Here is a 57,671-nt window from a genome sequence, read left to right as displayed (position 1 = left end):
GCGTTATCCGCTACATACAGTTTAGGAAATGCATCCAAAGAAGAGAATTTTAAATTCGACATTACATCGGACAATGCCGCAGCCTCTATTACAGAAATTTCCAACACAGATTCTCAGGTCAATTTCAATGTAAATGGAGTTTCCGAAGGATCAGCAAATATTACTATTAAACTGACAAATGGAGAATTTAGTAAAGAATCGACCTTCTCTATCTCTATTACCGCAGTTGAAGAAGAACCTGCGTACATACCTGTCACTTTAACCGGATTCAATAAAGATGTTATTGCAGAGGATGTTCCGGCTTCCGGAACAACAGATGCCGGATTGGATAACGATGGCAAAGTTTTCTTCGGAAACAATGTCAACAACGGTACAGGAGCACTTCCTGCAAACGGAATCATAACAAGTATCAACAGTGGCGTAAAATACCAATTGGCTTCTTATGAAAGTAATAATGCTTTCTTCTCCGACTGTTACACCGACCGAGGTTTAGTTGAAATTCAATTCGCCACTCCCGTAAGTACTAAATCTTTAATGATACTCGCAACCTCAACGAATGGAGCATCTGATTTCGGTGCTGGTAGCAGTGGAACAGGAAAAATCACATTCGAAGACAATACAACAGAAACTTATTCATCAATCAATGTAAAAGATTGGTTTCAATCGGGAGAACCTGATGCTTCTACAGCCCAAAACAAACTCTATCTCATTGGAAGAAATGATGATGCCATTGATACCCGCAACTTCTCTATATATGAATATAAATTAAACATCACTAATTACAAAAAGAAAATCAAATCTATATCATTTACAAACGAATCTGGTGGTTCGAAACCTGGAGACTCTTACGCTTCAAGATTATTTGTTTTCGCAATTTCTGCATTGCAAGACAATACTCCTACTCCAGTAGAGCCTGTCATCGACCCGATCGAAAATACAACAATAAAAATTGGGAATGAACCTACTACCATAAACGCATTCTTCAGTTTAGGAGGAGAAGAACAAGGATCTGATTTCAGTATTAAAGCCATTGCTAATAATGATTTTATTACTATCTCAAATGAAAATATAAGTAATGAAACTTATTCTTTTGATATTGCGGGAGTTACTGCCGGAGAATCTATCATTACTGTTACACTCATAAACAACGGGCATACTATCACTCAAGATTTTTCCGTTACTATCGAACCTAAAGATCCTGTAGTAAACATTGCCGAAATTCCAAGACAAACATTCAAAAAGGGTGAAACTATTTCTGTAAAAGTAAATTATGACTTCGATGGAGAAGCAGAACAAGCAGATTTCAGTTATATGGTATATACAAATATGGTAATAGACCCTAATGTGAGAATCTCCAATGTAAATATAGACAAAGACGAACAAGTTATTTCTTTCAACTTAACAGGTATAGGAGTCGGATCAAGTTATGTGAATGTCTATGTTTTCAATAACGGAACTTCCGCTACCCAAATATTTACGGCAGAAGTAAAAGAACAGACAATAACCGGACTCGACTCAAAGTCGGAAAAAACGATCTCCATTTATCCCAATCCTGTTAAACACGGAGAAAATCTAATAATCGAAACTGAAAATGCTCAAATAATCCAGATTATAAATCTACAAGGTATTGTCATGAAAACAATAAAAGCTCCGGCATCAATCGAAAAAATCGATATAGATGAATTTATACCCGGAATTTATATGGTAGCTATCAAAACAGAGAATAATCAAAAAGTAGAAAAAATCACAGTTAAATAAAAACAATTATTTGAGTATTCAATAAAAAACGTTTCCGGTTCATGAACCGGAAACGTTTTTTATTGAACTATGCTATTTTTTAATTATACCGACAAAAAACATTATTCAAAAATTCTACAATATCTTTGTCAAAACCAATAAATTAGACAAACATCAATGATAAGATTTCACCCGTTTTTTCAATGCATCTAAAGCAAATACAGAAGACATTGTCTTTATTTCATTCCTGTCCGAAACTTTATAAAGAACTTTCTTCGAAAGTTTATCTATAACTAATAAATGTACAGGATTTTTCGCATCGACATGCCCGACCCAATTGGTAAGAAACAATCGTCCATCTGACAAATAATGCATACCTCCGGCAAATTTCAGAGTTCCCGGTAAATCTTTATTCGTCAATGACCAAACAATATTTCCGGCCATATCATATTCAAATACACCAGGATTATTATCTTTATCCGTAACAGCAACTAATGTATTTCCCGATGGCAAGCGTATAACCGAATGTGCACCTCCGGGAACAGGTATATTCCAGACTGCTTTTCCATTTTCGTCATATTCAACAACCGATTTACCGCCATAATGCGCAACCAGATAATGCCCGTTGTCCAAACACCGGGCATTCCTCATAAACGCATGTCCTCCGGTTTTACTCCAAACGGCAAAATCGATACATCTTTTACAATACTACCATCGGGAGAGACCTCTAAAAGTCGTCCGTTATCACACTCTCCGATAAATGTATTTCCGTTTTTCAAACGCTGACAAGCAAAAATATTACTTTCGGACGTATAATGGAAAATCGTATCGTTTTTCCGGCTAACCTCAAGAACTTCTTTCCCAGCCGTAAATAAGATATTCTTATTAGGAAGCACCCAAATATCATTCGAATCAGGAGCTTTGTGTTCCCATACGATTTCACCGTTTTCTTGAATAAATACTTTACCTTGCGAATAATCACAAAATGCAAAAGACGGTCCTCCGGCAAACAAAGACCCAAAGGAACACAAAAACAGAACAGACAAATAAAAACGTTTCATAACAAACCGAACAAACACGACTATAAAGACAAGATATACTCTTCTAACTCTTCAATTTCTTTTTCCGAAACGCGTATGCGAGGTCCATGTACCTTTAACATATCCTTCATCGTAGCACAACGTCCATCATACAGATACGGAGCAGTTCTCCATATTTCGATCAATGTCGGAACATCCATTTTTTTTCCGACCTCCGTTCCCGAAGCCCAATCTACAGGATACAGTTTTCCATCTGTAAAATAAGGTCCGGAATGACATGATAAACAATCTTTATCAAAGATCGCTTTCCCCTTATTAGCTTTTTCAGAGAGACGTCCATTTTGCAGATGAGGGCTCGGCAAAGGTTTTAAAGAACGCAGATAAGCATCCATATCATCAGCAACCGATGGCGGAGTAACAGCAAAAAGAATATATTTTATTCCGGAACGTACCGCTATTTCAGCATTTGCACGAATCCCTGTCACCATACAAGGAGGCGTCCGGTGCGACAATAACAAAGATTTGGTATTTTTAGGATTACCGAGGCCATCATTCAGCAAATCCCAATTCAAGCCGTCTGCACGGGCATCATTCGGATGACAACTTGCACAACTTTGCCATCCTTGAAAACCTAATGTCGCATCATGAAAATACATATTCCCTCTTCCTTCGGCAGAAGCAAGCATGTTACTGCCCAGCTTCCGCTGTACATCAAATACATCTCTTTTTGCAACATGGATATCTCCTGAAAAATATCCCGCAGCATATAAAGTTTTTCCGTTCATTGTTATGGCTCTTATCCCTTTCCCCCCGACAGGTTGGTACTGAGCAATACCATAAAGCATTCCGGCATCATTCATCACATTCTCCCACCCGTTATAAGATGGTGTTACCGCTACTCCCTGTTTTGCCTGAGCTAAACGATCATGCAATTTTTCTCTATCTATACGACAAACCTCATGTACTCCCGACAGAGCAACACAAATCTCTTTATTATCGGGAGAGACCATCACTTGCCAAGGATTGGCAGCTCCTTTTTGAGGCGTATCTAAAAGTACAGTTGCTTCCACCTTCTCATTTTTCAAATCCACAATAGTCAGCGCATTCGTGTACATCCATCCTCTATCCACTTGATTTGTAGGCAACTGATATCTTGCTAATAAGTGGGTTACATAAGCATGCTCACCTGTAACATCTGTCGTCACAGACTTTACGTCAGTTGACCCATTCGGCAAAAGCAACCTCTTGATAACCTTACTTTTTTCCGTATCGATAATATCCATTTTAGCAGCAACCGGAAAAGCCAAAGCCGACATCTCAGGCATATTATTTACAACTAAAATACGCCTTCCATCAGCAAAGGAAACAGCCCCGACAGGTTCACGCCCGACCGAAATCTTACAAATAAGAGAACCTTTGTCACAATCATATTTTCTAATCTCATTATTATAACGTAAGGTAGCCCAAACAGCTTTACCGGAAGAATCTATCAACAAAGAAGAGGGCGAATAACCGGTATCGAACGCCCCCAACACTTTCATGCTCCTCCCGTCTATCTTATATAATTTTCCGGATACTCCATCGGAAGAAACCCACAAAGAGCCGTCAGGCATAACAGTTATTGCCGTTACCGGAGCATTTAGGGCAATTCTCTTTTTTACAGCAAGTGTTCGAGAATCGACTTTCAACAATTCCGAAGAGAATCTATTGCCGACCCATAAAGTCTTACCATCTGTCGAACAAGCCAGAACATCCGGAGAAACAATATTTTCCGATGCAGCCCATATCTCGGACATTCCCCAAAACAACAAGCAAAAATTTATAATCCAAACCCTCATCATTTTACCATTTTTTCATTTAAAGAACGAATATACTCTTTTATATTTTCTCTTTCGGCACTTTTTGCTTGCTCTCTTTTTTTATCATAATAATCATAATAAGCTTTTTCTTGCTCAGTCCAATTATTCGCTTGTCGATAATCACTGATAAACGGAACTAAAAGATCGATCCACAAAGCAAATACATCTATTTCATCCTGAGAAAGTTGCGTATTACCATGTCCGGACTTCAACCGTTTTATCAAATTACTCGTCGCCGATCCTGCCGAATAGGGACGCAATACGGACGGCTCTGAAAGTGCACTGATCCAATTTACTTCAGGGTGATCGGTCTGTCCCTGCCACGAATCGTTATCCCCTGTCGTCTTACGAGCATGCGTAAGATTTAGATAAGCGTCCGAAAACATTCGTTTAGTTTGATTATCGACAACCTTCAAATCTCCTTTTAAGCTCATAGGATGTTTTACCCCGTCATGACAAGAAATACAATGCTTATCTATAATCGGCTGAACTTCATTAATAAATCCGAAATTTCTAATCCCTTTATCATCTATCGGTACGATCTTTTGTATTTTCTTATTCATCGCATCCGAAACCGGATGTTGCGCCGAAGGGACAGAGTTTTTATGTTCGTGACACCCTACGCAACTTTGAATTTCACCCGGTTGCAAAGTTGACCAGCTTCGCATGGTTTGTACAACATGCCCGTTCTCATCTAACGCTTGGAAATAAAGGGGTTTTCGAGAAGGAACTTCAAAAAATGCCGAACCATCAGGTTCTACATCGACCTCCCCTAAAACTTTTTTCAAGTCCCAGCTCGCATTACCGACTCCCACCGGAGAGAAGGCATGACCTCCTCCGCCCTTTCCATGCCCATACGCACAGCCTACTCCGGCCGCCCGATATTCCAACTCTACAATACGCAATTTCTTAACCGTACCAGGAGTCACGCCTTTCATACTACGACGCCCCTCATAGATATTCTGTAAATAATATATCCCGGTATTTTTTGTATAATCGACCATATTCACTCGCTGGAAAGGACGCTTACGAGGTGCAACCAGTACCGGCTGATTACAAGATATTTTAGAATCAGCTACCAAAAGTTCTCTTTCTCCATCGATATTCATCCAATAAATAGCAAATTCTATGGGAGTACCGATATTATATCCTAATGGAGTATAAGAAATCAAAAAGTCAGTCTGATTTAAAGCAAAAGGATGCTGAAACTGCTCACCTTCTTGTCCATATCCATCCACACGCACAGCTTCCGGCTTTCGTACAGGAGCAACGAACATCACACCTTCATTTTCATCCCGTCCGGCTTCAGGATCGATAATAGCAAGTTTTCCGTGCTGAGGATTGTGATGTCCCATAAGCACAGCCATCACCTTGTGACTTCCTGGTATAGCACAAGGCTGTGTTATGGTAGTCGGGAACCAACTGTTTCCGCCATAATATTCAGCCTGTCCCGTACCATCAAAATTCATCTGAAATAAAGGTTGAGGGAAAATCTGCCCCCGATCATTATAGTCCCAACGCGTATATACTACCCTACCGTCTTCTAAAAGAACCGGATGTAAGGTATGAACCTGATCAAATCCTATCTGACGCATATATTTCCCGCTCCGGTCACAAATAAAAAGATTGCTCACTTCTGTAAACCAACAATCGACAGAAGTTCCACAACGAGTCGAATTAAATAAAATATTATCATCGGGAAGATATATACCCTCAATATCAGCAAATCCTATTCCGGACGTTACTTGCTTAATTTCCCGAGTATCAAGATTCATTTCATACAAATGAAAATCATCTTCTTTAGAAGACTTTTTTAATGAGTATAAAATATGTTTCCCATCAAAATGAACTTCAGGATCACGAAAAACTCCTTCAGGAGCTTTTCCCAAAAGCTCTTGTTCTCCCCAAATTCCTTTCATTCGCAATAAAGACAGTTCGCTGTCCGGAATAAAACATTTTTCGCCTCTGGCATCGGACAATCCCTCTGTATAGGCAAAATAAGATGGGCGAAGTATATGAAATTTAGTAAAGACAATTTCCGGCTTATTTTTCAAGAATACCTGCAACCTCTTTTCCCTCCGTTCCACACAGGCATCGACATAGAGGGATATAGCCTTCGACAAAGAAGAGAAATTATCTTTTACCGGATAAGAAATTCCTAATTTCAATAACCGTAATTTCACTTGCGAAGCTATATCACCGTCAAACCAATCTATTTTTTCCCCATCTTGCAACCACCAATCATATCCCACCGGATATTCTTTCATTAAACTTCTATGAAAATTTTTCTTCATCCGATCAATCTCTTGCTCAGATGATTTTCCGTTCAAACCCTTTATTTGAGCGAATGCATCTTGCAAGCCGACACTAAAACGGTCTGTAGAATCGGGATATGATTCTGCAAAAAGGCGGGTACCCAGCATCCAAATGCAAATACATAGTAGGTATATTCTCATATTATACATATTGTGTGTGTTTTCCTATATGCCAAAAATAGAAAAAAAGTATAAACTAATCATGATGAATTCAGAATAAAAAAGAAAATTCGTGTATTTTTTACAACAAAATAGAATTTCTTATTTCCCAATTTCTTAAAAAAGTTTTCAACTACTCTAAGAACCTAACATGATGATATTTCCTTATCAGAAAATTTAGATGGGCTATAACAAAAAAAACACATTAAAAATACCTTTTAACAGTGACATCAATAAAATAATGATACTTCAAGCTATCAAATTTTCCACATCGAGAACTATTTCAAAAAAAATAAATTTATTATCGATACACAAATTTACCCTCTTTTCCGTACATTTTTACCTACCTGTTTCCACCCTGCATTCGTATGTTTGTTATCAAAATTTTAACTACTAAATTTAATATCGAATGACAATGAACAAACATTTATTGCTGATTATCCTGTCATTTATCACATGGATAACACCTGTAAAAGCAGAAGATCTGAAACTCTGGTATGATCGCCCCGCCGATTATTGGGTGGAAGCCCTTCCATTAGGAAACGGAAGATTGGCAGCCATGGTATACGGTACAATTCTACAAGACACGATCCAGATCAATGAAGATACTTATTGGTCAGGAAGTCCGTATAACAATGCAAATCCCAATGCGAAAACACATTTAAATCAAATTCGAGAATATATCAATGACGGAGAATATGCCGAAGCTCAAAAAATAGCACTGGCAAACATTATTGCAGACCGCAATATTACCGGGCACGGCATGATTTATGAATCTATCGGTAATCTGCTATTAGATTTTCCGGAAAGCCATAAAACTCCAACAAATTATTATAGAGAGTTAGACCTTTCCAATGCAATAGCGAAAGTAACTTACACAGTTGACGGAGTAGATTATACACGTGAAGCATTTACATCATTTACCGACGATTTGATTATCATCAAAATTTCCGCATCAAAACAAGGAATGGTAAATTTTAACACATCTTTTGTAGGGCCGTTGAAAAGCAACCGAGTCAAAGCATCTACCGAAATCGTCAGTGGAACAAATAATACGATAAGAGTAAAAAATACACCCGGCAAAACTGCTGAAGAAAACATTCCCAATCTTTTAAGACCGACAACCTATATTAGGGTAGTGGCAGAGGGAGGAACTCAATCGGCAGACAGCAGTAATAAAATACTAAAAGTCTCTGATGCCGACGTCGCTTACATATACATCTCATCAGCCACAAACTTTATAAATTATAAAGACATAAGTGGAGACAGCGATGCAAAAGCACTTTCCTATTTAAACAAGTTCGACAAAGATTATGAGCAGGCAAAGAATGATCATATCACCCGATATCAAGAGCAATTCGGACGAGTTTCTCTTGACCTCGGAAATAATAGCGTTCAAGAAAAGAAACCGACAGATAAACGTATCGAGGAATTCTCCAACACAAATGACCCGTCATTAGCATCTCTCTATTTTCAGTTCGGACGTTACTTATTGATATCCAGCTCTCAACCAGGATCACAACCGGCTAATTTGCAAGGTATATGGAATCCGAATGCAGGACAATATCCTGCATGGGACAGCAAATATACGACAAATATAAATGTGGAAATGAACTATTGGCCTGCAGAAGTAACCAATTTGAGCGAATGCCACCAACCGTTTCTTGAAATGGTGAAAGATGTAAGCGTCACCGGACAAGAATCTGCAGAAACGATGTATGGTTGCAGGGGATGGACACTTCATCACAATACCGACCTGTGGCGCTCCACAGGCGCAGTCGATAAAAGTGCCTGCGGAATATGGCCGACATGTAATGCATGGTTCTGTTCTCATCTTTGGGAACATTACTTGTTTACCGGAGATAAAGAATTTTTATCCGAAGTATATCCTATACTCAAAAGCGCCTGCGAATTTTATCAAGATTTCCTTATTACCGACCCCAAAACAGGATATAAGGTCGTCTCTCCGTCAAACTCTCCGGAAAATCATCCGGGACTGTTTTCTTATGTCGATGACAGCGGAAACAAACAGAATGTCGCACTTTTCAGCGGAGTTACAATGGATAATCAAATGGTTTTCGACTTACTTAAAAACACGATCGATGCAGCCGAAATTCTCGGTAAAGACGCCGACTTCGCAGCAGATCTGAAAAAGTTGAAAGATCAACTGCCCCCTATGCATGTCGGAAAATACGGACAACTACAAGAATGGCTTGAAGACTGGGACAAAGAAACTTCCGGACACCGTCATGTATCCCATTTATGGGGGATGTTTCCCGGTAACCAAATTTCGCCATATACCAATCCTCAACTGTTTCAAGCAGCAAAAAAATCATTAGAAGGAAGAGGCGATGCAAGCAGAGGATGGTCTATGGGCTGGAAAGTATGTTTATGGGCGAGACTCCTTGATGGAAATCATGCATATAAATTGATACAAAACCAATTAAAATTGAAAGACCCTAATGCAACAATTGATGATCCCGACGGTGGTACTTATGCAAACATGTTCGATGCACATCCACCTTTCCAGATTGACGGAAATTTCGGATGTTGTGCAGGCATTGCCGAAATGTTGTTGCAAAGCCATGACGGGACAGTGCATCTATTACCTGCCCTACCCGACGCATGGTCTGAAGGAAACGTAAAAGGATTAAAAGCTCGTGGAGGTTTTGAAATTGTCGATATGCAATGGAAATGGGGAGAAATTGTTTCGGTAACGATAAAATCCAGTATCGGAGGAAATTTGCGCATTCGTACGGCAACTCCGTTAAAAGCTAACGGAAATTTCACATTAAGTGTTGCCACAGGAAACAACAGCAACCCGTTGAATTCTGTTTACGAAATTCCCGATCCAATTATCAAAGACGAATCTAAAATTCCGGAATTAGTATTACAAGAAACAACAGTATACGATCTTCAGACAGAAGCCGGGCAATCTTATACATTAGTTCCTGTCAGCAACATCTATGAATGGACAGGATCTTCATCTTCGACCTGGAATGAAGCAAATAACTGGAATCCGGTAGGAGTTCCCGGAGATAAAGATTTAGGTATCGTCAACAGCGGAGAAATCGATATTAACGGAAATTCTTTTGCCGGAAGTATCAGCATACACGAAAATTCCATTGTCAACATATCCAAAACATCAGAATTAAAAGGCAACTTATCTTTTGAAGGCGGGTCTGTAAAGAATGATCAAAACGGAGTTATTTTCACTGCCGGAAGTGCATCTATCGAAAATAACACGAATTTTCAAATAACAGGTACTTTAATACTTGCAACTTCGATTTCAGGAGAAGGCTCTATCGATAAAAAAGGTTCAGGAACACTAACTATACAAGGCGACAACAGTAACTTCAGCGGGGATTTGAATATCAATGACGGTGAATTAGCTGTTTCGGGTATGAATGCAGCAGGAACAGGAAACATCAAAATCGAGAATTCTGCCAAACTGACCGTAAAATCTGACGATTGTCTTTTTCATAAAACTAAAATAGAGGTAGCAGAAGGAGGAAAAATCAACCTCAGCGCAAATATTTCTTTAAGTGAAGTCTATACAAATAACAATCTGCTCGCCGAAGGAAAATATACAGCATCTTCACTACCTGCATATTTGGAAGGAAACGGAACGTTGACAATCACACATCCTCAATATCCGTTTATATGGACTCCTAAAGATAATAAAAAATGGAATGTGGCGGCCAATTATACTCCCGCCATATTGCCCACAGAAGGAGACACCGTAATCGTTGAATCGGAAATAGAAGCTGAAACAGCGAGTTTTCCGGTAATAATCTATCTGAACAGTGCCAATATCAGGTTAAGAAAAGATACTGAAATCAAAGAATTATATATGGCAGGCGGCACTAAACTTAACTATGCAACCAGTGGAAGCGGTTTCTCTCTGAATGCTCCGATCCATATTAATGGAGAAATAAATCTGCAATTAAGTGGAGGTGAGATAAATGCAATGACTTTTCCCGGAAACATCGATGGAAAATCTACCGTAACGATAGATAATAGTTCGAACAGCATAACTGAAGCCAGTATTGTTTTAAAAGGAAATAATTCGGAATTTTCAGGAATATGGAATATCACGAACAGTCCTCGTACCGAAGGTTCTTCTATCTGTATATCAGGGGAAGGAGCAAATGCTTTCGGTGCTTCAGAAATACAAGTAGGTGCTGGAAACAAGGTTATATTTAAACATGCAAACGCCGCAGGAGAATCGACTACATTATCCCTTCTTTCCGGAGGTAAAGCTGTTATGAACACAAACGGTATAGTAGGCAAATTGATTTTAAACGATACAGAATATACAGAAGGAACATTCGATGCAAATTCTCATTCTGAATTTTTCGAAGGTAATGGGACACTGACTGTAAAAGGGAATACTTCCGATATTAAGGAAGAAACCGTCCAAAACGAGAATCAGGCCAATTACCGGAACGGCATTCTATCACTGCAATATCCTTGTGAAAATTTATGTATTTCAGATATGCAGGGAAGAATTCTTCTTGATAAAATCTATGGACAGCAATTTTCGATAAAACTGAATAACGGCATCTATCTTATAAAAGCCGATAGCCAGATCATCAAACTAATCGTAAAAGAATAACACCCTTTTTTGTGCTCGTGTAAAACGAGCACAAAATTATTATCATTAACTTTAGAACTTTACTGTATGAATATTAAAAAACTTTTTGGAAGCATCGCTTTTTTAAGCTCTCTGCTACCTCAAATCTACGCAAAAGAAATCAATGTTACCACTCAAACTTTCAATGAAGCTTATACTCTAGCCGAAAGCGGAGATATATTATTGATGAGCAGCGGAACATATAATAAGCAAATATCTTTTCCCTCAGACAAAAGTATTACTTTAAAAGCGGAAAAAAATGCAGAAGTGGTTATTACTTTCGACATAACGGGAAATGACGATACATCTGAAAATGGAGGAGGATTGATCTTCGATGGCGTAAAAATAAACCGTTCGGCAGATTATTTTATAAGCGGAAATTTCGGAAATATATCTACTCTGGAATTCAAGAATTCAGAAATTACGAACATTGGACGTTGTCTATTACGGACAAGCAATGAAGGCACGATAAACAACATAGAATTCGAAAATTGCTTAATCCACGATTGTGGAAATAATGGATGGAATTTTTTATATCCTAAACATATCGTCAAAAAAGTATCTGTAAAAAATTGTTCGCTGTATAATTATTTAGGCGAAAGCTTTTTCTCTCCTACCGGATCGGACAATAACAATATATTTACTTTTATTTTTGAGAACAATACGGTTTACAAATGGTCTAAAGATACGAAATACGCTATTTGCAACACGGCAAAAAATTACAGTACAAATTCTATTTACAATTTCACAAACAATATTATCAATGAACCGGGAGTAAGCGGCAAAACGCCATCGATTCTAAATGCAACCGGAGGAACACTTACTGCCGAAAAAAACCTGATTGTCAACTACGGCGGATATAACCGGACAGAGACGATAAACGATATTACTTTAGAGAGCTTAGGATTAACCACTATCGGATTTCCCGATGCTGCCAACGGTGATTTTACCATTTTATCAAACTCTCCATTAGCTACCGCAGGAAAAGACGGCAAATGTGTGGGAGATGCGAGATGGATCAAGCAGGTCACATCTCCTGCACAATTTTCAGCAACGGTAATGCCGGAAAATGCCGGAAGCGTCTCTCCCACAAACATCACTTTTAATCAAGGTGATCCGGTCACAGTCACCGCTACCGAGAATTTCGGATACTCTTTTAAGCAATGGGAAACAAAAAACGGGGAAATATTATCGACAGAAAATCCTTATTCCTTCAATATCGAAAATGATTTAGAGATAGTCGCTGTATTTGACAAACTGACCACTTACACATTTACTGTAAATAAAGATGGGGCAGGCGCTCAATGGGGAATAGTAAATCTTAATCCCGAACCAACTGACGGAAAATATATCGAAGGTACGATTGTAACCATGACCATAGAGACTAATCCTATTACATCTTTCCTGCAATGGGAGGACGGTTCGAGCGAAAATAAACGTACGGTTAAAATCGATGGAGATAAAGCTTATACCGCAACTTTCGACAAAATCCCATTTATCGTAGGCTGGGACTTGGAAACAAGCGAACCAAGAGGAGAACGTCCAGCCGACTATGCCGCCACAACAGACAATAAGGGATTACTTTCCTTATATAATGGAGATGGAAGTACGACAAACTGGGGAGGAAGTACTCGTACCTTCGGAGGTATCACTTATAACTGTGCACGACGTTATACCGATTATGCCTCAATGAATAATCCCCGTTATTTTCAGGCTAAATTTTCAGCAAAAGACTATGTAAATATAAAAGTAACTTCCTTAGTTGCTGCAGACAACGCATGCGTACACAAAACGCAAAAAATGCAATATTCCCTAAACGGAAACGATTTTACAGATTTAACGACTATTACTATGGAAGAGACCAGTGCAAATTGGGAAAAAATGGAAGCTTTTTTACCCGAAGAAGCTGAAGGAGCAAATATGGTATATATTCGTTGGGCGGCAGATGCGACAAGCGATTTGATCGGAACTCCGGGAAGTAGTGATACCGAAGGCTTCTATTTAACAAATATTTTTGTCTATGCCGATAATTCCAGCATCGATGATAAAGAAGCGCCGATACTACTATCGACTTCTCCTGAAAACGATTCTAATACGGCATCTGCAAACGGAAAAATCGTTTTATCTTTTAACGAACAAGTACAAGCCGGTACAGGAGAAATAGAATTTAACGGTTCTGCTATCGAACCGATATTCGGAAGCAGTACAGCATCCTTTGAATACAAAGGTCTCGAGTATAATACATCCTATACTTTTACCGTACCAGCCGGTGCAATTACCGACCGTGCAGGAAATCCATTTGAAGGCGTTACATTGAATTTCACGACAATGAATCGTCCCCAGCCGATTGCACGGGTATTTGATGCCGTAGTCGCAGCAGATAAAACCGGAGATTATGAATCGGTGCAGGCCGCAATAGACGCTGCCCCGAAAAACAGAACTACTCCTTATTTGATATTCATTAAAAACGGATCTTACGAAGAACAAGTCGTTATTCCCTCTGACAAACCGAACATACACCTTATCGGTCAAGATAAAGAAAAAACAAACATACATTTGAAAATCAATGTTCAAAGCGAACCGCAAGAAGGGTCACAATGGTATCAGAACGACACGGCAGCATGGAAATATTCGGTACATAATCCCGAATCTCCGACATACCAAATGGAAGGAACTGTTGTCAAAATAAATAGTAACGACTTCTTTTCCGAAAATATTTCCTTCATTAACGACTGGGGTGTAGAACGCCAAAACGGACCGCAATCATTAGCTATGATGACAAAGGGTGACCGCATAACTTTTCATAATTGCAAATTCCGCTCTTACCAAGATACATGGATGACTCCGGGAAACACCGGATACCGTCATTATGTAAAAGGATGCTATATCGAAGGAGCTGTCGATTATGTCTATGGAGCTGGAGATTGCCTATTCGAAGATTGCACATTATACAATGTCAGAAGCGGATCGGTCATCACTGCTCCAGAGCATGAAAAAGGAACTCAATGGGGATATGTTTTCGATCACTGTACCATCGATGGGAATGAAGCTTCGAACGACGGCAAAAACAAATTAGGACGACCTTGGCATAATAACCCGATTTGCGTATGGTTAAACACGACCATGAAAGTAGGAATTGCTTCGGAGGGCTGGAGTGAAATGGGAGGAATACCCGCCCTATTTGCAGAATATAACAGTATGGATATAGATGGAAATCCCGTAGATCTAAATAACAGAAGAACATTTTATACAGGTACTGACGAAGGTATGGAAGAAGGCGGTGAGTGTAAAGCTGAACTTTCTGCCGATGAAGCAGCCCGCTATACCTATGAAAATATCGTCAGCGGCAATGACAACTGGAATCCTCGCAGTTTAATAGAAACAATAGGCATACCGCAAAATGTAACGATCTCAGAAAATGTGCTTAGTTGGGAAGCCGTACCTTATGCCATCTGTTACGTAATACTTCGCAATAATGAAGTAATCGGATTTACTACCGAAACATCTTATACCGATGCAGCAAGTAAAGACAACGACGAATATTGCATCCAGGCCGTCAACGAAGCCGGAAGTCTCGGAGAAAAATCGGAAAATGTGAATAAAGGAACTTCGGCTGTCGATAAATCTGAAAACAGCTCTTTTAACGTAACAGTATCAAACGGAAAAATACATTTGTCCGGACTTTCCTCAGGAGAAAAGATAACTGTATTCTCATTAAACGGTGCAATCATCTATGATACCGTAACAATTGAAAACTCATGTTTTATAAACTTATCTGTTCGAGGAGTTTATCTGATTAAAGCAGGAAATGAAATAAAGAAAGTTATTCTTTGATAATTGAACGGCAACAAGCTCTTCATTATCAATAAAAATGGGCTGCCCTCAAAAGACAGCCCATTTCTCACTTAATTATTAAAATTTTACCGTATCGATATTTTCAGAGTACAAGGATTCCCGTCAATTACCGCTTTAGCGATATAAATACCTTTATTAAAATCATTCAAAGAATATAAACCGGCTTGAGGTGCATCAATAATTTGCAATAAACTTCCTGAAAGAGAATAAAGTTTTACCTGTACAGGAGTCTTAATTCCTTTTAACAGAATAGAATTACCGGCTTGATGCAAAGATGCTCCACTTACTTGAACAGCCTCTGCCGAATCGGTAATATCATCCAGATTCGGAACTTTATAATTTTGCTCGCCCTTATCTAATTTATAATAAAATGCTACGCTAAAATTATAAAGCGGATAAGGTTGATCGTACATAATTTCTCCCGACTGCGTTTTCGGTTCATAATCAGGTCTCAAAGTCACATAGTTATCATTTTCTTTATCACGAGGATAGAAATAAGAGTTGTCTGGATTTTTCTTATCATGATCGATATATTTGTAATAAGCCTCATAATCATCACTATCACGCAAATTACCATGTCCGCCGTTTGCTCCATCTCCGGCATAATTTACTTCAATTACACCACTCAAATCCTGAGCACAAGTCAAATAAACACAATCTCCTTCTATCCGGATATTCGTTATTGTCTGTTGTGCGTTATCATTATATACTCTAAAGCCATAATCCGTCTTCTTTTGTACTGTCCAATCATCCAATACCAAAGGTAATTTCGGAACAAGGAAGCGAATTTTTATCTCTTTCGCATTATCCGTACGGGAGATCTCTATCGGCTGCAAAGGAACAAAGCGTTGCCCCAATACTTTCGTACGGTAATATGCTTTGCCCAACATCTCGCCATACCAACGGTAACCGTTCGCATCGAGATGACCCCCTCGGTCTGTCATCGGATACACCGGACCGGCACAAATCATATCCTCATTCTCATTAGCAGTTTCCAATTGAGCCATACCTATTTCCAAAGTTTTCCCCCGAGTATATTGCGCGCCGGTCTGGTAAGTGATAAACAAGGGTTTCTCATTTTGAGCATAACTGTTCATGACATCCTGCTGCATGTCATTCTTCAATTTATACAACAACGCTTTATATTCATTCTTATCAGTTGTATTGGGTACACCCGGAGTCAATCCCTTTTCAGAATCCGAAGTATAATTATATTCTCCTTGCATCCAAATAATTGCCGGACAAGAAATCACGCTGTTCAGTTCCCGAGAAATTTTAGCCCCGTAAAACATCGCATATTTAAAATCATTATATAAATATCCGTTGGTACAATGTTTTGAAAGCTGTTCTATCGTCTTGCCTCCCGTACCGGTAGAAGTCGCTACATATTTTACATCAGGGTCATTCAATTTTAAACGAAGATGATTCACCGCTGCAACGATAGGACATTCGGCAATTCCGCCATTTTTAGTCTTAGCCGAATTTTTATCCGAAATAGCCAAAGATGCTTTTAATGGATTAAACTTATCAAAAGTCGTATTCCCGAGATTTATCCAAACCTGATCTCCGATCATATAATTACCCTCTAAAGATTCGGTAGACATAGAAGGATAAGACTGATGCCCGGTAGAAAGACTCTGACCGTATATTATAAAATGCTCATAAACCGACGATTCTCCTTCTCCGCCACCGGGAGTCAGCGGCGTCTCGATCGCTCCTGATGCACAACGTCCGTTGGCAAAGGAACGTATCGCACCCAATTGATCGGTCATAATGCCTAAATCCTGCAAAAATTCAGCATTCCCCTGACGATATGCCGGAGAAGTGGTATAAACCGGGACACTGTTTTGCGTGGCAATATATTTATCCGGATCGATAGCCAATCCCGCAATCGATCCGCCATTATAATTTATATAATTTTCATTTTCGAGAGGAGAAGTATATCCATGATCCGCCAACAAACGTCCCAAAAAAGAATTTTTAAGATTAAAATTCTTCCCGTCTATCAGATAAGAATCATTACCTTGTACAGACATATCCAAGACTTTCGTAGGATCATCTTTCAGATAATTATTTTCAATAATAGAATTATATATATTATAGATTACGGTATTGGCAGCGCCAGCAGTAACACGTATTCCGGCTTGAGGTGTCGCCCCACCGAAAGCACTCGTATTACGGGTAATCGTACAATTTACAAGATTAAGCACGCTTCCGTCTTTACCGTTATTCATCATAATAGTACCTCCGAAAGATGCGGCATGGTTCCCGTAAAAAGTCGTATTGATAAAAGACAAATCACATGTCGATCCGGTTGTTTTATTATCTACATAAACAGCTCCACCATGTTCTGTAACGGAATTATACAAAAATGCACAACCTTCAAAATAAGCTCCGGTCTTTTTAGCCGCATTATCCAAAAATGCAAACACGCCTCCGTCTTTTGCGGTATTATTTTTGAATACAGATTTTTCAACTCTAAGCATAAGATCTCCTTGCACGAAAAATACGCCTCCCAGACCCGTTGTCGTATTATTCTCAAAAAGACATTCTTTGAACAAAATATTTTTACCTGCTAAAATATGAGCTACAGCTCCGTTCCCTTTACCCGTCGTATTATCGGAAAATGAGCAACCGGTAAAAGACACACTAAACCGATCTTGTTCCAACAAAGCATAAACAGCCGCACCACCTCTTCCGTCAGCAGAGTTACCGTCAAAAACACAATCGATAAAAGATGCCGATGCATTCCGAATATACACCGCTCCACCGAAATCATTTCCCATAGGAATACTATTCCCTTCTCTGAAAGAAAGATTAGCAAACTCTATCGATTGATTAAAAGAATCGATACGAATCAAACGTGTCGTTCCATTTCCGACAAATCCGCAAGTTTCAGCACTTTTCCCTATAATTTTCAAAGATTTATCCAAAGGTCTCACACCATTTTTACCCTGAACATTCCAAGTCGCATAGGTTATACCACCAAGTTCGAATGAGGTAGAACCATCTACTTTAATATCATTATTCGAAGTACTACCCTCTTTCTTAGGCTCGGCAGAAATATCAATAAAATCAAGCACATGTATCTCATCACCGTTTTCAGCCAAAGTGAATGCCCGTGACAAAGTTTTTACCGGAGTTTCTGCCGATAAACCGTTATTTGTATCATTTCCGGCAGAAGAAAGATACAAATCGGTAGCCGAAAGATAGTTGCCTGAACTGCAAAACAATGCAGCAACGAGTACATTTTTTAGTAAATTATTTTTCATACTGATATAGAATAAAGATTAATTAATTAATTATTTATTTATCTCCAAGACTTTATCTAATTTGGACTTATCTTTTTCAGGAATATGTATCCGGTATTTTTTTACACCCTTATCTAACTTATAATAAAAAGCCACGCTGAAGTTATATAATGGATACGGATGACCGTATATGATATTGCCGAACTTATCCCTCGGTTCATAATTAGGTCGTAAAGTGACATAATTTCCATTCTTATCTTTATCCCGGGCAAAAACAAAAGTCCCATCGCTATTCTTTTCATCCTGATCGATATATGTATAATATGCTTCATAATCGTCACTATCCCGCAAATTACCATGACCTTTAAATTCATCAGCTCCGGCATAAGTCACCTCTATTGCTCCCGATAAATCCTTTTCACAAGTTATATACACACAATCACCCTTTACCTTTACATCCGTAATCTTTTGCCGGATACCATCATTATAAATAGCGAAACCGTAATCTTTTATCTTTTCCGTAGTATAATCATCAAGTACCAACGGCTTCACAGGAACTCTAAAACAAATTTTAATTCCTTTAGAATCAGAAGTTCTCGATAATTCTTCGGGTTGTAAAGGAATAAAAGGTTTTCCCCCGATTATAGTACGGTAATAAGCCTTAGCCAACATCTCTCCATACCAACGGTAACCGTTCGCATCGAGATGTCCCCCGCGGTCCGTCATCGGATACACCGGACCGGCACAAATAATATCTTCCGTTTCGTTTGCAGCCTCTAATTGGGCCATACCGATATTCAAGGTTCTCCCTCGAGTATATTGCGCACCGACCTGATAGGTTATAAAAAGAGGCTTACTGTGCTGATTATAAATAGAAACGACATCATTTTGCATATCGTTTTTCAACCGTAGCATTAAAGTCTTATATTCATTTTTTCCCACCACATTCGGAATATGGGGTAATAATCCCCTCGTCGTATCTGCCCAATAATTATATTCCCCTTGCATCCAAATCACTAAAGGACACGTCACAGTTGCATTTTCTTTAGCCGCTATCTGCGGTGCGGCAAATGCCGCTTTCAAAAAACCTTCCTGATAAATATTTTTATTCCGGCAATGTTTCGATAATTGGTCGATCGTCTTTCCACCCACACCCGTAGAAGTTGCAATATAATTAACAGACGGATCATTTATCTTTAATCTCAAATGATTGACTGCGGCAACGATCGGACATTCGGCAATACCGCCATTCCGACTCAACGGAGATCTTTTCTCGGTTAAGGCTAAAGAGGATTTTAACGGATTCAAAATCGCAGAATTACGATTACCTTGATTAATCCATATTTGATCTCCGATCATATAATTCCCCGACAAAGGTTCTGTTGTCAAAGCCGGATAAGATTGATGTCCGGTAGAAAGGCTTTGCCCGTAAATGATAAAATGCTGGTAAATTTTCGTATCCGGAGTTTCTGATTTCTTCTCTGCGGCAACTCCATAATTAAATGCCGCACCTAAAGCAACGGTCAGGACGTATGCTTTCAAATTTAGTATATGTGCTTTCACTATGTATAAATTTATTTAGAACAAATGTAAAAGAGTGATATTAATAATACTCATAATTCTGCCTTAATTTGTAAATACAAACGAATAAAATGCATTTAAAAATAAATTTATACTGATTAAGAACCTATATTATAAAAGCACCTAAATTATAATTAAAAAAGTGTTTTCTAATTTAATCTACACCATTTTCATGTACATTTGCAGACAAAAGAATGATCATATCGTTATTCAAAAAACAAAACAACTACACTAAGAAAACATAATATATCAATGAATATAGCCATGTTAGCCTCCGGCGGGGTCGATAGTTCGGTTGCCGTCTATCAATTGAAAGAAGCCGGATATACTCCTACTCTATTTTACATCCGTATCGGTATGGAAGATAAAGATAAAAATCTGGACTGCCACTCGGAGGAAGATATAGAAATAGTCACTTATATAGCTCGTAAATACGGATGTCCGATGGAGATAGTTTCTCTACATAACGAATATTGGGAATATGTCATGGGGTATGCTTTCGAAACGATAAAAAGAGGTCTGACTCCTAATCCTGATGTAATGTGCAATAAATTCATCAAATTCGGATTTTTTGAAAAATATTGGGGAAAAGACTTCGATAAAATAGCTACAGGGCATTATGCTAATACCCGAATCATGGATGATATTACTTATCTCGCCACTGCAAAAGATACGATAAAAGATCAAACCGATTTTTTGGCACAACTTAATCACGTACAAATCTCCAAATTACTATTTCCTATCGGAAATATGATGAAAGACGAAGTCAGAACAATTGCCTTACAACAGAATCTTCCGAGTGCTCGAAGAAAAGACAGTCAGGGAATTTGCTTCTTGGGGAATATTAACTATAACCAATTTATACGTAATTATTTAGGAGAAAAAGAAGGAGATATAATAGACTTAAAAAGTGGGCATATAGTCGGAAGACATAAAGGATACTGGTTTCACACCATCGGACAAAGAAAAGGTCTCGGCCTCAGCGGGGGACCGTGGTTTGTCATAAAAAAAGATCCTGAACAGAATATACTATATGTTTCGAACGGATCTGACCCGGAAACACAATACGGAAACATTCTTGATTTAAGCGGATTCCAGTTCATATCCGGAAATCCTCTCGGAGACCTTTCACATAATACACCGATCACATTTAAAAATCGGCACACTCCGGAATTTACACCGGGAACGATACAACGCATTGACAATAATATTGTCAGAATCACTTCCGAAAAAAAAATACAAGGTATCGCCCCCGGACAATTCGGTGTCATATACAGCCATGATAAAGAACTTTGTCTGGCCAGCGGAATTATACAATAGATTTTTAGGTTCAGAACCTATTTAAATTTTTCAACTCAAAAAAGATCTGTACAAAATTCAAATAGGTTTTTACTGAATCTGTAAACGACCACTCAACAACAACAACGAGACTTCGGTTGATTTTGCCTGAAATTGAGCCGAAATTTTTCGAGTTACAGCATCTAAATAGCTTCGTTGAAATTCTCTGAACTCCAATCCCGAAAGACTCCCGAGCCGATATCTTTCTAATGCGGTTTTAAGGCTGACCAATGCTACTTCTGCACTTTCCGACTCAAAACCGACCATAATCAAGTTATTCTCATAACTGTTATAAAGTTGAGCCAAGTCACTTAACATCTGTAACTCTACTTCCTGATAACTCAGCTTACTATTTTCTATCTCAATCTTCGCATTTCTTACCTTCTTACGGGTTTCTAAACGATTAAACAACGGTACGGAAAGTGTAAACCCCCAAAACGGGCCGGTATTCTGATTAAAAGTCGATATAGATGCCGGTGATTCAGTCCGTGAAAAACTATACCCTGCCGTAAAATCTACCGAAGGGAAATAAGCCGACCGGGCCAATTTAAGATCAAGCTCCGACACTTTCTGTTCCCGACGAGCAATCAATAGTGTCGTATTGTTATTCAACATCAACGTTTGCACTTCATCTTTCGGGTACATCGGATGTAACAGTATCGTATCTTTTACATATCCTCTTTTATGCAGATCGATATTCATCAGCGTATTCAATGTAATATAAGCACTACGCAACTGCTCTTGCTGCTTTACTAATGTCGAACTATCAGAATTCAGATCTATTTTGGTCTGCTTCAGCTCCAAACCTGAAAGACTCCCGATCCGGTTTTTCTGTAAGGCTATTTCATATCGTTGACGGGAAAGATCGAGACTTTGCTTAGCTGCATCCAGCAAGCTCTTCTGTACCAATACATTATAATATTCTGTATTAACTTGTGCTATCAAATTCTCAACAGCCATACGAGTTTTCAGTTCTCCGATAGCAATAAACTCATTGAGTTTTTCATGGGTCGTAAACATCGCCAAACCATCAAAAATAGTCCAGTTCAAATTTATATTAGCGCCATAATTATCGGTAATGCTGCCACTGAATTTTTTCTCTGTTCCGCTATTCGCATCTTTCCTTTTCGAATTTATAATCGATTCTTTCTGTGTGCCTTCTGCCGAAAGTGAAGGCAAAAAAGAAGAATAATTCTGGTTATTACGCTCTATCTGTTCTTCATTCTTTGCAATACGGATACCGTAATTAGATTCCAATGCTTTACTGATGCAATCGGAAAGTGTTAAGGTCTCTTGCGCCGTTACTCCCAACGGACAAATCAATAAAAAAAATATTACAATACTTCTTATCATGATTTCGTATAAGTTTCTTCATTAACCACTTTGATCTTAGAAGCCGACAAATATGTATAAATTGCCGGAATTACATAAAGTGTCAATCCGGTAGCACATACCATTCCGCCGACAACAGCAATACCCATAGCGATACGGCTCTCCGAACCCGAACCTGTAGCCAACGCCATAGGTAGTGTTCCCAACACCGTAGAAAGACTGGTCATCAATATGGGTCGAAAACGTGCCACAGCAGAATCAAGTATAGCCTCATGCATACTTAAACCGTCAGCCTTACGCTGATTAGCAAACTCGACAATTAAAATACCGTTCTTCGAAACCAACCCTATCAGCATAATTATACCGATTTGGCTAAAAATATTCATCGTTTGTCCGAAATACCATAAAGAAAGTAATGCTCCCACCAATGCCAACGGGACTGTAAGCATAATAATCAACGGATCTCGGAAACTTTCAAATTGGGCTGAAAGAACAAGATAAATAAATATCAATGCAAAAACAAATGCAAACAAAAGACTGGAAGAACTTTCTACAAAATCTTTTGAACTTCCGGACAGAGTCGTTTTAAAATCTTCATTCAAGACTTTGTCTGCGATTCTGTCCATCTCATCGATACCCTGTCCTAATGTCTTTCCTTTTGCCGGAGATGCAGAAACTGTCGCCGAGACAAAACGGTCGTATCTAAATAATCGAGGGGGCGTACTACTCTCTTCCATTGTCACCAAATTATCTAAACTAACCAGCTTATTATCTTTTCCCCTCACATAAACCGTTGCCAAATCGGCAGGTTTATTCCGTTGCGATTTATCGAACTCGCTTATGATCTGATATTGTTTTCCATTCAGGATATAATATCCTATCCTCTGATCACTCATGGTTAGCTGCAATGTTCTCGAAATATCTTCTACCGATACCCCTAACAAAGCGGCCTTATCCCGATTAATATTAATCGTCAGTTCCGGTTTAGTAAATTTCAAGTCCAAATCATAAGTAGAAAATTCCGGACTTTGAGAAACCTCATTCATAAATTTAGGCAGAATACCTTTCAAATCATCCAGATTCTTTGCTTGTATGACATACTCTACCGGTAATCCTCCCCGCTGATTGCCGAAAGTCTGACGTTGTGTTACCATAGTACGAGCACCGGTAAGCTGCTTCAATTGAGGAGCTAAATCATCGGCAATTTCCTGCTGAGTACGATCACGATCTTCTGACGGAACTAACATTACATTACAAAATGCAGAATTGGTTTGTCCTCCTCTTCCGGTCAAAGACATAATCAAATCTTCTTCCGGAACTTCTTTTTCTAAATAGGTAGTCAAATCCGTCATATACTGGTCCATATATTCAAAACTCGATCCCTCTGTCGCCGTAGATACGACCCTCAACTGAGCACGATCTTCCATCGGAGACATTTCGGAGGGTAACGTCATCCAAAAATAATAGATGGCTACACCCGACAATAATAAAATAATCGGAGCGATATAACGATGCCGCATAAAAGATTCCAGGCTACTGCGATACGCATTCGTAAACCATACGAAAAAAGGTTCGGTAACTCTGTAAAACCAATTACCGGTCACATTTCGGGTTAACAATTTAGTCGAAAGCATCGGTGTGAACGACAACGCAACAAATGAAGATATCGCTACAGCTCCCGCGATTACGACACTAAACTCACGAAAAAGACGACCGGTCGTTCCTTGTAAAAAGACAATAGGCACAAATACGGCAACTAATGCAACCGTCGTAGCAATTACCGCAAAGAATATTTCCTGAGAACCTTTAAACCCGGCTTCCAAAGGAGACATGCCTTTTTCTACCTTATTATAAATATTCTCCATCACGACAATAGCATCATCGACAACAAGACCTATTGAAAGAACGATTGCCAAAAGTGTAAGGATATTTATCGTGAATCCGGCCAAATACATTATAAAAAATGTACCGACCAAAGATATCGGTATCGTCAACACAGGTATAAGCGTCGTACGCCAGTTACGTAAAAATAAAAATATAATAAGAACAACGAGAACAAAAGCTTCTACAATCGTACTTTTAACTTCATTGATCGAATTGCGGATAAACACTGTATCATCTTGATAAATACCGCATTGCATATCATCCGGCAAATCGGCTTTAATATCTTCCACTACCTTATATGCCCGATCCACAATATCCACATAATTAGCTCCCGGCTGCGGGATAATAACACACCCCACCATAGGGTTGTTATTCATCTTCATTATATAACGATTATTCTCCGAATCGACGGTAGCTTTTCCTACATCTCTGAAACGAACGACTTTATCCCCATCCCGACGCAGCACGAGGTTATTAAAATCCTCTACCGTCAACAACCGTCCCATCGTACGCACCGTCAATTCTGTGTTATCTCCCTCGATACGTCCCGAAGGCAACTCTACATTTCCGGCAGAAACGGCGTTACTCACGTCCATCGGCGTAAGACCGTAGGCAGACAATAACATCGGGTCCATTTTAAGCCGGATCGCCAGCCTTTTCTCTCCCCATATTTCTACGCTACTTACACCGGGAATCGTTTGCAACCGTTCTTTAAGATGCAAATCGGCATACGTACTTACATCGATAATCGAACGGGTATCGCTACTTAAATAAAGGCCAAAAATCGGCTGAGCGTCGGCATCGGCTTTTGAAACTACCGGAGGATCTATATCTTCAGGTAATTTTCTCAACGCTCCCGAAACTTTGTCACGAACATCGTTCGCCGCTGTCTCGAGAGGCACTTCCAACTCAAACTCTATTCTTATATTACTCCGACCATCCCGACTCTGACTTACCAAAGAACGGATTCCGGGAATCCCATTAATAGCAGACTCTAACGGTTCGGTAATTTGCGTTTCCACAACATCGGCATTTGCTCCGGTGAAAGTCGTACTCACCGATATAATAGGAGGATCGACACTGGGATAATCTCGGACACCTAAAAATGTTATACCGATCATACCTATAATGATAAATACCAAATTCATCACCGTAGCAAGGACCGGACGTTTTATACTGACAGAAGATAGACTCATGGCGGACAATACAGTTTAATGTTATTCTACGGTTTCAGGCTTTACGGCAGCCCCTTCTTTTACTTGCATCAATCCGGTTACCAATATGGTATCCCCGACCGACAAACCCGAGATTACCTCGATTTTATTCTCTGTACGTTGTCCTGTCTCTATAACGGTAGAATGAGCTTTCCCATTTCTTAACATCCAAACTTTTTTACCTTCCATTTCAGGGACAACCGACTGTGTAGGAACAAGCAACGAATGATTGGAGACTCTGGTTATAAGATTTAACCGGGCAAACATTCCCGGAGCTAATAATCGACCGGGATTTTCACAACGGGCACGTATCGAAATAGTACGAGTATCCGAATCGACTTTAGAGTCAACAGCATATACCGACGCATTGAATTTCTTGTCGGACGATTCCGTCGTAAACTGTACCATTGCCCCGACCAATGCTTTTCCCGCATATTTTTCCGGAACTGAAAATTCGACTTTCAATAACCCGTCATCAACTAAACGTGTGACGATCGTACTCGGTTGTAAATATGCTCCTAAACTGACATTACGAAACCCGAGAACTCCGGCAAAAGGAGCTCTTAATTCCGTCTTATCTATTTTTACTTTCAAAAGAGAAATATCTGCTTCTATCAAATTATAATCAGTTTGTACCTGATCAAACTCTTCACGGCTAACAGCATCTTTTTCAAATAATATGCGTTGACGTTCCAATTTCTCGGACAACAGTTTCTGCTGAAAAAGTGCACGCTTCAACTGTGCTTGCAAATCAGAATCATCGACTTTAAGCAATAATGCTCCTTTTTCGACATGTTGCCCTTCCTTAAAATAAATTCCGACAATTTTTCCCGTCGTTTCAGCGACCAAATCGACTTCTTCATTCGGCAACAATGTCCCGACAGCCTGAATATCGGAACTCAACCTGAACGGCTTCACAATAAATGCATTGACCGGAATCTGCGTTCCCTTCTTAATATCTTTTTTACTTTCTCCCGCTGGAGAATCCATCAACTTAACTGCAATCAACCCACCAATAAGTAAAACGGGAATACCGATTTTCAATAAATTCTTTACATACCTATTTTTCATGCAATCTCTGAGCTATTTATTTTTTGTAGATGTGCGTATACTTATAAAAATATAGGACTCTGTCATGGGGCAGAATCCTATATATAATAGTTCAAATATTTATACGGTTGATTTCAGCCTCCTTTCTTGTCCAAAAACAGTCCTTAGACAGCGAAATCCTACAAAGGTTTAACGAGCAGGAATATTTTCCACCAAATTTGTCAGAAAATTCCAAAAATGTTCAACCGATGCTATATTTACTCTCTCATCCGGAGAATGAGGAAACTTAATCGTAGGACCGAACGAAATCATATCTAAATTAGGATATGCCGCACCAATAATGCCGCACTCGAGTCCCGCATGCATAATCTTTACTTCAGGATCAAATCCCAATACTTTCTTATGTACATCTTTTGCCACCTTAAGCACCGGTGAATTGAGGTTCGGCTCCCAACCGGGATAATCCCCGCTGGTCTCTACCTTAGCACCGGCTAATAAAAATACACTCTCCAGACTTGAGACCAAAGCTTGCTTCATACTTTCACTCGAGCTTCTTATTAAGATAAGTACCTCTATCGAGCCTTCAGACGAGCGAACAATCGCCAAATTAGAAGATGTCTCCACTACTTCAGGTACTCCCGGAATCATTCGGGCTACCCCATTACGACAACCGACAACGGCATTTATCAAATCGTCCTGTATAGGCTCAGGAATCAAAAAATCCGGTAATCCGGTTTCCTCTGCTGTCAAAGTCAAATCATCTTCAATCAAACCGTATTCGTGGATATAGAGAGCCTCAAAATCGGCTACTTCATCTAAAAAGTCCGATTTATATTCGGCCGGAATAGTAACAACCGCCTCAGCTTCACGAGGAATAGCATTACGCAAATTTCCTCCGCTGACCCATGCCAGCCGAGCATCATACTCTTGTACGGCATGTTTCAAGAAACGAAACAGCAGCTTATTTGCATTTGCACGCCCCAAATGAATATCCACACCAGAATGTCCCCCTTTTAATCCAGACACAATAATCTTTAAAGCTATTTCATTTTCAGGAATATAAGGTTCATCTTTATATCTAAAACTAGCAGTAAGATCAATTCCTCCCGCACAACTCATATATAATTCACCTTCTTGTTCCGAATCGGTATTCAATAATATCTCTGCCTGCAATAAATCAGGTTGCAACCCTAAAGCTCCATACATCCCCGTCTCTTCATCATAAGTAAACAACGCCTCTAACGGCCCGTGCTTCAATGTCTCAGACTCAAGAATCGCCAAAATCGAAGAGATTCCGATTCCATTATCCGCCCCTAAGGTCGTACCATTAGCTGTGACCCATTCCCCATCGATGTAAGAAGTTATCGGATCTGTCTCAAAATTATGAACTTTATCCGCATTTTTCTGAGGCACCATATCCATGTGTCCTTGCAAAACCACAGGTTTTCGATTTTCCATACCGGGAGTTGCTGGTTTACGTATCAAAACATTTCCCGCCTTATCCAAAACCGTTTCTAATCCCAAATTTTTACCAAAATCCAGAATATATTGCGTTATTTTCTCCAAATGTCCGGAAGGACGCGGGATTTTACAAATAGCACTAAAATGACGCCATACGGCTTCGGGCTGTAAAGTTTCGATTTCAGATTTCATAAATTTATCTGTTTTTACAGTTAATAATTATCATTTTCCCGCCTCGATCCGACAAAATCCGCCCATCCGGCACTTCGGTCTTTTTTTTTCTCTAACGAAACAGAAAACAGAGTATAAATTCCTAATAATATGATCAATAACATTTGAGATCCATGTGCAACCAAAGCAAACGCTCCGGCAATATTTTCTCCTATACCATATATAGAAAGTGCCGCAATAATAGCCAAGTGCCATGGGCCGACACCACCTTGTACCGGAATTCCCATACTGAGGCTTCCCATAACAAATAACGTCATAGCTGCCAAAACTCCTAAATGCTGCATCGAACCGAAAGCAAAAAAACATACATAAAGTTCCAAAAAATAACAGAACCATATCGCAACGGTATATAGCAAAAACATCGTTACTTGTTTCATCCGCAATATCGTACGAAAACCATACCATAGATTCTTTACAATGCTTTTTACCTTTGCTACCCATCTATTCTCGGTTTTCTTTGTAAAAAGCCAAATCAAAAATCCGACCATCATAAACATGCAGATATACAGCCAAGGTGTTGTAATCATCCGCCAGAGAGTTTCCTCAATTGTAGGAAATTTTCGTAAAAAATCCCGGAAAACCTTCATCTGCAAGAAAAATGTTATAACAGTAAGAAAAACCAATGTTAACGTATCGCACAAACGCTCGGATATAATAGAACCCAAAACCTGCGTAAAAGACATTTTTTCCCGACGCGCCAAATAAGTACAACGCCACACTTCCCCTACACGGGGAATCAACAGATTCATGGCATACATACCGAAAACAGCGTTTGTCAGGGCTTTTACCGAAGGATCTACTCCTAAGGTCTTTAACTGCAACTTCCAACGCAATGCTCTGAATATATGACTCATCAACCCGATAATCATAGAAAGAGCGATCCAAAAGTAATTAATTTCAGATTGTAAAATGACTCCGATCTGGTGCATATCCAAATGGCTGTACAGATACCAAAAAAGAGCCGCTCCGCATAATAACGGAATAAAAAACTTCAATATACTGCCGAGTAATTTCTTCAACTTATCGGGATAAAAAAATATTATTGTACCTTTGTGTATTGCAAAGATAGATTTTATCCATAAAAGAAACATCTCTTTACCGGATTTAATTAAAATCTCTTTGCAAATTATACATTGATTAACGATCCTGCTACCTGAATTTTTATGACAGACTCGGTAAAACCTAAAAAATTTTTAGGACAACATTTTTTGAAAGACCTCGATATAGCCCGCCGAATAGCAGATACCGTAGGCGATTATAAGGATATTCCTATTCTCGAAATAGGCCCGGGAATGGGAGTATTGACCCAATACCTGATACAAAACAATCATGACCTCATTGTAGTAGAATTGGATTCAGAATCTGTCAGATATTTGAGTGAACATTTTCCTCAATTAGACGGCAGAATATTGGAACAAGACTTTTTAAAATTGAATCTAACAAATCTTTTCACAGGAAAATTTTGTGTTATCGGAAACTATCCTTATAACATATCGAGCCAGATATTTTTCAAGGTTCTCGATTATAAAAACCAAATTCCATGTTGCAGCGGAATGATTCAGAAAGAGGTAGCAGAACGTATAGCTTCTAAGCCCGGATGTAAAGCTTACGGAATATTGAGTGTACTTATGCAGGCATGGTATGATATAGAATATCTGTTTACCGTTCCCGAACACGTCTTCAATCCCCCACCAAAAGTCAAATCTGCCGTAATAAAAATGACCCGAAATAAAACAGAACAACTGGGGTGTAACGAGAAATTATTCAAAACCATAGTGAAAACAGGCTTTAATCAAAGAAGAAAAACGCTTCGGAATTCACTTAGACAACTATTAGGCAAAAAATGCGAATTACTGGAAGATCCCGTTTTCGACAAACGCCCTGAACAGCTTTCGGTAAAACAATTTATCGACCTTACCAACCAAATAGAAAAGTTCATTCCTCAACCTTAAGCTTAATTTATTATGGAACAATTTTCAGAAGAATATATCAAGGAAGTACGAGATATCATTAAAAATAACGATACAGAAAAAGCCAAAGAACTGTTAAAAGGTCTGCATCCCGCCGATATTGCGGAACTTTATCAGGCTTTGGATCTAGATGAAGCAGAATTCATCTATATGCTTCTCGATAGCGAGAAAGCAGCAGATGTATTGATCGAATTAGATGAAGATGATCGTAAAAAATTATTGAAACATCTTCCCAATGAGGTCATAGCTAAACAATTTATAGACCACTTGGACACGGACGATGCTGTCGATCTGATCCGTGAAATGGATGAAGAGGCTCAGGAAGAAATCTTATCCCATATCGATGATGTGGAACAGGCCGGAGATATTGTCGATTTATTGAAATACGACGAAGATACCGCCGGGGGACTTATGGGTACGGAGATGGTTGTCGTAAATGAGAATTGGAGTATGCCCGAATGTCTGAAAGAGATGCGCATCCAAGCAGAAGAGATGGACGAAATATATTATGTATATGTTGTCGATGATGATGAACGGCTAAAAGGTGTTTTTCCTCTAAAAAAGATGATAACCAACCCATCGGTATCGAAGATCAAACACGTCATGAAAAAAGATCCGGTATCGGTAAAAACAGACACTCCTATCGAAGAAGTCGCACAGGTATTCGAGAAATATGACCTTGTCGCTGTTCCCGTAATAGACAGTATCGGGCGGTTAGTAGGACGCATTACGGTCGATGATGTCATGGACGAAGTCCGCGAACAAGCAGAAAGGGAATACCAGTTGGCATCCGGTATCTCCCAAGACGTAGAGACTACCGACACCATTTATACACAAACTTCTGCCCGGCTTCCGTGGCTATTGATAGGTATGTTCGGAGGACTTACCAATTCGATTATTCTCGGAAATTTCGAAACCGGATTTATTACAAACCCTGCAATGGCCCTTTTTATCCCCCTTATCGGAGGGACTGGCGGAAATGTCGGAATACAATCTTCCGCTATCGTAGTACAAGGTCTGGCAAACGGATCATTAGCATTACACAATGCAGGGAAACAGATACTGAAAGAATTAGCCGTCGCTTTAATCAATGCCAGCATGATTTCTCTTCTTGTATTCGGATACAACTGGTTTCGTATGGGTATTGATGCTGTCACCATAGCCGTATCTTTATCTCTTTTTTCTGTAGTCATATTCGCTTCAATTTTCGGAACGATAGTACCTATCACTTTAGAAAAATTCAAAATAGATCCGGCTATTGCAACCGGTCCGTTTATCACCATCACAAACGACATTATAGGAATGCTCATTTATATGAGTATTTGCGCTACCCTTGCTGCCTGAAAATTAAATTCAAATCCCCTTATTTGCCTCTTTCCAATTCAGGCAGATAAGGGGAACACAATACAAACTACGTTACGCATGAATCCAACGTTTCATATCTTCCTCCACCGAAGAAATTGTCGTTATTCCGAATTTTTCAACTAAAACTTTCAGGACATTCGGTGAAAAGAAAGCCGGAAAAGTCGGTCCAAGATGAATATTTTTTATTCCGAGACTCAACAATGCCAACAATACGATAACAGCCTTCTGTTCATACCATGCAATATTATAAACAATTGGTAAATCATTTATATTTTTCAATCCCAAAGCATCACGTAAAGCAAGAGCTATAACCACTAAAGAATAGCTGTCGTTACATTGACCGGCATCCAATACACGAGGTATACCATTTATATCACCCAAAGACAATTTATTATAACGATATTTAGCACACCCGGCAGTAAGTATAACATCGTCTTTAGGCAATGCTTCCGCAAAATTCGTATAATATTCACGTGACTTCATACGTCCGTCACACCCTGCCATTACGACAAATTTTTTAATTGCCCCAGACTTGACTGCATCGACAATCTTATCGGCCAATGCCAATACCTGATGATGGGCAAAACCTCCGATTATCTCACCATATTCTATCTCTACAGGAGGCTGGCACTGTTTTGCATGAGCGATCAGTGCCGAAAAGTCTTTTTTTCCGCCTTTCTGACGATTCGGAATATGTTTTGCACCCGGCAATCCGGCAGAACCGGTAGTATAAATGCGATCGGCATAAGTCGCACTTTTTAATGGAGGTACAATACAGTTGGTCGTAAAAAGAAATACACCGTTAAATGTCTCGAATTCTTCTTTTTGACGCCACCATGAATTTCCGTAATTACCGACAAAATGCTTATATTTCTTAAAAGCCGGATAATAATGTGCAGACAACATTTCACTATGAGTATAAACATCCACACCCTGACCGTCCGTCTGCTCGAGCAACTCTTCAAAATCTTTCAGATCATGTCCGCTTACCAAAATCCCCGGGCGTTTACCTACTCCGATATTAACTTTCGTAATTTCAGGATTTCCATAAGAAGAGGTATTCGCCTTATCAAGAAGAGCCATAGCCTTCACCCCGCACTCTCCGACATTCAACACCAAAGAAACAAGCTCCTCGGCAGAAATATCCAAGCGAGATATTTCTGCAAGGGCATTTTCTATCATCGCATATATGTCATGATCCTCAAATCCGAGATTTAAAGCATGTTCTGTATAAGCTGCCGCACCCTTCACTCCATAAATTACCATTTGTTTCAAAGAGCGCAAATCTTCGTTCGGCTCACTCAATACACCCACTTCAGCAGCTTCAGCAAGATAATTCTCTTCAGAAACAAAATAAGCGACTTCAGGCATATCCGGTAAAGCGATATTCCGCTTTTTGGCTGTTCCAACAAGAATGTTTTTTATTTCAAACGCTTTTTTTATCCGTACTATTATAGCCTCATCATCAAAATTAGCATTGGTTATCGTACAAAACAAAGCATCCAAAACAAAATGGTCTATTTCGTTATCTGCCGTGCCTTTCTCACGTAAAGTCCGGTTCACGATAGCTATTCCCCTGACAGCATACAACAACACATCCATATAAGCTGCTGTTTGAGGGTCTTTACCGCAAACACCCTTTACCGTGCACCCTGTGCCCCGAGCAGTTTCCTGACATTGAAAACAAAACATATTCATAATTTTCTGTATTTAATAGGTTAGCTTAAAACCATTTTTCATATTTCACTTCATCCCGTAAAGAAAGAACAATCAAATTCTAAAGAATGTTTACGGGAACTCTATCTTTTGCTGTTTGTGCAATAGCCAATATAATACTTAGAGATTGTTTAAGAGCCTGGCTAAATTTTCCAATAAAAAAGTAAATTAGAAGGAAATCAACTGAAACAAATACACGAACTCTACAGAATTTGATATTACACATGAATATGTCCGGTATTACTTGCCTTACGCTGTCTTGTACCCTCAGTCAAATAACAGAAACAGGAATAATGCATCCTCAAAATAAACATTTTCAAAAATGATAAGGACAAACTCTTTACTTGTATTCAAAGTATCTGATTTTTTCTAAAAAAACAGAAAATACGCATCAAACTTTCCTTTCAGAATGCAGTACTGAACAAAAATAAGCAAGTTTATAAAAGTCGAATAGAAACATGGATGGATGACGGCTATTCAAATTACGCTCTATAATAGGCTTTAAAGCGCTTCCTAAAACACGAACTACCCCGGTCATTCGTATTTTTTTTAGTTTTTCATAAGTAGCAATAAGTCGTATATTTTGGGCATCTTTTTCCGAAAGAAGATTCATATAAATCAAAAAAAGATTTTTCAGACTATTTTTTGTTTTCTCAAGAAACTCCTTATTCGTATTTAATCCTTGATGCAATAAAGGGTTATCTACATACAAAACTGCAATATTATTTTTCATCAATTCTATTCCGAAAAGAGTATCCTCATGTCCATAATTCCATATTTTTCCATCAAAACGAACTTTTTCGAATATATTTTTCTCAATGAAAAAATTACCTGAAAGAAACGCTCTTTTGTTTCCTTTAATTTTCGACTCTCGTTTCATCCCATATGCCCAATGTAGAAATCTATCCCTTGATAAATCTTCTTTTCGACAATATATATGCCCACCGCACATCACCTGAGCATTCCCAATCTGATCAAGATAATTTTTCAAATAAGAGTCCGATACGACTTGCATATCACAATCCATAAAAACAAGATATGGATAATGAGCTTCATCTGCCAAAAGATTTCGTATAGCTGAACGGCCTATATTCTTTCCCAATTCACGATATACGACATGAGGCAAGTTTTTTACTTCTCTGTTCTCTTCCAAGAAAAGAGATGATCCATCGTCAAATGCTAAAATCTCATATTCAACGTCCAAATTCTCTGCTTGGGCAGACAAAGAATTGATCAACCTGCGACAGTCATAATTATATATCGGAATCAATACAGATAGCATAACAATAAATCTTTTCTTCGGGAAAAGTAGAAAAATAAAATCAAATAAACAATCCTATTTCTTCAATATTTCCTGTACATAACTCCGATAAGCATCCAAGTTACGAGATTTAAGAATACATTTTCTTAATTTTCTGTCCATATCAGGGCATAAATATTCCCACAAAGTTTTCATCTTTGCCAAAACTTGATGATCTCCTCCCTGATAATGAGACGAATAATATTGTAACAAGGCGTTGTGGAAACAATATAAACGTTCTCTAAATTCACTATCCGGCAATTTAGTACCCGATTTATACGTCAAAGCTAATGATGGATCGGTCAATAAACCTCTTCCCAACATGACACCGGCAAGATGAGGATAATCTGCAATAATACACTCTATATCTTCCAAAGTTACCAGATCACCATTATAAATCAACGGAATAGGACAAAGTTCATAAAAACGGGAAAAAGTTTTCAGATCGGTTTTTCCTTTATATTGTTGAATCCCTAAACGGGGATGCAAAACCACTCGTGAAACCGGATATTTTTCCAACAAAGGTAATAAGCGAAAAATTTCATCTGCACTCTCCCATCCTAATCTCGCCTTAATGGAAAAGTCGATAGCAGGAAACTCCAAAAATACTTTAAGAAGGGCTTCTACTTCTTCCGGAAACGGCAATATACCCGAACCTTTATGGCGTTTTACCAAAAGAGGAAACGGACATCCCAAATTAAGATCTGCTCTTGTATAACCTTGTTTTTCGAATAAACATAGTATAGAACGTAATTCTTCCGGAATGGAAGCTATAACCTGAGGAACAAGAATCGGCACAGAATTCCGCAAAGGATCAATATCCGAAATATCTCTATTCCGAAATTTATTTCCATTCTCTAAACGAACAAAGGGAGTATAATAAACATCTACTCCACCGAAATAAGTGTGAAAATAATTTCGATAAGGAGCATCGGTATAACCTTGTAGAGGAGCAAAATAGACGGGACAATCTACCATAAGTATTTTCACAAAAATACGGCATCTACACAAATAATCGCAGATGCCGTATTGCTATTTTCAATTCACATTACCACTATCAATCAAACATGTGTTTCAGCTTGCTGAATATACGATCTTTTACAGACTTGGAAGGAGTAAAGTTGGAAGCACCTTTCATTTTCTCTATTTCCTGTCTTTCCGATGTAGTCAGACTCTCCGGCACATATACCGAAACATTTACCAATAAATCTCCTACACCGTAACGATTAATAGAGGGCAAACCTTTTCCTCTCAGCCTCAATACCTTTCCGGGTTGAGTTCCGGGTTCTATCTTGACTTTCGCCTTGCCATCTATCGTAGGAACTTCAAGAGCCCCTCCTAAAGCCGCTGTCGGGAAATCAAGAAGAGCATTGTATATCAGATCATTTTCATCACGTAACAATTCCGGATGCGGTTCTTCCTCTATCACGATCAGCAAATCACCGTTTACTCCCCCGTGACGGGCAGCATTTCCTTTTCCGCTCATCGAAAGCTGCATTCCTTCAGCTACCCCTGCCGGAATATTCAATGTAATAACCTCATCTTCCTTTAAGATGCCTTCTCCGTTACAAACATTACATTTTTTTGTTATAATGCGACCTTCCCCTCCACACGTGGGACATGTAGTCGTCGATTGCATCGCACCTAAAAATGTTTGTTGTACCTGAGTAACGACACCGCTCCCGTTACAAGTAGAACATGTCGTGTAAGCTGTACCGTTCTCAGCTCCTGTTCCGTGACATGCCTTACATCCGACATATTTTTTTACTTTTATTTTCTTCTCGACTCCGGTAGATATTTCTTTTAATGTAAGTTTTACTTTTACCCGAAGATCCGATCCCCGGTTAACGTGACGCCGTGTTCGGCCACTGCTACCGCCACCGAAACCGCTGAATCCGCCGAATCCGCCACCGAAAATATCTCCGAAATGAGAAAATATATCTTCCATAGACATTCCTCCGGCACTGAATCCGCCACCACCGGCCGCACCGTTCAACCCTTCGTGTCCGAACTGATCATAACGACTTCGCTTATCGGGATTGCTCAATACTTCATAAGCCTCGGCTGCTTCTTTAAACTTCTCTTCAGCTTCCTTATCGCCGGGGTTCTTATCCGGGTGATACTGTATAGCTTTCTTACGATATGCTTTTTTTATCTCCTCGTCTGTTGCATTTTTGGCAACATCCAGCACTTCATAATAATCTCGCTTAGCCATTTCTTACCCTTTCAATTATTCACCGACAACAACCTTGGCAAAGCGAATCACTTTGTCATTCATCGTATATCCTTTTTGTACACAATCGATTACCTTGCCTTTCATCTCAGGACTCGGAGCAGGGAATGTCGTTACAGCCTCATGATATTCTGTATTGAAATCTTCATCTTTGGCCGGAATTTCTTTTATACCATGTTGATCAAGGAAAGTTTTGAACTTATTATATATCAAAGTCATACCTTCTTTAACCGCTTCGACATCCGTGCTTTCGTTAATAGCAAGTAAACCACGTTCGAAATCATCGACTAACGGCAATATCCGTTTCAAACAATCCTCACCACCGCTTTTGATAAGATCAGCTTTTTCACGAAGAGTTCTTTTTCTATAATTCTCAAAATCGGCCATCAACAACAACTTATCCTTATTAAGTTGTTCGATTTGCGCCTTCAGCTCTTCTATTTCTGCTGTCAAACTGGCAGCATCTGATGCTGCATCTTCTGCCTCCGGAAGATTTTCATCTGTCACATTCTCCGGAACTTCAGAAGTTTCAACAGCAGCCTCTTCGGTCGATTGAGTACCTGACTTCTCATCATGTATCTCATTCTTTTTGTTCTTTTTATCACTCATAGCTATCTATATTTTTCTTTTCTTATCAAATTTTACCGAAGCATTCAGAAACATGACTCCACAAATTATCATCATCCGACAAAATACCTCACCTCCTGTTCAACAAAAATGCTGCCAAATAGGAATCGGCAGCATTTTTGTCACCTCTGCGAGGTTGTTTTGTCAGTCTTTATATTTTAATATTTTTTAATAAGTTCTAAATCCATCATATAATATCCGTTTTCGTTCGTCATTCGCTTTAGATAGGCAATAATCTGAGAAATCTCGGCTTCTTCTTTCACTTGATTTAACACAAACCAGTCCAATACAGCCCGCGTAGCTCTATCTTTCTCGTCACAAACAACATCAAGCAAAGTATCGAAAGTATCCGTAATCCGCATTAGATGTACCAAAACCTGTTCAAAAGATTCTACTGGATCACCAAAATCAGAAGGGATATCCACTATATCCTGCAATTCGACCTTTCCACCTTGTTCTATCACATAATCCATAAGTCTCAAAGCATGCCGATGTTCTTCTTGATGCTGATATTTCATTCGTGCGGCAAACCCGGGATAACCGTTCTCTGCAAAATGAAGGGATATGGCTAAAAAGAAATGAGCCGACCATATTTCGGCATTAATTTGAGCATTTAGCGCTTCTTCTACCCGTTTCTTCAACATAATAACATTATATAAGTTCTCCGAAATTCTTCTTTGACCTTATAACAGTTTAGCGGGCAAATCGTTCACATCAATACCGGCACTCTCCTTGCCAGACAAAACTTCCGGGAAAAAGATCGTCCGGCAACTCCGGCAAATTACTGAACAGGCCATAAACCGAAGAACCCGATCCGGACATTGATGCATAAACAGCACCGATATCATATAATCGGGATTTTATCTCCGCAATTTCCGGATAATGAGAAAATACGCTTTTTTCGAAATCATTTGTCATAAGATTTTTCCACTCTTCCACAGGTTTCTTTACAATCTCGGACAACGGCACTTTCGGTTGCTCGGGCTTCACCAAAGAATAAGCTTTTGCCGTAGGAATCATAATATCGGGCTTGACAAGCACCAGATAATAATTTTTTAAAGTAAGAGAAACCGGCGTGAATTCATTTCCTATACCTGTAGCCAATACCGGCCTATTCAAAAGAAAAAAAGGACAGTCTGCCCCTAAACGAGCGGCTAAAGAGAATAGCATCTCTTCCGAAACGGGCAACTTATACTTGTCTTTTAAAAGACGGAGCATAAATGCAGCATCCGATGATCCGCCTCCCAGACCTGCACCGAAAGGAATCACCTTATGCAAATAAATATCTACGGCAGGTAAATCAAAGCTTGCTTTCAATAAATCATAAGCCCGAATTATCAAATTTTTATTCGGTTCTCCGTCTATTTGTAAACCCGAAATATGCAAACAAGCATCCGTTTTTCCGGGTAAATCGACAACTTCCAATGCGTCTTCCAACGAAATAGGGTAAAATATCGTCTCAAGATTATGATAATTATCCGGACGTTTTGCGACAATATTCAGTCCGAGATTTATTTTTGCATTCGGAAATGTAATCATAGCTTAACAAGATTTATTTGCAAAAATACAGATTATTTATCCACATTTCGATAAAGATAGAGAAGAATAATCCGTTAATAAGATTCTATTTCTTAATTTTGTCAGGCTAAAAAGTTTATCTACGTTTGCAATACATCTTCAATATTACTTATGGAACAGAAACGCAATTATCGATCTGCAAAAAATAATTTACCGTCTATCACCGACTTAGGGAAACTTCAACCTCAGGCAAAAGAGCTCGAAGAAGCGGTATTGGGCGCTCTTATGCTCGAAAAAGATGCTTATTCTATCGTCAGCGATATTTTAAAACCGGAGTGTTTTTATGAGCATACTCACCAACTTATTTATTCGGCTATCGTAGATCTGGCACTCAGACAGCAACCTATCGATATGCTTACCGTTACCGAACAACTCCGGCGGAGAGGCGAATTGGAAGAAGTCGGCGGAGAATATACGATAACCGTACTTACCGGTCGGGTGGCTTCTGCCGCAAATATAGAATTCCATGCCCGCATTATCGCACAAAAATATCTTGCCCGCGAATTGATCCGCTTTTCCAGTGAAATACAAACGAAAGCTTTCGATGAGACAAATGATGTCGATGACCTGATGCAGGAAGCCGAAGGCAAATTATTTGAAATATCCCAACGAAATGTAAAAAAAGATGTCACTCAAATCAATCCGGTTATTAAAGAAGCGCTCAACATTCTGGAAATCGCATCGAACCGAAAAGACGGACTAAGCGGATTGCAATCGGGATTTCATGATTTGGATAAAATGACATCGGGTTGGCAAAACTCGGATTTGGTTATCATCGCCGCTCGTCCTGCAATGGGAAAGACCGCATTCGTTCTGTCCATGGCAAAGAATATGGCCATCAATTATAATACGCCGGTAGCTATCTTTTCTCTTGAAATGTCTAATGTACAATTAGTTAACCGGTTGATTGTAAATACGTGCGAAATTACCGGAGAGAAAATAAAAAGCGGACAATTAGCACCATACGAATGGGAACAATTAATGGCAAAAATCAAGGACCTCTACGATGCACCTATATATATAGACGATACTCCGAGTTTATCGGTATTCGAACTCCGTACCAAAGCACGAAGACTCGTCAGAGAGCACAACATAAAGATGATCATTATCGACTACTTGCAGCTTATGAATGCCAGTGGCATGAATTTCGGAAGTCGTGAACAAGAAGTAAGTACGATCTCCCGGTCATTAAAAGGATTGGCGAAAGAACTGAATATTCCTATCATCGCTCTTTCCCAGTTGAATCGTGGTGTAGAAACCCGACAAGGCGACGGAAAACGTCCCCAATTAGCCGACCTGCGTGAATCGGGTGCAATCGAACAGGATGCCGATATGGTGTGTTTTATCCACCGTCCGGAATATTATAAAATAACCGAAGACGAAAAAGGAAATTCCCTGATCGGACTTGCAGAAATAATCATAGCCAAGCACCGTAACGGTGCTGTAGGCGATGTGCGATTACGTTTCAAAGGAGAATATGCAAGATTCCAAAATCTTAACGACGATACAGAGATATACGGAACATTCGGATCAGGGATGAACAGCGGAAAAACATTTTCTTCCGCTCCTATTCCTTCTCATACTTCTTCTAATGCTGCAGAAGATTTTTTGCAACAACAAAATAATGATGTTCCGTTCTAAAAATCTATTTCCCGAACAATATTGCAATTCCGAATAAAATTTCAAATAGGTGAAATAAAATAAGAATAGCGAGGGAGGAAAAGATCTTTACCTCCCTCGCTATTCTTATTTTCCGAATTATCTTTTAAAATACACATATTTCGGCTCAGTAGGCACATAATCGTCATTGTCCCATAGCGTACTCGTAATCATTAAATCGGCACTATAACGGTTACAAGCAATAGGTACATTATGAACCCGACACTGACGAAGCAGCATCTGAATGTCCGCTTCATGCGGTTGGGGATTCAAATCATCGATCAGAAAAACAGCCAGATTTATCTGATGCTTTACTACCATCGCCGCAATCTCCGCATCTCCACCGAGAGGCCCGGAATTCATGCAGGTTATATCTGCCTTTATCCCATGTTCATCAAACGCTTTTTTAATCAAACTTCCGGTAGTACCGGTACATACCAGATGATGTTTAGAAAGCAATTCGGCGTTATGCACCGCCCATTCGACCAAATCGGCCTTACGATTATCATGAGCAACCAATGCAATAGTCAATGTTTTATTCATAATCAACACCTTTTTAGTTAATAACAAAGATAATGAATAATTTGTTATTCTATCATTTCAGTAACACGAATCTGATAGAATAAATAACTCTTTATTACATCTGACCGGCAACCGAAGTATAAAATTTATCTCTGACAAAATATTTGCAAGCAACCTCTTGTAGTTCCTCTGCCGTTATAGACTGAACCGTCATAAATTGTCGGTCATAATATTCAAAATCGAGTTGATTCGCAATCAAAGAAATATAAGCATCACAAATAGAAAACGGACCGTCGAAAATACGAGCTAACTCTCCCGACAGATAACTTTTTACCATTTTCAGTTCTTCTTCAGGCACTTTTTCTTCCCGTAACCTCTCTATTTCATTGAATACCTCTTCTATCAGAGGCCGTACATATTCCGTACCGGTCTGCGTCGACACAGAAAGGTAAGCATCTTCTTTCAGCCCGATTACAGAAGATGATATTCCGTAAGTAAAACCTTTATCTTCGCGAATATTCAACATAAGACGACTTCCGAAATATCCACCTAATACAGTATTCAGAATTCTGAGCTTCATATAATCGGGATGAGTTCGGCTGATTACCGGCATACCGATTCTCACAGCCGACTGCAAAGCTCCGGGTTTCTCAAAATACCTGAAATGTTCTTTTGAACGGACAATCGGATAATTCTTTTGCTCGGATTTTATCATCGGAGATTCCCTCTTTTGCCCGAAACAATCGGAAACTCTATCAATCATAGACTCCGTAACTTTCCCCGAAATAACGATCTTGCAATGTTCAGGACAATAAAAGTCTCTATGATATATCTTCAAATCTTCTATGGTCAAACGATCGTAGTCCTCAACTTCTACCGGACGACCATAAGGATGATCCTTCCCGAATAATTGTCCGAAAAATTCCCGATTTACTAAAGTCTGCACCTTTTCTTGTTCAACCAATAATCTTTGCTTACTCCGTTCTATATATGTCCTAAATTCTTTCTCCGGAAACATAGGTTCATAAATGACAGACTCAAGTATAGGCAACACTTCACCGAAACTCCGGTTCAGCGAATAGAGTGTCATATATGAATTGTGATAAGATACGGAACTTTGCAACCATGCTCCGTAAAAATCGAGTTTTTCTGCAATATCCACAGATGTCAGTCCCCTACAACCTTCCCTCGACATAGCATTAGCAGCTTCTGCTGCTAACGGAACATTCTGTTCATATCGTCCGGCATTAAACATTATATCGATACGGTTCACTTCCTGATCTCCCATATCGATCGCGTATAACGGCACTCCATTCGGAAGAATACGGCAATCTGCCTTAGGCAACGTTAATAAATCGAAGTCATGTATTTCCGGCTCTATTTTCCGGTCAAGCATATTTATAATCTCCTATAATAAATCATTTTTATTTTTCAGATAAAATCTCGAAGAAACTCTATAAATATTTCAAAGCTCTTTCGAGATCCTCCGGCGTATCGATCCCTATCGTTTCTTGCGTAGTAATTCCCACCTTGATACGATAACCGTTCTGCAGCCATCTCAATTGTTCCAATGATTCGGCGATCTCCAACGAAGACTGAGGCAACGCAGTTATTTCAGACAATACATCTGCCCGGTAAGCATACATCCCTATATGTTTATAAAAAACATGATGATCGAGCCATGTGTCATATTTATAATTACGAATATACGGAATAATAGAACGGCTGAAATAAAGAGCTTCATTCCGATTATTCAGTACGACTTTGGGAGAATTGCTATTGAACAAAGCATCAAAACCGTCTTCTTTCGTAAACGGCTTTACCAAAGTTGCGATTTGTGTTCCCTCAGATTCAAAACACTCCATAATCGCCTCTATTTGCCGAGTCTGTATAAACGGCTCGTCGCCTTGTATATTGATAATGACATCTTCTCCCTCTCCTATACGGGAATAGGCCTCGAAACAGCGATCCGTACCGCTTTTATGATTTTCGGAGGTCATCACGGCCTTTCCTCCGAAAGAGTGAACCGCATCAAAAATACGCCGGTCATCCGTAGCCACATAAACCCGATCCAGCACAGTCTTTACTTGTTCATATACTCGTTGAATCATATATTTGCCTTTCATATCGGCAAGCGGTTTTCCCGGAAATCGGGTCGAAGCATATCGTGCCGGAATAATCCCTATAAATTTCATAAATCTTATTTTTATTTTTCTTTATTATCGATAGTTACCACATATAATTGTGCATTCTCCACCTTTACTACCCGTACGGGCGTTCCTCGTTCAATAAACTTATTATATAAAGAAACGGCATCATAATCATCCTCTCCGATGCGAACTTTTCCGGAAGGCCTCAAAATGGTTACTGTCACTCCCTCTCGACCTACCATATCCATATACTCCGAAGATACTGCAATAAAACCTTTTTCCACAGATTGGGATGAATCTAATGCAAGATGATGCAAAATTCCCTTACGCCCGATTTTATGAGACAGATAAATCACCAGAATAAAAGCACAGATAAGTCCGGATATTACGGTAAAAATACCACGATTCATTTCTCGAGAAGATACCCCTTCAAAATCAAAATCCACATTATTTACCAACGCAAGAACAAGCCCGGCAAGCATGCAAATAATACCCAATATACCCGCCACTCCGAATCCGGGAATCACAATCAGTTCCAAAATCATCAAAATAATTCCGGCAATGAATATCAAAATCTCCCAACTTGCCGCCAGTCCGTCCAGATACAAAGGTGCAAAATAAAGTACGGCAGCAATCAAGGCGGCAGCAGATGGAAAACCGATGCCGGGAGTTTGCAGCTCAAAATAAATTCCTCCGATAATTATCATTACCAAAATCGCCTGCAACGCCGGATTGAGCAAAAAACCGACAAGATCATCATATACAGACGGTTTGAATGTCTGCAACGTATATTCCGGCACACCAAGCCGTTCGGTCACTATTTCATGAACATTATTCACGATTGCTTCATTATATCCCCATTTAAGAGCTTCCTGAGCTGTTAACGTAAGGACTTTGGTAGAATCGTCCAATCCGGGAACAACGATTCGGGTATCGACCATCGCCTCCGCAATAAGAGGGTCTCTTACCCATTTGATAACCGTATCGCCAGACAAGGTAATTGTCGTGTCTTTTCCGTGAGCCTCGGCAGTAGACCGAATCGTCGCCCGCATATAAGACTGGTACTTATCCGGCATAGCCGCCCCTGTCTCATTCACAACAGTTGCAGCACCGATATTTCCTCCGGGACGCATGTAAATACTGTCACAAGCTATGGCGATCAGCGCACCGGCAGAGGCCGCATTATTATCGATAAAAGCATATACCGGTATCGCACTGTTCAAAATAAGGGTACGTATAGAATCTGCATGAACGACAGTTCCTCCGTATGTATTCATATGCAATATTATTCCTTGCGCATCATGGTCTACAGCTTCTTTATAACCGCGTTGCATATACCGCCACGTAGTACTCCCGATCTCTTTTTTAATATCGATCTTATAATACAACGGTTTTTCACCGGAATATCCTACCTGAATGTAAGTAAATAGTGAAATAATAGTTATAATCCAGAACTTTTTCATCACTTATACGTTATATAAAAAGATGTGTCCGATTTCAACAGATGGATACAGACTATTTCTGTTATCCGCTTTTCTTTCGGAACACATTGCCGAAGTTACGATTTTTATTCAGAAAAAAGCGAATAAAAACGACAAACTCGGGTCTTGAAATCAAAATTCGACCATTGAACATAAATTATTTATATTAACCAAAAAACAAAATCTACAACAATGAGCAAAACTACAAGTCAAACAGATCTCGAAGAAGAGGCATCAAAAAAGCAATCAATGTCAAAATGCCCTCAAGAAAACTCAACACATTTCAAAAAAGCACAACTTTTGTTATTTAACTATACAAAAGGGATTTTTTTAAGAAAATATTTTTTGAACTCTCCCTTTATCTTAATAACTTCGATAAAAGAGCAGTAGCAATATAAGACAATATCAATTAATTAATCTAAATTCTTGAATGTATGAATTCAAATTCGTTTCAACAGAGATTGTTGGGATTACAAGACAATCTGCTAAATTTTGCTTATATGCTGACATCGAACCGGGAAGAAGCAAAAGATCTGCTTCAAGACACAACATTAAAAGCCCTCGATAACGAGGAGAAGTATATCGATAATATAAATTTCAAAGGTTGGGTATTTACGATTATGCGGAACATCTTTATAAACAATTACAGACGCATAGTCCGCAATCAGACCATCGTCGATCAAACCGAAGATTTATATCATCTTAATCTCCCTCAAGAATCAGGATTCAATACTCCCGAAGGCTCTTTTACCGTGAAAGAAATTACCAAAGCAATAAACAGTTTTACGGACGAATACAAAGTTCCGTTCTCTATGCACGTGGCGGGATTCAAATATCATGAAATTGCAGAAAAGATGGAGTTGCCGTTAGGCACAGTTAAAAGCCGCATCTTCTTTGCCCGTCAACGTTTACAAGAGATGTTGAAAGATTATAAGTAACGCTATTTTCAGGGCCTGTTTCATCTTTATCGGAGAAATACAGATTGGCTCTTACACCGAAACAAGCAGGGTGACCGAGGAATAAATTTTCTTCGAGTCACCCTGCTTGTTTTATCAACAGTTAACGATTAAAATCCGTCGGCAACTAAACGAATATCTTGTCGAGAACCTCCGAACTCGAATGTTATCCAATATCTCTTACCGGAAATTTTATTTAAAACGGTCCTCTCGGCAATCAGAGAACGATCCGGTTGTCCGGCTTCACGAATCACCACCAAACCGTCTTTCAATATTTCCCCTTCTTCTGCAAAATCACCGGAAACACTTATCCGAAAAAAAGTCGCATCATCCCCTAACGGAGCATAGTCCCAAACAATCGACCGACTCTTTGCCAGCCCCAATGCATCAAAACCTTTCTCTCTCGAGAAAGAATATCCCTCTTCTTTTTCAGGATATACAATATCATTCTTCCACCCTTCGATACGGACATCCGTATCCTTATAAAAATCCCCGGAGACGGTCACAGGACATGAGACAGTATATTCTCCGGAAGTTACTGTCAAAGTACCCTTACCGGCCTGTATCCCCTTGACTCGAATTACATTCCCCGAGACTCCGGCACTTGCAATATTTTCGGGTGCTATAGAAGCTGTAAAACTCTCTACTCCGGAAACTGTCACCACGACAGCCTCTCCCTCTTCTACAATAATCTCAGAAACATCGAGCTGTATTTTGGGCGTATCATTTTTATTTTCATCCTTGCAAGAAACAAAAAGGATAGAAAATAAAAATAAAGTCACTATTCCCGTATAATTTATATTGTATATTCTCATCATTTCCTGTTTTTATCATTTAACGACAACCTGTACCGACCCGCAACCGGATGAAGACTTCCACCTTAATATATGTGTACCCTTACCGGCTTTTTCCGGAGTAAAGACATTCGCACTCACCCCATCGCCTTCCCATGTACAACCGGGAAGCGTTTCACTCAATTTCAAGGCGACTTCCGAATCGTTCAAAGAATATTCTTTTTTCAACCCCACAGGAACAATCCGCCTTATCGTTTGAGGTATGGATACTCCCCGTAATTCAACAGCGACCGAAGCGATATTATCTGCAGCCAACATAAGCGTCGCCTTATGCAATCCAGCTGAAGAAGGCATATAAGTAGCGCCGACATCCGTCCCGGCATTCACTTCATCAGCCGAAAGTGACGATACGGCAAAAGAAAACATATTTTTATCTTCACCGTCAAGGATCAACGATACGGTCGATTCAATTTGTATTCCCTCAATCCTGAATGACTTTTCGACAGACTCCCCGATAGTCGAACTCGGAAAGATAAAATAATCTCCGGTCTGCCAGTTTGTAATTCCCGCACCCAAATAAAAAGCCTCGTCCGTCTTTGTTCCCCAGATATATTCGGCAAGATCAGGAAAATCTATAAACGGATTACGGTTATGCTGAAACTTATAAACTCCATCATTCCGATCTATCTCTTTCTGGCTGACAGGATCTTGACGGCTCCACTCCAGCAACAAGTTCCGGGCATAGTCGGTTAATGTAGGATAATCGTTTCTCTGAAACATTTTTGTTCCGAGACTCACCCATGTATAGTCTTGATAACAGGTTACAAAATAAAAATACATCCGGGCAAAATCCCCCTTATATTCATCTGCCGGTTCAAATATATTCGTAGGCATACCGTTGATATATCCGGTACCGACTTTCGTAACTCCGTTAGACCAAGATTGAGTAGAGACCACCCCTAAAGGATAATTGCTCTTCTCTTCGTTAGCATCAGCATCGGCCGGTGTCAAGTGGTGTAAATCATACGATGCCTCATACTTAAAACGTGTAAGCGGAGTCGTACCGTTATAATCTGCCGCATCTCCCCACCAACTCTTCGGTACGGAGTGTTCGATATTCATTCCTTTCGTCGCTCCATAAGTTCCCGATGTAAAGTAACGTACCGTATTGGAGTACATGTCCCAAACTATCCCTCCCGATTTGGCATCGCTATACCGGAACACAGACCATGTTCCGCCCATCCCACCTCCATATCCGATACGAGTGTGATCTTTGAGCAATAAATGAAGAGCGGTTTTCAGTTCCCGTTCTCTCTTTCCATTTAACGTCATCGGGTAATATCCCTCCGGAATTTCAGCACGGATAAAACTGAAGATCGATAAGAATAAAAGAAATATCCGAAATTTTTTCAACATAGGTTTATGACTCCGAAATTAATTAATAAAGCGAGCAAATATACTGAAATAAAAAGAGCTGACCAAACGGCCAGCTCTTTTGTTATCTTAAAATCTGCGATTTATTTTATATCTGCTTCACTACGTATATTTAACTGAAGTGTATTTTTATAGCAATCGACAATACCCGTAATCGATTTTGTGCCGGTAGGAACCTTCGTAGAACAGAATTTGGCAAATTTCGACACATACGAATTAACCTCGTCATTTCCGTCTTTTATCGTATTGGTAGTAGCTGCATTTGAACTTCCGAACGTTCCGTCACTCAACGCAGGAACATACTCGCCTTGTACCGTAACCAATGTAGATTGCCATGCACTGCTATTGTTTTTTACATCAGCAACAGTCGTCACACGAGGAGTTACCGTTCCCGTACCGACTTTCCGAATATTAACCAAAGGTACACCATTCAATTCCAGGAGACCTCCATAATTTTCTAATGACAAATCTTTTACTCTGACTTCAACTTTATCTCCGATAAGGTATGAGTCATTATTTTCACTGCAATACAAAACAATACCTGCAGAGTTATCTTCGGCAGCAACAACGATTTGTTTCAATGAAGATACATTATTATTCACGACATCCGAAATTACTATACCGATAATTTTCTTATCTTCGGTAATCGTGATCTTCGATCCTTGAAGCATTGCTCGAAGATCAGTAATAAGAAGTTCGGGAACATTAAAATCTCCATCCGGATCTATTATAGCACCGAATTCCTCACTGCTCTCTACCAATATCGCATAAGAAGTACTTTTCATCCCGACCACACCAAAATATTTCTCAAGGTTTCCTTGTAAAATTACTTCTTTACCCAAAACTTTAGCCGCATTGCCTTCGGTAATCAGATTCAAACCTGTACGCAAAGCACCGGGATTCAATTGTACGACAAGACAATTGTTCACATTTTTTTCATCTGCGGTTGCTGCGATCAAAATATTCTGACCTTCAGTCAGAGGTTCACCAGATACACTGGTTCCGCTAAACGGAGCCTCGAATTGAGCTTCTTCCAAATCTCCACTGGGAACTTGTCCTACAATAAACCCTTTTACGAACTTATAATCGGTGTCTTGATTTTCTTTTGCTGCGGCAACATTCCAAGGATCCGCATAAGTACCACTACCCGAGGGAGTAACAACGCCTCCTTCGTCCGAACCGCCACTGCCTTGTCCGCCATCATCGATCCAGTCATCATCATCGCTGTCACAAGATGTAAACCCCACCATCGAAACAGCAAGAAGCATCCATACTAATTTTCTCATTGCTTTCATAGTTAAACTCAATTTAAATTATAATTATTGGTATATTTTATATTGTTTTATTTTTATTGAGGTCTTTCACCTTCGGCATATTCACGAGGACCATTATAATATTCAAACCCCTCGAGATCATCCAAAGAACGAAGGGTCAATTGATATTTTCCTCCGTAATTATCATTTTTATCATGAAACCATCCCAAAATAGCCGTTACCGTTCCTACACTTCCTTTTTTCGGAATAAACGTTTCGGCAAAATGGGCATATTCACTCGTTGAAATATATAATGTTCCCGTACCGTCCGATACCTCTCGAGACATCGGATAACCGATATTGTATTTCTTGCTCATATCATAGGTAGAAGGTGCAAAAACCGGACTCAACTGATGGGCATTTACATTTCCGGTTTTCTCGATAGAACGCCGTAATGAAACAAATCCAGTCTTTAAATCAGCATCTCGATCATTCTTCCATGTAAATTCGACATTCTCAATTTTGATCAACCGTCCGTACCAAGTAGAATCCAACGTTGCAATTTCAGCCATTGTCAATACAGCTTCTTCCGGTACTGTCACTTTACTCTTATCAGGCCATCCGATACGTTGAAAATGGTCATATACCATAGCATAAGGAATACGTCCCGGTTCATAACGGGTCTTGTCATCATTCCGGAAAGAGTAAACTCCCAATTGCGGCATTTCGGCATAACGTCCCATCATCAAACCGTTACATTTCACGGCAACCACTTGTCCCAACGGGAAAACACCGCTCAAACTTCCGGCATCTATCGCTACTTTCAACGATTGACGAGTATTCAAATCTTCCAAAACAAAATATTTGTAAATATTCGAGGCTGTATCACAAGAAACAATACGTCCTTTTATATAAATATCTTGCGGACCTTCGATCGGATTCAGTGTAAAGAGATTCTTATAAGTCTCTCCTTCTTCCCGATAAATGGTAAATTTCTTACCTTTATACTCGATCGGCAATTTAAGACGCCCGTCAACATATTCCGCTCCGATAATCGGATATTCCACATCGCCCTGATTCACCGTATAATAAGCGTTTTTTATACTTCCTGTCGCTTCATCTATCGGAGCATGATAACGTAACGTATCGTCTTTACCGAACACATACAAGCTATCGATTCGGTCATACATTGCCACCAACTCGCCGATAGACATATTTGCCGGCCAAACTCGAGGATCGTTTTCCGGTAAAACCGCCATTTCCTGCGTGATCTCATCATAATCATTCACACACGAAGTAAATGATACTGCCGTCAATAATGCACAAACTATATATTTAATCTTTTTCATAACTATTCTTCGCTAAAATTTAGAACTTATACCCGAGATTTAAGAAACAGTTGAATCCCCATGCATAATAGTATTTATTCGGATAACGATCTACCAACTGAATATCTTTGGTCTGGCTCTTATTATTACGTGCTATACGTCCCTGCTGGTAACCGCCGGTAACCATATCTTTATTATTCAAGATATTACTAAAGCTCAAATTAATATTTAAAGACTGCTTGCGATTATTCAGATAAAGAACTTTCCCGACCGAAGCATCCAGCATAAATCCGCCTTTCAACTTTTCTTGCGTACCGAACATTTCTACTAAAGCTTTGTCTTGAGCATACTTGCCGCTTTTTATCTCAGCATCAGTATATGTTCCTTTTTTACGATAACCGCTGTATTGAATATCCTGTCCGGCTTCATCTTGATAAGTACCGCCGTAATAGTTCATTTCGGTAAAATGAGAAGGAGAGAAATCGAGATAATTATTATCGAAATACGAAAGCGTTATATCGGCAAACCACATTTTCGGATGGAAATAATCCAAAGTTATACTGGCTGCTAATTGAGGCCCGTTATTTACCTTCAAATCTTTGATATATACCCGTTCACGAATATCCGACTTTTTAGCGGCTTCAGCATTTACAGGCAATTCTCCTGTCAACAGATTCGCACCGTTTTCTGCACTCATCGTCCCCATTGCGTCATCGGTATAACGATAATCACCGTAAGTTCCCGCCAGTTCGACAGAGAAGCTATTGTTCAGTTTTACGGAGATTCCGGCTTCGACACCCATATAACGTTTATTTACACCTGACAATGTATGGTTAATGTATGTACGGAATTCATCATTGTAGTATCCTGTACCTTCTACTCCGTCACGGGTAATCGTATGGAATCCGGTAATACGCCCTTTAACAATCGGAGTCGTAAATTGGTAGGTCAGGTCATAAGAATAAATTTTTTCAGAAGGCAAATCTTCCAAACGATACTGTTTCGGATTCTTCGGATTCACCACGACTTTTTGTATTTGCGTGTCCTTAACACGAGGGGCGACATAAGCATACCCGGCATAAGGAGCGCGAGTCTCTACCAAGCCGTTCAAAACCAAACGTTGGCGACCGTTGATCTTATATACCAATCCCGCCTTGAAACTCGGATCATAAAAACTCAAGGATTTTCCTTTCCCGTAAGACTGAACTCCGATAACCGCAGCACGACCGTTCTCCATCTTTCCCTCACGCCAGAAAGTCGTATAAGTAAATCTCGCTGCATAAGAAAGATCGAATTTCGTCCAATTCCACTCATTTTGGGCAAATACTCCGGCTTTTACAATGTGCATATTATAATCATACCCGAAACGATCGCCTTCTACAATTTTCCGGTTCGGATGACGAAGGTCGTTTTGTATAATCATCATATTCCCTGTGAAGTCTCGTTCGGCAAACTGGTCGATATCGATCCATTGATTACCGCCTAACAGATCGTTCATTGTCTTATAGTGCATACCTCTCGAATAGTTGGCTTCGACTCCTGCCGTAAGTTTAAGACGACGGTTTATCTGATTTGAATAAACAGAGTTTAATGCCGTAGTCATCAAATCGTTATGACGTTCTTCCAACACATATTTGGCACTTCCGTCAGGGTTAGCGACATTATTCAAATAATTAGACTGATATAAGGAGTTCCAATTGATTTGCGTTACATCCGTATTATTGTTTACCCATTGCCCGGTCAGTTCATCCACTAAATCCTGATCTACATTACCCATTATTATATCCATGTGATTCTGTTGGTCTTCAAGTCCATACGATCCGAGAACATCATTGATTTGATAACTCGGCAAATTGCGGTAATAATCGGGACGCGGATCGGCTGCATTATAAAAACCGAGAGCCGTATTACTGTAATTGCTATAATGGAATCCGAAACCGGTTTTCAAATTTTGCTTATCCGTAATCTTAAAATCCCAATTGGCAACGACAGTAGGATCGAAGCTGTTCACCACGCGAGAACTTCTTTTTTCTCCATTCTGATATCCCCAATACGGATTATAATAAATACCTCTGAAATCATAAACCTCCTGAGTCACTGCAGCCGATTGCGAACGTTTTGTAGGAGCTCCGTAAGTTGCCAATGAAATGCTATGACGATCATTGATCATTTTTTCTGCCGAAAGAAAATAACCCCAAGAATTATAGAATGTTCCTTCTATAATACCCTCTTTTGCCCAACGCCATACTGCAGATCCGGTAAATGCCCAGCCGTTATTCATCAAACCGGTAGAGTGTGTAGCCGTAGCCCGCATATTATACGAACGATTAGAATAGGCGACGCTTGCTTTTGTTCCGGCTGCAAATGCCGTAGCCCGAGTATTGATGTTCGTCGTTCCTCCCAGACTGCCGAAAGCAAACGGAGCATTCTCAATACCATTAATTACATCCTTATTTCTGAACGCATCGTTCAGTCCCCCAAGGCTCGAATAATTGAAACGTCCTCGTTCCTGATCATTGAAATTGATACCGTTTATATAGGTCGTAGATGCCGACTGATCATAACCTCTTATAGAAAAACGCATCGGACTGTAATTGTAACTGGCTGCATTCAGATAAATATCATCTGAAGCTCCGGATAAATAAGAGGATGATTGAGAAAAAGTATCGCTATCATCATCCAAGACCGATTCATCAAAAAGCTGTATATTCTCTTCTTGTTGACTGGCCTTCTCTACTCTAATTAAGGCGATATTACCAAGATCGATTTTTTCATCCTTGCCAATCAAAATATTCTGTTGGTAAGGCTGGTAGTCTGCCGAAACGACTAAAAGTTCGTCGGCACCGGAAGATAAATTTTTGAAAATAAATACTCCGTCTTTTGAAGACGTTACCGAAATGTTCTTGTTTTTTAAAGAAACCTTAACCCCGGCAACCGGCGCTTTGGTTCCAAAGTCTATAAGTACTCCTCTCAACGACGCTTTTTGAGCAAAAGCGGAAACACTGAAAAAAAGCATTATAAACAGCCATAAATTTCGATTCATAAAATACGTAGGTTTAGTTTATAATTTGTTGTTGTTGTGTCGTTATCATACTTTCCTATATTTTTAGGAGCGAAATAGTTGGGCAAATTAATATATTTTTTTTGATTATTCATATTACATTCGCATTATATTTTCTACACAGATGTGTTAAAAGTCGGTACTTCCTCATTTTTTCAAAATACGGAAGATCTTATCAATTAATAATTGATATCAGATATATCATTAATAATAAACTAATTATATAACAAGTACAGACAAAATCCCCACTATTTTCTGAAATTTCATAGAAACGAGATGTTTATTTCATTTTTTTTTCGAACCTTTGTATCATGATATGCCGTTCTTACGAGATTTTTAAAATCCGGTCTTGTGCAAAGCATATTCTAAATGCATGTATCAGTTACAAATTGTAAGGAATAATTTTACAGATTAGAAACTAAATATTTTGACTTATGAAAAAATGCAGCTTACTTCTGGCATTATTCTCTTTTTGTTTCCTATCCCTAAAAGCTCAAAGTAACGAACCGAGGAAACAATTTGCCGTATATGCCGTTGCTTTTTATAACCTTGAAAACCTGTTCGACACAATCGACCAGCCGGACGTTTTGGACGAAGAATTCACTCCTCATGGCGGAATGCGTTGGACTTCATTGAAATACAACAACAAATTGAAAAATATGTCCTATGCCATCAGCCAACTGGCTACCGACGGGCCTTTTCCTCTGCCGAACGGTCCGGCTATAATCGGCATATCCGAAATTGAAAATCGGGGTGTAGTGGAAGACCTTATCAAAACCGGCAAACTGGCAGAAAGAAATTATGGAATCGTTCATTACGACTCACCTGACAGACGTGGCGTAGATGTAGGTCTTATATACGATAAAGATCAGTTTACTCTCGAAAACAGCGATAGTTTCAGATTGGTATATCCTGCAGACACCTCGTTGCGTACTCGGGATCAATTATTGGTAAACGGCATACTCGGAGGAGAACGGGTACATATAATCGTAAATCACTGGCCTTCAAGATTAGGCGGAGAGAAACAATCGAGACCTAAAAGAGAAGCAGCGGCAGCATTGACTAAACATATCGCAGATTCGGTTTTGACCGCAGATCCGAACTCTAAGGTCATTATTATGGGAGATTTGAACGATGATCCGAACAATACCAGTTGCAGAGTCGTTTTAGGAGCTAAAAAAGACCAGAAAGATGTTAAGCCGGGTGGTTACTATAACACGATGTGGAGCTTCTTCGACAAAGGTATCGGATCTTTAGCTTATCAAGGTTCTTGGAATCTTTTCGATCAGATCATTATCTCAGAGAATTTTTTAGGTAAAGACCGCTCTACACTAAAATTTATCAAAGCAGAAATATTCAACCGAGATTTTCTGAAACAAACAGAAGGCAAATATAAGGGATATCCCAAAAGAACACATGCCGGGGGTGTATATCTGAACGGATATAGCGACCATTTCCCGACACTTATTTATCTGGCAAAAGAAGTAAACCGATAGTAAAACAGAACGTATCGATTATTCGATAATCCCAAAATCACACACTCTTTAAATGGGTGTGTGATTTTTTTATCCACTCTATAATATCCTCTAACGAAAAAACACAAGAATCAGACAAATAACAAATAATTTATTATAATCTGAGTGTATCCCAATAATAAATCGTATTTTTGCACCATCAAAAAATTATAAGATACAATATAAGAGAGAGAAGCATAACGGAATTTTCTGATTGTTTCTCGTTTATTTTATATAATGATTATGTTGCAAAAGCTTAAAACGTATATGCTGCCTATCTCTATGATAGTAGGGGCGATATTTTATAAATATGTCGAATCAGTATCTTTTTTGACTCCTTACCTTATCTTTTCTATGCTGTTGATCACCTACTGCAAATTGTCTTTACGCAACATGAATATATCCCCGCTTCATTTTTGGTTACTATTGATACAAATATTCGGAAGCCTGCTGGTCTATTACTTTTTGTTACCTCTCGACTCGATGATAGCAGAAGGAACATTTATCTGTATATTCGCTCCTACGGCAACAGCGGCAGCCGTTATCACAGGTATGTTAGGAGGCGATATAGCCTGTTTGGCGACATACAGTCTTCTCAGTAATATGACCGTAGCCCTGACATCTCCCATCATCTTCTCTTTCATGGAAGCACACGGGACAATGCCGTTTTGGGAATCATTTCTGGTTATATGCAAACAGATGATCCCTCTCCTCATCTTGCCATTTATTGCAGCAATTTTTCTGAGGAAGTTTTTTCCTAAAGCACATAATGCCTTACAAAACCGTCAAAGCATATCATTCTATATGTGGGCTATATCTCTCACTATAGTGATGGGAAAAACAGTTTCTTTCATAATCAATCAGGGATCGGGAAATATCAAGGAAGAAATTTTAATTGCTCTTTTCGCACTAATCGCCTGTATCGCTCAATTCATTATCGGGAAATGGGTCGGATATAAAAACAATAACTTAATCGCCGGAGGTCAAGGATTGGGGCAAAAAAATACAGTGCTTGCCATTTGGATGGCACTTATTTATCTGCATCCTTTAGCTTCCATAGGACCAGCATCTTATGTCGTGTGGCAAAACAGTATCAACTCATGGCAACTTTGGAAAAAACAAAAACGACAATAATAAACTGAAATGTATTTATTGCAACTCTTTCAGACTTCTTTCAAAGGGATATTCAGTAAATGTCCCTAAAAAATAAGATGGCATATGAAGATGATGGCGCATCATCACTTCCTATGCCATTTTTATTGTAGTTTTTCGTTGTTTTCTCACATAATTTTATCCGTCAAGACAAGACTTTCCTGAAGAAGTCTGATGACCTCTTTTGATTCTGTCAGTAAAATCATATCATACCGCTTTAACCGTCCTGTTCCTGATCTTGTCAATCATCAGTACGGCATTTGCCGTATGTATTCCGAAAAAGATCCACAGGATTTCCGTCTTCCTGTTCCGTGCCTTTATCCTTGAGAGCGAGTAATGCTGCTTCTGTGTGCCGAAGCTGCCTTCAAGCCGGGTAGCCCTCTCCCTTGAGAGTTCACTTCTGAGAACCCTTCTCAACTGCTCATCCTTTGCCGCCCTTCCCTTGCGCACGAAGGAAGTGGATATTCCGTATTTCGTGCAAAACTTCCTGTTGGCATTGTTGGCGTATATGGCATCGGCAGCCACACATCTTACCCTCACGTTCATGAGTTTCTGCTGCATACGGATACAGTCCTTCAGACGTATCCCCTCATTGAAAGCCTTGAACGAGAGGTGTTCGATGAACGATATGCCGT

The 57,671-nt window shown here is 39.4% G+C and carries 38 protein-coding genes (1 of these 38 running past the window's edge); 10 read left to right on the top strand and 28 right to left on the bottom strand.

The annotated features are described in order from the left end of the window. Nucleotides 1-1,758, top strand: partial view of a T9SS type A sorting domain-containing protein gene (locus AC0UMU_RS04780; RefSeq protein ID WP_288640378.1) — the 3' portion only. The gene continues 1,767 nt to the left of window position 1, outside the view; the window shows 1,758 of its 3,525 coding nt (coding positions 1,768-3,525); its start codon lies off the left edge, out of view; the stop codon is at nucleotides 1,756-1,758. 153 nt (nucleotides 1,759-1,911) lie between these two features. Here the strand turns inward: AC0UMU_RS04780 and AC0UMU_RS04775 are convergent, their stop codons facing one another. The 4 genes from AC0UMU_RS04775 to AC0UMU_RS04760 are packed head-to-tail and all read right to left on the bottom strand — an operon-like array spanning nucleotide 1,912 to nucleotide 7,059. Then, complete coding sequence (locus AC0UMU_RS04775) at nucleotides 1,912-2,388, bottom strand: YncE family protein (RefSeq protein ID WP_288640377.1); 477 nt, start codon at nucleotides 2,386-2,388, stop codon at nucleotides 1,912-1,914. Further along, nucleotides 2,385-2,798 (bottom strand): hypothetical protein, encoded by a 414-nt coding sequence (locus AC0UMU_RS04770; protein WP_288640376.1) that lies wholly within the window; start codon nucleotides 2,796-2,798, stop codon nucleotides 2,385-2,387. Before AC0UMU_RS04770 ends, AC0UMU_RS04775 begins: the two co-directional genes overlap by 4 nt. A gap of 20 nt (nucleotides 2,799-2,818) precedes the next feature. Continuing rightward, the gene (locus AC0UMU_RS04765) at nucleotides 2,819-4,615 is read right to left on the bottom strand and encodes a cell surface protein (RefSeq protein WP_472300721.1); all 1,797 of its coding nucleotides are present in this window, start codon (nucleotides 4,613-4,615) and stop codon (nucleotides 2,819-2,821) included. After that, nucleotides 4,615-7,059 (bottom strand): HzsA-related protein, encoded by a 2,445-nt coding sequence (locus tag AC0UMU_RS04760; RefSeq protein WP_472300723.1) that lies wholly within the window; start codon nucleotides 7,057-7,059, stop codon nucleotides 4,615-4,617. The genes AC0UMU_RS04765 and AC0UMU_RS04760 overlap by 1 nt, the downstream gene beginning before the upstream one ends. A gap of 460 nt (nucleotides 7,060-7,519) precedes the next feature. Here AC0UMU_RS04760 and AC0UMU_RS04755 point away from each other — a divergent pair, with 460 nt between their 5' ends. Together AC0UMU_RS04755 and AC0UMU_RS04750 are read left to right on the top strand one after the other, a co-directional pair. Further along, nucleotides 7,520-11,728: a glycosyl hydrolase family 95 catalytic domain-containing protein gene (locus tag AC0UMU_RS04755; protein ID WP_472300717.1), complete on the top strand. Its 4,209-nt coding sequence runs from the start codon at nucleotides 7,520-7,522 to the stop codon at nucleotides 11,726-11,728. Nucleotides 11,729-11,794: 66 nt separating this feature from the next. Then, nucleotides 11,795-15,580, top strand: a complete 3,786-nt coding sequence (locus AC0UMU_RS04750) for a pectinesterase family protein (RefSeq protein ID WP_288640370.1) — start codon at nucleotides 11,795-11,797, stop codon at nucleotides 15,578-15,580. 86 nt (nucleotides 15,581-15,666) lie between these two features. Here the strand turns inward: AC0UMU_RS04750 and AC0UMU_RS04745 are convergent, their stop codons facing one another. Next, nucleotides 15,667-18,873: a hypothetical protein gene (locus AC0UMU_RS04745; RefSeq protein WP_278715188.1), complete on the bottom strand. Its 3,207-nt coding sequence runs from the start codon at nucleotides 18,871-18,873 to the stop codon at nucleotides 15,667-15,669. Nucleotides 18,874-18,903: 30 nt separating this feature from the next. After that, nucleotides 18,904-20,415, bottom strand: a complete 1,512-nt coding sequence (locus AC0UMU_RS04740) for a hypothetical protein (RefSeq protein WP_278715190.1) — start codon at nucleotides 20,413-20,415, stop codon at nucleotides 18,904-18,906. 270 nt (nucleotides 20,416-20,685) lie between these two features. Between AC0UMU_RS04740 and mnmA the strand changes: the two genes are divergently transcribed. Then, nucleotides 20,686-21,753, top strand: a complete 1,068-nt coding sequence (gene mnmA, locus AC0UMU_RS04735) for a tRNA 2-thiouridine(34) synthase MnmA (RefSeq protein WP_278715192.1) — start codon at nucleotides 20,686-20,688, stop codon at nucleotides 21,751-21,753. A 69-nt stretch (nucleotides 21,754-21,822) separates the two neighbouring features. Here mnmA and AC0UMU_RS04730 read toward each other — a convergent pair whose 3' ends face one another. From AC0UMU_RS04730 to AC0UMU_RS04710, 5 genes are all read right to left on the bottom strand, one after another. Continuing rightward, the gene (locus AC0UMU_RS04730; RefSeq protein ID WP_009316633.1) at nucleotides 21,823-23,124 is read right to left on the bottom strand and encodes a TolC family protein; all 1,302 of its coding nucleotides are present in this window, start codon (nucleotides 23,122-23,124) and stop codon (nucleotides 21,823-21,825) included. Continuing rightward, a complete protein-coding gene (locus AC0UMU_RS04725; RefSeq protein WP_022390943.1) occupies nucleotides 23,121-26,183 on the bottom strand; it encodes an efflux RND transporter permease subunit in 3,063 nt (1,020 codons plus the stop codon). The genes AC0UMU_RS04730 and AC0UMU_RS04725 overlap by 4 nt, the downstream gene beginning before the upstream one ends. Before the next feature lie 21 nt (nucleotides 26,184-26,204). Then, nucleotides 26,205-27,272, bottom strand: coding sequence for an efflux RND transporter periplasmic adaptor subunit (locus AC0UMU_RS04720; protein ID WP_009316631.1), 1,068 nt, complete (start codon nucleotides 27,270-27,272; stop codon nucleotides 26,205-26,207). Between the two features lie 168 nt (nucleotides 27,273-27,440). Beyond that, the gene (locus AC0UMU_RS04715; RefSeq protein WP_278715194.1) at nucleotides 27,441-28,904 is read right to left on the bottom strand and encodes an aminoacyl-histidine dipeptidase; all 1,464 of its coding nucleotides are present in this window, start codon (nucleotides 28,902-28,904) and stop codon (nucleotides 27,441-27,443) included. A 20-nt stretch (nucleotides 28,905-28,924) separates the two neighbouring features. Further along, the gene (locus tag AC0UMU_RS04710; RefSeq protein WP_278715196.1) at nucleotides 28,925-29,962 is read right to left on the bottom strand and encodes a lysylphosphatidylglycerol synthase transmembrane domain-containing protein; all 1,038 of its coding nucleotides are present in this window, start codon (nucleotides 29,960-29,962) and stop codon (nucleotides 28,925-28,927) included. Nucleotides 29,963-30,106: 144 nt separating this feature from the next. Here AC0UMU_RS04710 and rsmA point away from each other — a divergent pair, with 144 nt between their 5' ends. Both rsmA and mgtE read left to right on the top strand, forming a co-directional pair. Continuing rightward, the gene (gene rsmA / locus AC0UMU_RS04705) at nucleotides 30,107-30,895 is read left to right on the top strand and encodes a 16S rRNA (adenine(1518)-N(6)/adenine(1519)-N(6))-dimethyltransferase RsmA (protein ID WP_278715198.1); all 789 of its coding nucleotides are present in this window, start codon (nucleotides 30,107-30,109) and stop codon (nucleotides 30,893-30,895) included. A 12-nt stretch (nucleotides 30,896-30,907) separates the two neighbouring features. After that, on the top strand, nucleotides 30,908-32,257 hold the full coding sequence (mgtE, locus tag AC0UMU_RS04700; protein WP_009316626.1) for a magnesium transporter: 1,350 nt from the start codon (nucleotides 30,908-30,910) through the stop codon (nucleotides 32,255-32,257). Nucleotides 32,258-32,329: 72 nt separating this feature from the next. On the opposite strand, the gene hcp is transcribed toward mgtE, so the two are convergent. From hcp to ispE, 7 genes are all read right to left on the bottom strand, one after another. After that, nucleotides 32,330-33,976 carry a hydroxylamine reductase gene (hcp, locus tag AC0UMU_RS04695; protein ID WP_278715200.1) on the bottom strand — a complete coding sequence of 549 codons (1,647 nt, stop codon included), beginning with the start codon at nucleotides 33,974-33,976 and terminating at the stop codon, nucleotides 32,330-32,332. A gap of 409 nt (nucleotides 33,977-34,385) precedes the next feature. Continuing rightward, a complete protein-coding gene (locus tag AC0UMU_RS04690) occupies nucleotides 34,386-35,276 on the bottom strand; it encodes a glycosyltransferase family 2 protein (RefSeq protein ID WP_278715202.1) in 891 nt (296 codons plus the stop codon). 54 nt (nucleotides 35,277-35,330) lie between these two features. After that, complete coding sequence (locus AC0UMU_RS04685) at nucleotides 35,331-36,272, bottom strand: tRNA-dihydrouridine synthase family protein (RefSeq protein WP_278715205.1); 942 nt, start codon at nucleotides 36,270-36,272, stop codon at nucleotides 35,331-35,333. Nucleotides 36,273-36,351: 79 nt separating this feature from the next. Further along, on the bottom strand, nucleotides 36,352-37,509 hold the full coding sequence (dnaJ, locus tag AC0UMU_RS04680; protein ID WP_122337408.1) for a molecular chaperone DnaJ: 1,158 nt from the start codon (nucleotides 37,507-37,509) through the stop codon (nucleotides 36,352-36,354). Nucleotides 37,510-37,524: 15 nt separating this feature from the next. After that, nucleotides 37,525-38,136, bottom strand: a complete 612-nt coding sequence (locus AC0UMU_RS04675) for a nucleotide exchange factor GrpE (RefSeq protein ID WP_278715203.1) — start codon at nucleotides 38,134-38,136, stop codon at nucleotides 37,525-37,527. Between the two features lie 176 nt (nucleotides 38,137-38,312). After that, nucleotides 38,313-38,798: a ferritin gene (locus AC0UMU_RS04670; RefSeq protein ID WP_122337409.1), complete on the bottom strand. Its 486-nt coding sequence runs from the start codon at nucleotides 38,796-38,798 to the stop codon at nucleotides 38,313-38,315. 70 nt (nucleotides 38,799-38,868) lie between these two features. Continuing rightward, the gene (ispE, locus tag AC0UMU_RS04665; RefSeq protein ID WP_278716407.1) at nucleotides 38,869-39,693 is read right to left on the bottom strand and encodes a 4-(cytidine 5'-diphospho)-2-C-methyl-D-erythritol kinase; all 825 of its coding nucleotides are present in this window, start codon (nucleotides 39,691-39,693) and stop codon (nucleotides 38,869-38,871) included. 150 nt (nucleotides 39,694-39,843) lie between these two features. Between ispE and dnaB the strand changes: the two genes are divergently transcribed. Further along, on the top strand, nucleotides 39,844-41,373 hold the full coding sequence (gene dnaB, locus AC0UMU_RS04660) for a replicative DNA helicase (protein ID WP_009316618.1): 1,530 nt from the start codon (nucleotides 39,844-39,846) through the stop codon (nucleotides 41,371-41,373). Between the two features lie 117 nt (nucleotides 41,374-41,490). Here dnaB and AC0UMU_RS04655 read toward each other — a convergent pair whose 3' ends face one another. The 4 genes from AC0UMU_RS04655 to AC0UMU_RS04640 all read right to left on the bottom strand — a co-directional run bounded on the left by AC0UMU_RS04655 (nucleotide 41,491) and on the right by AC0UMU_RS04640 (nucleotide 45,526). Beyond that, complete coding sequence (locus tag AC0UMU_RS04655; protein ID WP_009316617.1) at nucleotides 41,491-41,934, bottom strand: methylglyoxal synthase; 444 nt, start codon at nucleotides 41,932-41,934, stop codon at nucleotides 41,491-41,493. Nucleotides 41,935-42,028: 94 nt separating this feature from the next. Beyond that, on the bottom strand, nucleotides 42,029-43,309 hold the full coding sequence (locus tag AC0UMU_RS04650) for a M16 family metallopeptidase (RefSeq protein ID WP_288640360.1): 1,281 nt from the start codon (nucleotides 43,307-43,309) through the stop codon (nucleotides 42,029-42,031). Between the two features lie 58 nt (nucleotides 43,310-43,367). Beyond that, nucleotides 43,368-44,108 (bottom strand): 3-deoxy-manno-octulosonate cytidylyltransferase, encoded by a 741-nt coding sequence (kdsB, locus tag AC0UMU_RS04645; protein WP_288640357.1) that lies wholly within the window; start codon nucleotides 44,106-44,108, stop codon nucleotides 43,368-43,370. A gap of 11 nt (nucleotides 44,109-44,119) precedes the next feature. Next, nucleotides 44,120-45,526 carry an NfeD family protein gene (locus AC0UMU_RS04640; protein ID WP_288640355.1) on the bottom strand — a complete coding sequence of 469 codons (1,407 nt, stop codon included), beginning with the start codon at nucleotides 45,524-45,526 and terminating at the stop codon, nucleotides 44,120-44,122. Between the two features lie 452 nt (nucleotides 45,527-45,978). Here AC0UMU_RS04640 and AC0UMU_RS04635 point away from each other — a divergent pair, with 452 nt between their 5' ends. Beyond that, nucleotides 45,979-46,482 (top strand): RNA polymerase sigma factor, encoded by a 504-nt coding sequence (locus tag AC0UMU_RS04635; protein ID WP_009316612.1) that lies wholly within the window; start codon nucleotides 45,979-45,981, stop codon nucleotides 46,480-46,482. Nucleotides 46,483-46,610: 128 nt separating this feature from the next. Here AC0UMU_RS04635 and AC0UMU_RS04630 read toward each other — a convergent pair whose 3' ends face one another. The 5 genes from AC0UMU_RS04630 to AC0UMU_RS04610 form a co-directional block, all read right to left on the bottom strand. Then, a complete protein-coding gene (locus tag AC0UMU_RS04630; RefSeq protein WP_288640353.1) occupies nucleotides 46,611-47,315 on the bottom strand; it encodes a hypothetical protein in 705 nt (234 codons plus the stop codon). Nucleotides 47,316-47,330: 15 nt separating this feature from the next. Then, nucleotides 47,331-48,710 (bottom strand): endonuclease I family protein, encoded by a 1,380-nt coding sequence (locus tag AC0UMU_RS04625; protein WP_288640351.1) that lies wholly within the window; start codon nucleotides 48,708-48,710, stop codon nucleotides 47,331-47,333. Nucleotides 48,711-48,811: 101 nt separating this feature from the next. Beyond that, nucleotides 48,812-50,023: a DUF5689 domain-containing protein gene (locus AC0UMU_RS04620; RefSeq protein WP_288640349.1), complete on the bottom strand. Its 1,212-nt coding sequence runs from the start codon at nucleotides 50,021-50,023 to the stop codon at nucleotides 48,812-48,814. A 53-nt stretch (nucleotides 50,024-50,076) separates the two neighbouring features. Continuing rightward, nucleotides 50,077-51,330 carry a DUF5689 domain-containing protein gene (locus tag AC0UMU_RS04615; RefSeq protein WP_288640346.1) on the bottom strand — a complete coding sequence of 418 codons (1,254 nt, stop codon included), beginning with the start codon at nucleotides 51,328-51,330 and terminating at the stop codon, nucleotides 50,077-50,079. 19 nt (nucleotides 51,331-51,349) lie between these two features. Continuing rightward, nucleotides 51,350-54,352, bottom strand: a complete 3,003-nt coding sequence (locus AC0UMU_RS04610; protein WP_288640343.1) for a carboxypeptidase-like regulatory domain-containing protein — start codon at nucleotides 54,350-54,352, stop codon at nucleotides 51,350-51,352. A 452-nt stretch (nucleotides 54,353-54,804) separates the two neighbouring features. Here AC0UMU_RS04610 and AC0UMU_RS04605 point away from each other — a divergent pair, with 452 nt between their 5' ends. Next, on the top strand, nucleotides 54,805-55,866 hold the full coding sequence (locus tag AC0UMU_RS04605; RefSeq protein ID WP_288640340.1) for an endonuclease/exonuclease/phosphatase family protein: 1,062 nt from the start codon (nucleotides 54,805-54,807) through the stop codon (nucleotides 55,864-55,866). A 261-nt stretch (nucleotides 55,867-56,127) separates the two neighbouring features. After that, a complete protein-coding gene (locus tag AC0UMU_RS04600; RefSeq protein WP_288640338.1) occupies nucleotides 56,128-57,018 on the top strand; it encodes a bile acid:sodium symporter family protein in 891 nt (296 codons plus the stop codon). A gap of 225 nt (nucleotides 57,019-57,243) precedes the next feature. On the opposite strand, the gene AC0UMU_RS04595 is transcribed toward AC0UMU_RS04600, so the two are convergent. Next, nucleotides 57,244-57,671 (bottom strand): transposase (locus AC0UMU_RS04595; RefSeq protein ID WP_473979884.1); only part of this gene is annotated, 428 nt, incomplete at its 5' end.

This window comes from Coprobacter fastidiosus, from assembly GCF_982245605.1.
Note: the sequence above shows the minus strand (reverse complement) of the source record. Positions and strands in the feature narration are given on the sequence as shown.

What these genes read in the sequence shown, in the direction of transcription:
- AC0UMU_RS04775 (WP_288640377.1), bottom strand. Translation starts at nt 2,388, where the DNA reads ATGAGGAATGCCCGGTGTTTGGACAACGGGCATTATCTGGTTGCGCAT.
- AC0UMU_RS04770 (WP_288640376.1), bottom strand. Translation starts at nt 2,798, where the DNA reads ATGAAACGTTTTTATTTGTCTGTTCTGTTTTTGTGTTCCTTTGGGTCT.
- AC0UMU_RS04765 (WP_472300721.1), bottom strand. Translation starts at nt 4,615, where the DNA reads ATGAGGGTTTGGATTATAAATTTTTGCTTGTTGTTTTGGGGAATGTCC.
- AC0UMU_RS04760 (WP_472300723.1), bottom strand. Translation starts at nt 7,059, where the DNA reads ATGCTGGGTACCCGCCTTTTTGCAGAATCATATCCCGATTCTACAGAC.
- AC0UMU_RS04755 (WP_472300717.1), top strand. Translation starts at nt 7,520, where the DNA reads ATGACAATGAACAAACATTTATTGCTGATTATCCTGTCATTTATCACA.
- AC0UMU_RS04750 (WP_288640370.1), top strand. Translation starts at nt 11,795, where the DNA reads ATGAATATTAAAAAACTTTTTGGAAGCATCGCTTTTTTAAGCTCTCTG.
- AC0UMU_RS04745 (WP_278715188.1), bottom strand. Translation starts at nt 18,873, where the DNA reads ATGAAAAATAATTTACTAAAAAATGTACTCGTTGCTGCATTGTTTTGC.
- mnmA (WP_278715192.1), top strand. Translation starts at nt 20,686, where the DNA reads ATGAATATAGCCATGTTAGCCTCCGGCGGGGTCGATAGTTCGGTTGCC.
- AC0UMU_RS04730 (WP_009316633.1), bottom strand. Translation starts at nt 23,124, where the DNA reads ATGATAAGAAGTATTGTAATATTTTTTTTATTGATTTGTCCGTTGGGA.
- AC0UMU_RS04725 (WP_022390943.1), bottom strand. Translation starts at nt 26,183, where the DNA reads ATGAGTCTATCTTCTGTCAGTATAAAACGTCCGGTCCTTGCTACGGTG.
- AC0UMU_RS04720 (WP_009316631.1), bottom strand. Translation starts at nt 27,272, where the DNA reads ATGAAAAATAGGTATGTAAAGAATTTATTGAAAATCGGTATTCCCGTT.
- AC0UMU_RS04715 (WP_278715194.1), bottom strand. Translation starts at nt 28,904, where the DNA reads ATGAAATCTGAAATCGAAACTTTACAGCCCGAAGCCGTATGGCGTCAT.
- rsmA (WP_278715198.1), top strand. Translation starts at nt 30,107, where the DNA reads ATGACAGACTCGGTAAAACCTAAAAAATTTTTAGGACAACATTTTTTG.
- mgtE (WP_009316626.1), top strand. Translation starts at nt 30,908, where the DNA reads ATGGAACAATTTTCAGAAGAATATATCAAGGAAGTACGAGATATCATT.
- hcp (WP_278715200.1), bottom strand. Translation starts at nt 33,976, where the DNA reads ATGAATATGTTTTGTTTTCAATGTCAGGAAACTGCTCGGGGCACAGGG.
- AC0UMU_RS04690 (WP_278715202.1), bottom strand. Translation starts at nt 35,276, where the DNA reads ATGCTATCTGTATTGATTCCGATATATAATTATGACTGTCGCAGGTTG.
- AC0UMU_RS04685 (WP_278715205.1), bottom strand. Translation starts at nt 36,272, where the DNA reads ATGGTAGATTGTCCCGTCTATTTTGCTCCTCTACAAGGTTATACCGAT.
- dnaJ (WP_122337408.1), bottom strand. Translation starts at nt 37,509, where the DNA reads ATGGCTAAGCGAGATTATTATGAAGTGCTGGATGTTGCCAAAAATGCA.
- AC0UMU_RS04675 (WP_278715203.1), bottom strand. Translation starts at nt 38,136, where the DNA reads ATGAGTGATAAAAAGAACAAAAAGAATGAGATACATGATGAGAAGTCA.
- AC0UMU_RS04670 (WP_122337409.1), bottom strand. Translation starts at nt 38,798, where the DNA reads ATGTTGAAGAAACGGGTAGAAGAAGCGCTAAATGCTCAAATTAATGCC.
- ispE (WP_278716407.1), bottom strand. Translation starts at nt 39,693, where the DNA reads ATGATTACATTTCCGAATGCAAAAATAAATCTCGGACTGAATATTGTC.
- dnaB (WP_009316618.1), top strand. Translation starts at nt 39,844, where the DNA reads ATGGAACAGAAACGCAATTATCGATCTGCAAAAAATAATTTACCGTCT.
- AC0UMU_RS04655 (WP_009316617.1), bottom strand. Translation starts at nt 41,934, where the DNA reads ATGAATAAAACATTGACTATTGCATTGGTTGCTCATGATAATCGTAAG.
- AC0UMU_RS04650 (WP_288640360.1), bottom strand. Translation starts at nt 43,309, where the DNA reads ATGCTTGACCGGAAAATAGAGCCGGAAATACATGACTTCGATTTATTA.
- kdsB (WP_288640357.1), bottom strand. Translation starts at nt 44,108, where the DNA reads ATGAAATTTATAGGGATTATTCCGGCACGATATGCTTCGACCCGATTT.
- AC0UMU_RS04640 (WP_288640355.1), bottom strand. Translation starts at nt 45,526, where the DNA reads ATGAAAAAGTTCTGGATTATAACTATTATTTCACTATTTACTTACATT.
- AC0UMU_RS04635 (WP_009316612.1), top strand. Translation starts at nt 45,979, where the DNA reads ATGAATTCAAATTCGTTTCAACAGAGATTGTTGGGATTACAAGACAAT.
- AC0UMU_RS04630 (WP_288640353.1), bottom strand. Translation starts at nt 47,315, where the DNA reads ATGAGAATATACAATATAAATTATACGGGAATAGTGACTTTATTTTTA.
- AC0UMU_RS04625 (WP_288640351.1), bottom strand. Translation starts at nt 48,710, where the DNA reads ATGTTGAAAAAATTTCGGATATTTCTTTTATTCTTATCGATCTTCAGT.
- AC0UMU_RS04620 (WP_288640349.1), bottom strand. Translation starts at nt 50,023, where the DNA reads ATGAAAGCAATGAGAAAATTAGTATGGATGCTTCTTGCTGTTTCGATG.
- AC0UMU_RS04615 (WP_288640346.1), bottom strand. Translation starts at nt 51,330, where the DNA reads ATGAAAAAGATTAAATATATAGTTTGTGCATTATTGACGGCAGTATCA.
- AC0UMU_RS04610 (WP_288640343.1), bottom strand. Translation starts at nt 54,352, where the DNA reads ATGAATCGAAATTTATGGCTGTTTATAATGCTTTTTTTCAGTGTTTCC.
- AC0UMU_RS04605 (WP_288640340.1), top strand. Translation starts at nt 54,805, where the DNA reads ATGAAAAAATGCAGCTTACTTCTGGCATTATTCTCTTTTTGTTTCCTA.
- AC0UMU_RS04600 (WP_288640338.1), top strand. Translation starts at nt 56,128, where the DNA reads ATGTTGCAAAAGCTTAAAACGTATATGCTGCCTATCTCTATGATAGTA.